Annotated in this window: 51 protein-coding genes and 1 pseudogene (1 of these 52 cut by a window edge); 31 read left to right on the top strand and 21 right to left on the bottom strand. The window is 70.1% G+C overall.

Features of this window, described 5'->3' with window-relative positions:
- Both ACN469_RS19000 and udk read left to right on the top strand, forming a co-directional pair.
- On the top strand, nt 1-123 hold the 3' portion of the coding sequence (locus ACN469_RS19000) for an MbnB/TglH/ChrH family RiPP precursor modification enzyme (protein WP_498769889.1). 1,575 nt of this gene lie to the left of the window's left edge; only the last 123 of its 1,698 coding nucleotides appear in the window; its start codon lies off the left edge, out of view; its stop codon occupies nt 121-123.
- Nucleotides 124-134: 11 nt separating this feature from the next.
- Nucleotides 135-773, top strand: a complete 639-nt coding sequence (gene udk / locus ACN469_RS18995; protein ID WP_141643739.1) for a uridine kinase — start codon at nt 135-137, stop codon at nt 771-773.
- Between the two features lie 6 nt (nt 774-779).
- On the opposite strand, the gene ACN469_RS18990 is transcribed toward udk, so the two are convergent.
- Nucleotides 780-1,814, bottom strand: a complete 1,035-nt coding sequence (locus ACN469_RS18990) for an alpha/beta fold hydrolase (RefSeq protein WP_498769887.1) — start codon at nt 1,812-1,814, stop codon at nt 780-782.
- A 51-nt stretch (nt 1,815-1,865) separates the two neighbouring features.
- Here ACN469_RS18990 and ACN469_RS18985 point away from each other — a divergent pair, with 51 nt between their 5' ends.
- Complete coding sequence (locus ACN469_RS18985) at nt 1,866-2,780, top strand: hypothetical protein (protein ID WP_498769885.1); 915 nt, start codon at nt 1,866-1,868, stop codon at nt 2,778-2,780.
- Nucleotides 2,781-2,819: 39 nt separating this feature from the next.
- Here the strand turns inward: ACN469_RS18985 and ACN469_RS18980 are convergent, their stop codons facing one another.
- Complete coding sequence (locus tag ACN469_RS18980) at nt 2,820-5,018, bottom strand: outer membrane protein assembly factor BamB family protein (protein WP_498769883.1); 2,199 nt, start codon at nt 5,016-5,018, stop codon at nt 2,820-2,822.
- Between the two features lie 98 nt (nt 5,019-5,116).
- On the opposite strand from ACN469_RS18980, the gene ACN469_RS18975 reads away from it, so the two are divergent.
- From ACN469_RS18975 to ACN469_RS18950, 6 genes are all read left to right on the top strand, one after another.
- Nucleotides 5,117-7,309 carry an HTH domain-containing protein gene (locus ACN469_RS18975; RefSeq protein ID WP_498769882.1) on the top strand — a complete coding sequence of 731 codons (2,193 nt, stop codon included), beginning with the start codon at nt 5,117-5,119 and terminating at the stop codon, nt 7,307-7,309.
- A 67-nt stretch (nt 7,310-7,376) separates the two neighbouring features.
- Complete coding sequence (locus tag ACN469_RS18970; RefSeq protein ID WP_498769881.1) at nt 7,377-8,291, top strand: HEAT repeat domain-containing protein; 915 nt, start codon at nt 7,377-7,379, stop codon at nt 8,289-8,291.
- Nucleotides 8,269-8,919 (top strand): hypothetical protein, encoded by a 651-nt coding sequence (locus ACN469_RS18965; protein WP_498769879.1) that lies wholly within the window; start codon nt 8,269-8,271, stop codon nt 8,917-8,919. The genes ACN469_RS18970 and ACN469_RS18965 overlap by 23 nt, the downstream gene beginning before the upstream one ends.
- A gap of 98 nt (nt 8,920-9,017) precedes the next feature.
- A complete protein-coding gene (locus ACN469_RS18960) occupies nt 9,018-10,037 on the top strand; it encodes a biotin--[acetyl-CoA-carboxylase] ligase (RefSeq protein WP_498769878.1) in 1,020 nt (339 codons plus the stop codon).
- Nucleotides 10,038-10,091: 54 nt separating this feature from the next.
- Nucleotides 10,092-10,862, top strand: a complete 771-nt coding sequence (locus tag ACN469_RS18955; RefSeq protein WP_498769970.1) for a type III pantothenate kinase — start codon at nt 10,092-10,094, stop codon at nt 10,860-10,862.
- Nucleotides 10,859-12,001, top strand: coding sequence for a hypothetical protein (locus ACN469_RS18950; RefSeq protein ID WP_498769876.1), 1,143 nt, complete (start codon nt 10,859-10,861; stop codon nt 11,999-12,001). The genes ACN469_RS18955 and ACN469_RS18950 overlap by 4 nt, the downstream gene beginning before the upstream one ends.
- A gap of 94 nt (nt 12,002-12,095) precedes the next feature.
- Here ACN469_RS18950 and ACN469_RS18945 read toward each other — a convergent pair whose 3' ends face one another.
- The 4 genes from ACN469_RS18945 to ald form a co-directional block, all read right to left on the bottom strand.
- Complete coding sequence (locus ACN469_RS18945; protein WP_498769874.1) at nt 12,096-13,865, bottom strand: response regulator; 1,770 nt, start codon at nt 13,863-13,865, stop codon at nt 12,096-12,098.
- A gap of 211 nt (nt 13,866-14,076) precedes the next feature.
- The gene (locus tag ACN469_RS18940) at nt 14,077-14,958 is read right to left on the bottom strand and encodes an anti-sigma factor family protein (protein ID WP_498769872.1); all 882 of its coding nucleotides are present in this window, start codon (nt 14,956-14,958) and stop codon (nt 14,077-14,079) included.
- A 23-nt stretch (nt 14,959-14,981) separates the two neighbouring features.
- Nucleotides 14,982-15,623 (bottom strand): sigma-70 family RNA polymerase sigma factor, encoded by a 642-nt coding sequence (locus ACN469_RS18935; protein ID WP_141648079.1) that lies wholly within the window; start codon nt 15,621-15,623, stop codon nt 14,982-14,984.
- A gap of 244 nt (nt 15,624-15,867) precedes the next feature.
- Nucleotides 15,868-16,992 (bottom strand): alanine dehydrogenase, encoded by a 1,125-nt coding sequence (ald, locus tag ACN469_RS18930; RefSeq protein WP_498769870.1) that lies wholly within the window; start codon nt 16,990-16,992, stop codon nt 15,868-15,870.
- Between the two features lie 201 nt (nt 16,993-17,193).
- Here ald and ACN469_RS18925 point away from each other — a divergent pair, with 201 nt between their 5' ends.
- Nucleotides 17,194-18,495, top strand: coding sequence for a radical SAM family protein (locus tag ACN469_RS18925; RefSeq protein ID WP_498769868.1), 1,302 nt, complete (start codon nt 17,194-17,196; stop codon nt 18,493-18,495).
- A gap of 108 nt (nt 18,496-18,603) precedes the next feature.
- Here the strand turns inward: ACN469_RS18925 and ACN469_RS18920 are convergent, their stop codons facing one another.
- Entirely contained in the window at nt 18,604-19,470 is an 867-nt protein-coding gene (locus ACN469_RS18920) for a response regulator (protein ID WP_498769866.1), read from the bottom strand.
- A 170-nt stretch (nt 19,471-19,640) separates the two neighbouring features.
- Here ACN469_RS18920 and ACN469_RS18915 point away from each other — a divergent pair, with 170 nt between their 5' ends.
- The 6 genes from ACN469_RS18915 to ACN469_RS18890 are packed head-to-tail and all read left to right on the top strand — an operon-like array spanning nt 19,641 to nt 26,881.
- Nucleotides 19,641-20,123, top strand: coding sequence for a chemotaxis protein CheW (locus ACN469_RS18915; RefSeq protein WP_498769864.1), 483 nt, complete (start codon nt 19,641-19,643; stop codon nt 20,121-20,123).
- Nucleotides 20,120-20,506, top strand: coding sequence for a Frizzy aggregation protein FrzB (locus tag ACN469_RS18910; protein WP_498769862.1), 387 nt, complete (start codon nt 20,120-20,122; stop codon nt 20,504-20,506). Before ACN469_RS18915 ends, ACN469_RS18910 begins: the two co-directional genes overlap by 4 nt.
- Before the next feature lie 5 nt (nt 20,507-20,511).
- Nucleotides 20,512-21,759 carry a methyl-accepting chemotaxis protein gene (locus ACN469_RS18905; RefSeq protein WP_498769860.1) on the top strand — a complete coding sequence of 416 codons (1,248 nt, stop codon included), beginning with the start codon at nt 20,512-20,514 and terminating at the stop codon, nt 21,757-21,759.
- A gap of 39 nt (nt 21,760-21,798) precedes the next feature.
- Nucleotides 21,799-24,075: a hybrid sensor histidine kinase/response regulator gene (locus ACN469_RS18900; RefSeq protein WP_498769858.1), complete on the top strand. Its 2,277-nt coding sequence runs from the start codon at nt 21,799-21,801 to the stop codon at nt 24,073-24,075.
- A 35-nt stretch (nt 24,076-24,110) separates the two neighbouring features.
- Nucleotides 24,111-25,109, top strand: a complete 999-nt coding sequence (locus tag ACN469_RS18895; protein WP_498769856.1) for a chemotaxis protein CheB — start codon at nt 24,111-24,113, stop codon at nt 25,107-25,109.
- Nucleotides 25,103-26,881: a CheR family methyltransferase gene (locus ACN469_RS18890; RefSeq protein WP_498769855.1), complete on the top strand. Its 1,779-nt coding sequence runs from the start codon at nt 25,103-25,105 to the stop codon at nt 26,879-26,881. Before ACN469_RS18895 ends, ACN469_RS18890 begins: the two co-directional genes overlap by 7 nt.
- A 12-nt stretch (nt 26,882-26,893) precedes the next feature.
- Here the strand turns inward: ACN469_RS18890 and ACN469_RS18885 are convergent, their stop codons facing one another.
- Nucleotides 26,894-27,214 (bottom strand): polyhydroxyalkanoic acid system family protein, encoded by a 321-nt coding sequence (locus ACN469_RS18885; RefSeq protein ID WP_498769854.1) that lies wholly within the window; start codon nt 27,212-27,214, stop codon nt 26,894-26,896.
- A gap of 104 nt (nt 27,215-27,318) precedes the next feature.
- Complete coding sequence (locus tag ACN469_RS18880) at nt 27,319-28,785, bottom strand: deoxyribodipyrimidine photo-lyase (protein ID WP_498769852.1); 1,467 nt, start codon at nt 28,783-28,785, stop codon at nt 27,319-27,321.
- 192 nt (nt 28,786-28,977) lie between these two features.
- On the opposite strand from ACN469_RS18880, the gene ACN469_RS18875 reads away from it, so the two are divergent.
- Together ACN469_RS18875 and ACN469_RS18870 are read left to right on the top strand one after the other, a co-directional pair.
- Complete coding sequence (locus ACN469_RS18875; protein WP_498769851.1) at nt 28,978-30,210, top strand: hypothetical protein; 1,233 nt, start codon at nt 28,978-28,980, stop codon at nt 30,208-30,210.
- Between the two features lie 67 nt (nt 30,211-30,277).
- The gene (locus ACN469_RS18870; protein ID WP_498769849.1) at nt 30,278-31,426 is read left to right on the top strand and encodes a DUF1015 family protein; all 1,149 of its coding nucleotides are present in this window, start codon (nt 30,278-30,280) and stop codon (nt 31,424-31,426) included.
- Between the two features lie 79 nt (nt 31,427-31,505).
- On the opposite strand, the gene ACN469_RS18865 is transcribed toward ACN469_RS18870, so the two are convergent.
- The 4 genes from ACN469_RS18865 to ACN469_RS18850 all read right to left on the bottom strand — a co-directional run bounded on the left by ACN469_RS18865 (nt 31,506) and on the right by ACN469_RS18850 (nt 37,895).
- Nucleotides 31,506-34,763, bottom strand: a complete 3,258-nt coding sequence (locus tag ACN469_RS18865; RefSeq protein WP_498769847.1) for a fused MFS/spermidine synthase — start codon at nt 34,761-34,763, stop codon at nt 31,506-31,508.
- A gap of 174 nt (nt 34,764-34,937) precedes the next feature.
- Nucleotides 34,938-36,113, bottom strand: coding sequence for a hypothetical protein (locus tag ACN469_RS18860; RefSeq protein WP_498769845.1), 1,176 nt, complete (start codon nt 36,111-36,113; stop codon nt 34,938-34,940).
- A 1-nt stretch (nt 36,114) separates the two neighbouring features.
- Nucleotides 36,115-36,951, bottom strand: a complete 837-nt coding sequence (locus tag ACN469_RS18855; protein WP_498769843.1) for a hypothetical protein — start codon at nt 36,949-36,951, stop codon at nt 36,115-36,117.
- Nucleotides 36,948-37,895, bottom strand: coding sequence for an ABC transporter ATP-binding protein (locus ACN469_RS18850; RefSeq protein WP_498769841.1), 948 nt, complete (start codon nt 37,893-37,895; stop codon nt 36,948-36,950). The genes ACN469_RS18855 and ACN469_RS18850 overlap by 4 nt, the downstream gene beginning before the upstream one ends.
- A 243-nt stretch (nt 37,896-38,138) precedes the next feature.
- Between ACN469_RS18850 and ACN469_RS18845 the strand changes: the two genes are divergently transcribed.
- The 7 genes from ACN469_RS18845 to ACN469_RS18815 all read left to right on the top strand — a co-directional run bounded on the left by ACN469_RS18845 (nt 38,139) and on the right by ACN469_RS18815 (nt 44,516).
- A complete protein-coding gene (locus ACN469_RS18845) occupies nt 38,139-38,351 on the top strand; it encodes a hypothetical protein (protein ID WP_498769839.1) in 213 nt (70 codons plus the stop codon).
- A 64-nt stretch (nt 38,352-38,415) separates the two neighbouring features.
- The gene (hemB, locus tag ACN469_RS18840; RefSeq protein WP_498769837.1) at nt 38,416-39,384 is read left to right on the top strand and encodes a porphobilinogen synthase; all 969 of its coding nucleotides are present in this window, start codon (nt 38,416-38,418) and stop codon (nt 39,382-39,384) included.
- A gap of 174 nt (nt 39,385-39,558) precedes the next feature.
- Nucleotides 39,559-39,957, top strand: coding sequence for a type IV pili motility protein SglS (sglS, locus tag ACN469_RS18835; protein WP_498769835.1), 399 nt, complete (start codon nt 39,559-39,561; stop codon nt 39,955-39,957).
- A 23-nt stretch (nt 39,958-39,980) separates the two neighbouring features.
- Nucleotides 39,981-40,595, top strand: a complete 615-nt coding sequence (locus tag ACN469_RS18830; protein WP_498769968.1) for an RDD family protein — start codon at nt 39,981-39,983, stop codon at nt 40,593-40,595.
- Entirely contained in the window at nt 40,580-42,817 is a 2,238-nt protein-coding gene (locus ACN469_RS18825; RefSeq protein WP_498769833.1) for a D-alanine--D-alanine ligase family protein, read from the top strand. Before ACN469_RS18830 ends, ACN469_RS18825 begins: the two co-directional genes overlap by 16 nt.
- Nucleotides 42,818-42,976: 159 nt before the next feature.
- Entirely contained in the window at nt 42,977-44,356 is a 1,380-nt protein-coding gene (locus tag ACN469_RS18820) for a DmpA family aminopeptidase (protein WP_498769831.1), read from the top strand.
- Between the two features lie 43 nt (nt 44,357-44,399).
- Nucleotides 44,400-44,516 (top strand): aminopeptidase, encoded by a 117-nt coding sequence (locus tag ACN469_RS18815; protein ID WP_141649535.1) that lies wholly within the window; start codon nt 44,400-44,402, stop codon nt 44,514-44,516.
- 28 nt (nt 44,517-44,544) lie between these two features.
- Here ACN469_RS18815 and ACN469_RS18810 read toward each other — a convergent pair whose 3' ends face one another.
- A complete protein-coding gene (locus tag ACN469_RS18810) occupies nt 44,545-45,018 on the bottom strand; it encodes a hypothetical protein (RefSeq protein WP_498769830.1) in 474 nt (157 codons plus the stop codon).
- A gap of 118 nt (nt 45,019-45,136) precedes the next feature.
- Between ACN469_RS18810 and ACN469_RS18805 the strand changes: the two genes are divergently transcribed.
- Complete coding sequence (locus ACN469_RS18805; protein WP_498769828.1) at nt 45,137-46,288, top strand: AI-2E family transporter; 1,152 nt, start codon at nt 45,137-45,139, stop codon at nt 46,286-46,288.
- Nucleotides 46,289-46,347: 59 nt separating this feature from the next.
- On the top strand, nt 46,348-48,126 hold the full coding sequence (locus tag ACN469_RS18800; protein WP_498769826.1) for a hypothetical protein: 1,779 nt from the start codon (nt 46,348-46,350) through the stop codon (nt 48,124-48,126).
- Here ACN469_RS18800 and ACN469_RS18795 read toward each other — a convergent pair.
- The 7 genes from ACN469_RS18795 to ACN469_RS18765 all read right to left on the bottom strand — a co-directional run bounded on the left by ACN469_RS18795 (nt 48,110) and on the right by ACN469_RS18765 (nt 53,759).
- Nucleotides 48,110-48,940, bottom strand: a complete 831-nt coding sequence (locus tag ACN469_RS18795; protein ID WP_498769824.1) for a nucleotidyl transferase AbiEii/AbiGii toxin family protein — start codon at nt 48,938-48,940, stop codon at nt 48,110-48,112. The two genes, ACN469_RS18800 and ACN469_RS18795, sit on opposite strands and share 17 nt — an antisense overlap.
- Nucleotides 48,937-50,133 carry a non-canonical purine NTP pyrophosphatase gene (locus tag ACN469_RS18790; RefSeq protein WP_498769822.1) on the bottom strand — a complete coding sequence of 399 codons (1,197 nt, stop codon included), beginning with the start codon at nt 50,131-50,133 and terminating at the stop codon, nt 48,937-48,939. The genes ACN469_RS18795 and ACN469_RS18790 overlap by 4 nt, the downstream gene beginning before the upstream one ends.
- Nucleotides 50,130-50,891, bottom strand: coding sequence for an RNA ligase family protein (locus tag ACN469_RS18785; RefSeq protein ID WP_498769820.1), 762 nt, complete (start codon nt 50,889-50,891; stop codon nt 50,130-50,132). Before ACN469_RS18785 ends, ACN469_RS18790 begins: the two co-directional genes overlap by 4 nt.
- A 37-nt stretch (nt 50,892-50,928) precedes the next feature.
- On the bottom strand, nt 50,929-51,258 hold the full coding sequence (locus tag ACN469_RS18780; RefSeq protein ID WP_498769818.1) for a Carotenogenesis protein CarS: 330 nt from the start codon (nt 51,256-51,258) through the stop codon (nt 50,929-50,931).
- Nucleotides 51,255-51,920 (bottom strand): DUF1109 domain-containing protein, encoded by a 666-nt coding sequence (locus ACN469_RS18775; protein ID WP_498769816.1) that lies wholly within the window; start codon nt 51,918-51,920, stop codon nt 51,255-51,257. The genes ACN469_RS18780 and ACN469_RS18775 overlap by 4 nt, the downstream gene beginning before the upstream one ends.
- Nucleotides 51,920-52,462 carry an RNA polymerase sigma factor gene (locus ACN469_RS18770; protein ID WP_498769966.1) on the bottom strand — a complete coding sequence of 181 codons (543 nt, stop codon included), beginning with the start codon at nt 52,460-52,462 and terminating at the stop codon, nt 51,920-51,922. Before ACN469_RS18770 ends, ACN469_RS18775 begins: the two co-directional genes overlap by 1 nt.
- Nucleotides 52,463-52,565: 103 nt before the next feature.
- Nucleotides 52,566-53,759 (bottom strand): metallophosphoesterase, encoded by a 1,194-nt coding sequence (locus tag ACN469_RS18765; protein WP_498769814.1) that lies wholly within the window; start codon nt 53,757-53,759, stop codon nt 52,566-52,568.
- 169 nt (nt 53,760-53,928) lie between these two features.
- Between ACN469_RS18765 and ACN469_RS18760 the strand changes: the two genes are divergently transcribed.
- The 4 genes and pseudogenes from ACN469_RS18760 to ACN469_RS18745 all read left to right on the top strand — a co-directional run.
- A complete protein-coding gene (locus ACN469_RS18760; RefSeq protein WP_498769812.1) occupies nt 53,929-54,423 on the top strand; it encodes an FKBP-type peptidyl-prolyl cis-trans isomerase in 495 nt (164 codons plus the stop codon).
- A 139-nt stretch (nt 54,424-54,562) separates the two neighbouring features.
- Nucleotides 54,563-55,759 (top strand): cyclic nucleotide-binding domain-containing protein, encoded by a 1,197-nt coding sequence (locus ACN469_RS18755; protein ID WP_498769810.1) that lies wholly within the window; start codon nt 54,563-54,565, stop codon nt 55,757-55,759.
- A gap of 99 nt (nt 55,760-55,858) precedes the next feature.
- Nucleotides 55,859-56,338, top strand: a complete 480-nt coding sequence (locus tag ACN469_RS18750; protein WP_498769808.1) for a hypothetical protein — start codon at nt 55,859-55,861, stop codon at nt 56,336-56,338.
- Between the two features lie 2 nt (nt 56,339-56,340).
- Nucleotides 56,341-56,605: pseudogene (locus ACN469_RS18745) on the top strand (hypothetical protein); the annotation flags it as partial.

The following is a 56,605-nucleotide window of genomic DNA, read 5'->3' as shown; positions in this document are numbered from 1 at the left end:
CCCCGGGAGGCGGCGTCGGTGGCGCCGGCCGTGCTGGCGGAGGGGCTCCATCACCGGCTGATCCGCCTGGGTGACACCCCAGGAGTGGACCGAACCCTTGCGCCTGCCCGTCCGGTAGGGTAGGTCGCGCCGCAATGACGTCGTCACCCCTCGTTATCGGCATCGCGGGTGGCACCGCGTCCGGCAAGACCACCGTCGCGCGAAAGGTCCGTGAGGCGCTTGCCGACTGTCGCGTGGCCTTCATCGATCAGGACTCGTACTACCGGGACTTGAAGGACCTCCCCATCGCGGACCGCCGGGAGGTGAACTTCGACCACCCCGACGCGTTCGACACCGACCTGCTGGTGAAGCACCTCCGGGAGCTGAAGGCCGGACGTCCCATCCAGAAGCCCGTCTATGACTTCGTCACCTCGTCGCGTCAGCCCCGCACCATGGGCGTGGACCCGGGGGACATCATCCTCATCGAGGGCATCCTCGTCCTGCACATGAAGGAAGTGCGCGACGAGATGGACGTGAAGATCTACGTCGACGCGGACGATGACCTGCGCATCCTCCGGCGCCTCACCCGCGACATCAAGGACCGGGGCCGCGACTTCGACCACGTCGTCAGCCAGTACCTGCGCCACGTGCGCCCCATGCACATGGGCTTCGTGGAGCCGTCCAAGCACTTCGCGGACATCATCATCCCGCACGGCGGCAACAACGAGATCGCCATCAGCATGCTGGTGGGCGCCTTGCGCGGGAAGCTCTCCGCGCCGCAGCCCCGCGAGTAGCCGGCTTCAGCCCACGCGCCGGAGGAAGTCCCCCAGCGGCGCGTGCAGTCGCTCCGGCTCCATCAAGAGCGCCCCATGGTCTCCGGGGCCGGGCAACTCCACCATCCGCGCGCTCACGCCCGCGGCGCTGAGCAGGTGGTACGTGTCCCGCACCCGGTTCACCGGCGCCAGCACGTCCGAGCTCCCCGCCAGGAGCAGCACCCGCGCGCGAATCTGCGAGAAGCAGTCCGCCACGTCGCCTCCCGCATAGGCCGAGCACAGCGTCGCCCACGACGAGGCATCGAAGCTGTCGGAGAAGGCGTCGGCCTCCGCGTCGAGGGCGGCCCGCGCCGCGTCGACGTCAGCGAAGCGCCGGGACAGGTACTCCCGTCCGTACAGCAGCTTCTGGAAGTCCAGCCGCAGCCGCCGCATCGTCTTGCGCGGCTGGGCGTCCGGCTCGTACAGGCCCTCGCGAAAGTCCGGGTCCGCGCGGAGCAGCTGCCACGCCAGTCCCAGCTTCTCGCGCACGCCCTCCGGGAGCGCCCGCGCCGCGCCGATGGCCACCACCGAGTCGGACAGCTCCGGGAACAGCGCGGCCAGTCGAAGCGCCACCTGTCCTCCCAGCCCCACGCCCACCAGACCCCGGACGCGGTTCAGGCCGCGCGCCCGCAGCAGCGCGGACACGCCGCGCGCCATGTCGAGCACCGTGAGGGGAGGCAGGTTCAGCCCCCAGCGCTTGCCTGTCTCCATGTCCACCGTCGCCGGTGACGTGCTCCCGAAGGGGCTGCCCAATAAGTTCGGGACGACGATGGGCATGATGTCCGGGTCCAACGGCCGCCCCGGGCCCACCAGCTCCCGCGCCCACCCAGACGGCTGGTACGCGGAGTCCTCCACGGGCCCCAGCGCCCGGTGCGAGTGAGACACGTCGTGCAGCAGCACCACCGCTTTGCCGTCGCACGGTTCCCCGTAGGCCTCCCAAGCCACCTGGGGGTTGCGCAACAGCTCTCCCTCCTCCAGAGGAAGCAGCGAGTTGAACAGGTGGGTGCCGGTGGCCTGGATCACGGTGGGGAATTTTCATATCACTGCCTGCTCCACCGCACAGGAGACTGCCGCTTGAAGCGCTATTTCGGAGTCATTGTCCTCGTCGCTGGTGTGCTGCTTGGCTCCATCATGAGCTACCGCAGCGCCACAGCCCGCACCAAGGAGGCGCAGCGTGAGGCGGACATCCAGCGCATCCACGCCGACTATCTGGAGCGCGTCTCCTGGATGCGAGTCAATCCTGACGACAACGCGTATCGCGAGGAGCTGAAGCCCTTCTTCAAGAACTACTTCGAGCAGGTGGACGACCACCTGAAGGCGTTCAACGGCAACAAGAACTTCGACAACTACCTCCAGGAGCTGGAGAAGCGCGCCGAGAGCGGCAAGGACGAGCGCGCCGGAGACCGCAAGGCGTTCTACGACTACACGCGCAAGGTCTTCGACAGCCTGCGTGAAGGGCGGTACCGCCCGGTGTGGACGGCCACGGACAAGGGCATGCGCCTGGATGTCGTGTCCTCGGACGTCATCATGGTGATGGGCAAGCCGCAGGTGCGGTTGCAGCTCGCGCTGTGGGGCGCCCAGCGGTTGCTGAAGGACGAGGGCAAGGTGCGCAAGATGATCACCAGCGCCACGTTCGACACGGTGTGGAAGCTGACCGACGCGAAGGGGAAGCTGCTGGGGGAGATGCGCGGCGCCGACCCGTCGATGAAGATCGACCACCCGGAGCGCTTCATCGCGGAGTTCCCGCCGCAGATGGTGCTGGGCCACTACGACCTGGACCTGATGCCCCTCGAGGTGGCGAAGCTGGACATGACCATCAACATCTCCTCGCGCGCGGCCTCGGGCGGTGACGCCACGGCCACGTACGTGTGGAAGCTGGACGTGCCCTCCGAGTGGAAGCTGGGCGCGGGCGAGACGTGGGAGGGCGCCACGCAGGAAGAGCGCCCCGAGGACGAAATCGACCCGAGCAAGAAGGCCGCCGCGAACTAGCGGCCTTCGGGAGGAGGGGGCGCGGTGGGACTCGCGCCCTCACTCCACGACGGTGAAGTGGGAGCCCAGCCGGTACGCGGACAGCGTGCCGGTGTCGTCCAGGAAGTAGAGGTTGAGGCGCACGTCGGCCTGGAGCGCGACGAGCCCCAGCCCCGCGCGCACCTCCGCCAGCACCTGGCCTCCGCGAGGGTCCACGGCGCGCACCTTCTCGCCCGCCAGCAGCGTGACGCCTCTCGCGGTGCGTGCCGGCAGCGCGCCGATGAGCGGCTCTCCGGCGGCACCCACGCGCCAGTCCACCGTGCCGGACGAGGCCACCCGCGCCGCGGCGCCCGAGGCGCTCGTCACCACCACCGCGCGCGGCATGGGCGCCAGCGCATAGGGGCCGGGGCCCAGGTTCAGGGGCCGTTCCCACACGCGCTGACCCTTCGCGTCCAGGCACAGCAACATGCCCTCGCGCTCCCGCTCTCCGGCGATGAACACGCGCGAGCCCACCGGCAGCGGCGCCGAGGGGTGGGTGAGGTTGGGCTCGTGCGTCCACGCCGCCTCGCCCGTGTGCGCGTCCGCCAGCAGCAAGGCCCAGTGCGAGCCGCGCCCGAGGAGCGCCAGGAAGCGCCGTCCCCACGGCACGGGGGCGCCATGGAAGGGCATGGGCGCGCGCATCCGGTAGCGCACCTGTCCGTCCTCCAAATCCAACCCGTAGACGTAGCCGGAGTCCGTCGTCACCAGGGCCCGGTGTCCCTGAATCGTCAGCCAGCTTCGCTGCGTGCGCGGAGGCGCGAGCCGCCACACCTCGCGGCCGGTGGCCTCCGCGAAGGCCACCACCGTGCGGTCCTCGGAGAGCGTGAGGAGCAGCCCGTCCTTGCGCAGGAGCAGCGGCCCCAGGGGGATGCCGTCGTGGTCATGCAGCCAGCGCGCGCCCGCGCCCCGGCCCGTGAAGCCGTACACGCGCGACAGGTCCGCCGCCACAGCGTGCCCGTCCGCGGACGCCGCCACTCCCAGCGCCGCCGCCCGCTTCCACAGCCTCGAGCCGTCCTTGCGAGAGAAGGCCACCGTCGCCTGGGGCGAGCAGCACACCGGCCCATGGCGTCCCAGCAGCAGTCGGGACTCCTCCGCGTCCTCCAGCCCGCGCTGCTCCCACAGCCTGTCAAACCGCAGCCGCCGCAGCCGACCGGGCACCTTGAGGGGCTTCGACACGCCCAGGGGAGTCCGCGTGCGCTTCTCACGCGCCGCTCCGGTCTGCTCCGGGGGCACCACCGCGCCTCTCAGGTGGGACAGGCCCTCACGGCACCGGTCCGCCAGCTCCACCAGATACGGGTTGCTCACCTGCGCGCGGTCCGCCTCCGCGAAGGTGGCGGCGAGCGCCTCGCCCAGGTGGAAGAGGGCGGCGGCCAGGGTGGTGCCCGTCAGGGGGAAGGGCGTTCCGGTGCGCCCCGTCCGGGCCTTGCCCGTCTTGAGGTCCAAGAGCAGGGGAGTCCGGGTGCCCGCGGGCTCCAGCTCGAAGCGCGCCTCGCCCAGCTCGACGGCCCGCGTCAGCTCCACCGCCTGACGCGACAGCTCCAGCACGGTGAGGAAGGGCGGGGCCTGCACCTTCCAGGCGTCGGGCCGGCCGGGCAGCGCCAGCCACACCTCGCCCGCGCCCAGCAGGGGGGCCAGGGTTCCGGAAGCGCCGCGCTTCGCGCCCTCGCGACGGGTGCGGGCGCCGGAGTCCTTCAGCTCGAAGCCGAAGCCGGGCGTCTCCGGCGGCTCCACCCGCTTCACGGAGGGGCGGGCGGGCTCTTCGTCAGGGGGCCTCGCCGGGCGACCGAGCTGTTTCAGGGGCTCCGCCAGGGCCTGGGCCAGGGGGCCGGAGACCGATTTGGGCGCCACCCGGGTGACGTCCGACAGGAAGCGGGTGCCGGTGCCACGGACGGCCTCGGTCAGCTCCTCGGCGTCCACTCGCACGGGGGGGCGCATCAACCGGGCGGGTCGGGCGAGGCTCGCCACCAGCAGCTCCACCTCGGGTCCCACCCTGCGGAGCACCAGCTCCAGGTGGGCCTCCGCCAGGGAGACCTGGGCCATCCCATGCCCCCCCAAGCGCAAGGAGGCCACGGCGCGCACCAAAGCGGGAACGACTTCTGCTAAGGACTCCTCCACCGCGCCGGACAGCAGGTCCACTCCATCCAGTTCCAGTGCGATGGAATCCAGCGGGGAGGCCGAGGGTTCGCGTTTCCAACGCTGTCCGATGCGTATGCGGGTCATCTTCGGTTCGTTGACAAGCCTGTTTACCGATGGCTAGCATCCGCCGCCCATACGGACCTACATTTTTGTAACCGTTCGGAATTCTTGGGGAATACTCGATGACATTTTACGAGGCCGCGCTCCGAATCCTGGAGAGCGAAGGTCGTCCCCTCCACTTCCTTGAAATCACCGAGAAGTCCATCCAACAAAGCCTGCTCTCCCACGTCGGCAAGACGCCTGAGGTGACGATGCTCTCGCGTCTCGCCGCCATGGCGCGTCGCACGAGGGACCGCAAGGTGATTGTGACCGCGAAGGACACCTTCGCGCTGGTGGATTGGTCGATTCCCGAGGATGTGGAGGCCCTGGCGCAGACTGGCGTAATCGAGCCGAATCCGGAAGAGGACCTGCCACCGCTGCGTCCCGTGGAGCGGCATCCGGAGCCACGCACGGACAATGTGCGTGCGGCGGGCCGAGGCAGCGAGCGCAAGCGTCGGAGGGACGAGGACGAGGAGCGGGGTGGAAAGCGCAAGCGCTTCCCGCCGCTGCCAGAGGTGGTGTTCGAAATCCTCAGCGACGCCGAAGCCGGGCTGCGCACCGAGGCCATCATCGAGCGCGCCCGGAGCAAGGAGCTGTGCGCCGAGGACCTCACGGTGGAGGCGGTGCTCACGGCGCTCCTGGAGGACAACCAGCGTCGCATCGACGCGGGTCGCCGTCCGCAGTACGCGTTCAACAAGGACTCCGGAGAGGTGACGCTGGAGCGCGCGGGTTCGCCGAGCGAGGCTCCGTCGCTGGAGCTGCAGGCCGCGTTCGCGCAGGCGCTGGGCATTCCCCTGGAGGCCGGGCGGCCGGTGCTGGCCCGTACGGCGGCCACGGCGGTGGCGGGCGAGCCGGTGGTGGACGCCGCGCTGCTGGCCACGCTGCGCACGTCGCTCAAGGACGCGCGTCGCGCCGTGGCGCGCGGGCTGCGCAAGCGCCTGGGCGAAGCGGACGTGGGCACGTTCGAGAAGTCCGTCGTGAAGATGATGCACGGGCTGGGCTTCCGCGAGCTGAAGGTGGCCAAGCGCTCCAAGGAAGGCCCCCTGCTCACGGCGCGCAAGCGCGAGGGCAGCGTGGAGCTGCGCTACGCGGTGCGCATGCTGAAGGGCGCGCCGGCCATCGACCGCAAGTCGGTGCAGGAGCTGCGGAGGGACTTGAGCCACTACTCGGCGCAGGTGGGTCTGCTGGTGAGCGCGGGCGACGTGCGCGGGGATGCGCGCACCGAGGCGCAGGCCAGCGGCTCGCTGGTGATGCTGTGGTGCGGCGACGCCCTGGGTGAGAAGTTCCTGGAGGCCGAGACGGCCGTCACCGTCACCCGGGTGGAGCTGTACGAGGTCGACGAGAGCTTCTTCGAGGCCGCGAAGCTGGACGCCGAGGAGGCCCAGAAGCGCCGCGAGGAGCGTCAGCGCGAGAAGCAGAAGGGCGAGGATGAGTCTCCGGAGGTCGTCGCCGCCGCCGCGTCGTCGGAGCGGCCGGAGCGTCCTCCCCGCGAGAAGCGTCGCCGGGAGCGGGAGCGCGACAAGCGCGAGGCCCGTTCGTCGGGTGACGAGGTCGAGGTCTCCTCCGACGGTGCCGAGGCGCGCGCGGGTGGTGAGTCCGCCGCCGAGGGCCGGGAGAGCTTCCCCGCCGAGCCCGTGTCCCCGCCGCAGTCCACGGGTTCCGAGGACGATGAGGGCGAGGACGGGGACGAGGACGAGGACGACGACCTCGAGGCCGCCAGCGCCTTCGTGGGAGCTCGTCCGGAGGGTGGATCCGCCGAGGGCGGTGATGCCGCGCAGGGTGACCGCAAGCGTCGCCGCCGTCGTCGTCGCGGTCGCCGCGGCCGTGGCAACAAGGCCGCCGAGGCGGGAGCCACGCCCGCGGGCGAGGGTGCCGCCGCGGCTCCGGGTGAGGCCAGCGCCGCTCCCCAGGGTGACGCCGCCGCCGCGCCGTCGGGCGAGGGTGCCATCGCGACTCCGGGTGAGGCGGGTGCCGCTCCTTCGAGCGAGGGTGCCACGCCGTCGGGTGAGGCCAGCGCGGCTCCTTCGGAAGAGTCGGGTGGCGCTCCGGTCAGTACCTCCGAGAGTGGGGCTCCCGCCCTTCCTCCGGAGTTCGCCGAATCCACGGAGGAGGCGCGTCCCGCTCCCGCCGCCGAGGCCGCGCCCACCGAGGAGCCGCACCGGGACGTTGCTCCGCCTCCGCCGGCCACCGAGTCGACGCAGGCGAGTGAGTCGCACGAGGTGCGAGAGGCCGCGCCTCCCGCGACCCGGAGCCCGTCCGAAGGGGGAGAGGGCTGACACGGTTCGTCGCGGAGGGTGGGATTGGCCGGCACGGGCTGTCTCCGGGTGTTAGCCTGGGGGAGCGATGAAGCCGGCCCTGATGCTCGCCTTCTGCGTCGTCCTCGTTGGCGCCTGCCGGTCGCAGGCGCCACGCTACCCGGTGGCGCCGGTGGATGTGTCCGGCGCCACGGTGCGGGACAACGCCCTGCTGGGCCTGGCGCCGGAAGGCGTCGCGACGCTCTTCACCCAGGCGCTGAAGTCCTCCCGCCGCTTCGACATGACGGCGGAGGAAGGCCCGCGCGAGGTGCGTCCCTGGCGGCTGACGCTGGACGTGCCGTTCACGCGTGAGGTGCTGAAGGACGGGGACCCGCGCAGCTTCGCCGAGGTGGGCGCCAACCTCGTGCTGGAGCGCTTCGGTGGTGAGCTGCCCCAGCACTACGAAGTCGTCGGCCTGGGCGAGGCGCCCGTGCTGGAAGACACTCCCGCCGGGCGACAGGCCGCCATGCGCACCGCGCTGGAGGCCGTGCTGCGGCAGGTGACGGACTCGGCCGCGCTGCAGCTCGCCGCGCTGGAGCGCACCGACGAGGTGCTGGTTCAGGAACTCCACGCCGACGACCCGCGCATCCGTGAGTTCGCCCTGCGCACGCTGGCCGAGCGCCAGCACCCCGCCGCCGCGCCGCTGCTCATCGACCGGCTGACGGAGTCCAACGACGGGGACATCCTGCGCAAGACGATTGGCGCGCTGGTGGAGATGAAGGCGCGCGTCGCGGTGCCCGCGTTGATCGACCTGGCGCGCGGGCGCGACAACGGCTTCGTGCAGGAGCTGGTCTTCGCCGTGGGGGAGATTGGTGGCCCCGAGGCGGAGGCGTACCTGTATACGGTGGCCCAGGGGCATGACGCGCCCGCCGTGCAGGCCGCGGCGCAGCAGGCCCTGGAGACGCTCTACGCATCACGCAAGCACATCACCGCGGAGGCGCGTGGCCGTGACCACGCGGACTGACATCGAGATGACGCGTTCGTTCGCAGTGGGTGGCGCCGTCCTTCTGGGCGCCCTGGTTCTGGGCAGCGGCTGCTCCAAGCGCGTGGAGGCGGAGCCTGAGAAGCAGGCCGCGTCCGGCAGCGTCTCGGACTACTACCCGCTCGCGGTGGGCAACCGGTGGACGTACCGGGTCAACGGTCGCTCCGACAAGCTCGTCACCGTCGAGATACTCAAGCAGGAGGAGGGCTACTTCCACGACAACCAGGGCGGCCAGCTCGCCGTGGACGCCTATGGCCTGAGGGACCCCAAGCGCTACCTGCTGCGCGGGCCCCTGGAGACGGGCCATGCGTGGACGAACGTGGTGTCCGTGTCGTCCACGGAGCGCTACCAGATTGTCCATGCGGGGGGCTCGTGTGACACGCCCGCGGGCAGCTTCCCGTCCTGTGTCCAGGTGGAGGGCCGCAACCGGGTGGATGCCCAGGCCACGCTCATCAACACCATGACCTTCGCCCCGGGGGTGGGGATGGTGCTCCTGGAGACGGCGCTGGAGACGGCCAACCAGCGCATCCCCCAGACGCGCCTGGAGCTGACGAAGTACGAGCTGGAGGGCAGCCGTCCCCCCGGTGCGAGCACCCCTCCCGCCGGCTGATTGCCAGGCCGGTGAACAGGGTAGGGCAGGTGATGGGACGGGCGAGTTGAAAGCCCGTCCGCCGGTCCGTACCCTTGCGCCTCGTGCGAGGTGTCGCCGTGCCCGTGGAATCGACTGAGCAGACGCAAGAGGAACTCATCCTGGGGTTCCTCTCCGAGAGTGGTGACGACTACACCTCCGGCGAGGCCCTGTCGGGCAAGCTGGGCCTTTCCCGCACCGCCGTCTGGAAACGCGTGGAGGCGCTGCGGACCAAGGGCTACCGCATCGAGGCCATCCCCGCCCGGGGCTACCGGCTGGTGGAGGTGCCGGACCGGCTCACCTCGCTGGAGGTGACACCGCTCCTGGACACGCATGACCTGGGGCGCACCCTCCACCACCACGCGGTGCTGGGCTCCACCAACGAGGTGGCCTTCCGGCTGGCCCAGGACGGCGCCGAGCACGGCGAAGTCGTCGTCGCCGAGCAGCAGACCTCCGGCAAGGGGCGCCGGGGCCGGGTCTGGGTCTCCCCGCCAGGGCTCAACCTGTACTTCTCCGCCATCCTCCGCCCGGAGCTGCCGCCCCAGCGGGCCCCGGAGCTGACGCTGGTGGCCGCCGTGGCGCTGGCGGAGACGCTGCGCGAGTTCGGCACCGACGCCGCCATCAAGTGGCCCAACGACGTCCAGATTGAGGGGCGCAAGGTGGCGGGCATCCTCACGGAGCTGTCGGCCGAGCCCGAGCGCGTCCACTTCGTCATCGTCGGGGTGGGGGTCAACCTCAACTGCCAGGCGGAGCACTTCCCGGAGGAGCTGCGGGAGGTGGCCACCTCGGTGTCGCTGGCCCGGGGCGAGCGCGTGCACCGCGCCCAGTTCGCCGCCCAGCTCTGGACGCGACTGGAGGAGTGGTTGGACCTGTACCTGGAGACGGGCTTCGACGCGGTGCGCACCCGCTGGAAGGAGCTGTCCTCCACCCTGGGACAGGACGTGCTGGTTCGTACGGACCGCAACGAGCTGCGCGGGCTGGCGGTGGACATCGACCCGTCCGGGGCGCTGCTGGTGCGCACGGAGTCCGGCCAGGTGGAGCGCGTGCTTGCGGGTGACGTGGAGCAGCTCCGGCCCAGGCAGGCGCCGCGCTCGAAGTAGGCCCGGGCAAGTCGGTCCGCGACGAGGCACCTTCGAGGTAGAGTACGGGGTGTGATTCTCCTGGCCATCGACGTTGGTAACACCAACACCGTCCTCGGCGTGTTCGACGGCCGGAAGCTGCTCGACCACTGGCGGGTGGAGACCAGCACCCGGCGCACCTCGGACGAGTACGGCATCCTGGTGCGCCAGCTCTTCTCCCACAGCGGCATCGACGCGGTGAAGGTCGACGCGGTGGCCGTGTCCAGCGTGGTGCCGCCGCTCCAGTTCAGCATGGAGAAGATGAGCGAGCGCTACTTCCGGATGCGGCCCATGTTCGTCGGGCCGGGCGTGAAGACGGGCATGCCCATCCTCTACGACAACCCGCGCGAGGTGGGCGCGGACCGCATCGTCAACGCGGTGGCCGCGTACGAGAAGCACCGCTCCGCCGTCATCGTCGTGGACTTCGGCACCGCGACGACGTTCGACGCGGTGTCCGCCCGGGGCGAGTACCTGGGCGGCTGCATCTGCCCCGGCATCAACATCTCCATGGAGGCCCTGTTCCAGAACGCCTCCAAGCTGCCGCGCGTGGAGTTCGCCCGGCCGCCGCACGTCATCGGTCGCAACACGGTGCACTCCATGCAGTCGGGCCTCGTGTACGGCTACGTCGGGCTGGTGGACGGCATCTGCGCGCGCATGCAGGCGGATCTGGGCCTGCCCGTGAAGGTCGTCGCCACCGGGGGCCTGGCCCCGCTGGTGGCCAGTGAATCCAAGGCCATCCACGAAGTGGACGAGTTCCTCACGCTCGAGGGCCTGCGCATCATCTACGGAAGGAACCACGCGACATGACCACCGCCGCCCCCAACAACATTCCGGCGCCGCCCCCGGGCTGCCCCTTCAACGCGGAGTTCCTGCCGCCCAACCTGCGCAAGCACGTGGACCCGGCCGCGCCGGTGCCGCTGCGGATGATGGCCGCCAAGTCGCTGGTGCCGCTCAGCCCGTCGGACATGCTGGGCGCGCTGTACATGCTGACGTTCGACCCGGACGCGGCCGTGCGCGAGACGGCGGCGAAGACGTCCGCGGGCCTGCCGGACCGGATTCTCGGCTCCGCGCTGCGCGACGAGGAGGTGCAGCCCCAGGTGCTGGGGTTCTTCCTGGGCCTCCTGAAGGAGAAGGACGCCTACGCGGAGATGCTCGTCCTCAACTCCAACACGCCCGACGACTCCGTCGCGGTGGTGGCCCGCGAGTGCAGCCCGAAGCTGGCGGAGATCATCGGGCAGAACCAGCTGCGCCTGCTGCGCTACGAGGACATCCTGCGCAACCTCTGCTCCAACGCGCTGGCGCCGGTGTCGCTCATCGACAGCGTCTGTGACTTCGCGGTGCGCAGCGGCCTGGTGCTGGCGGACGTGCCGCAGATGAAGGTCGCGCGCGTGCGCCTGTTCGGACCGGAGGCCGCCGAGGCGCCGCCGGACCCGGGCCCCACCGCGGCCCAGGTCCTCCAGGAGATGGGCGGCGAGGTGGCGGACGAGAACGCCGCGCCGCTGGAGGAGGGCAAGCGGCTGACGCTGGCGCAGCGGCTGATGAAGATGTCCATCGCGGAGAAGATCAAGCTGGCGACGCTGGGCAACAAGGAAGCCCGCACGGCGCTCATCCGCGAGACGAACAAGCTGGTGGCCGTGGCCGTCATCCGCAGCCCGCGCATCACCGACGGCGAGGTGCTGTCCTTCGCGGCCAACCGCGCGATGATGGATGACGTCCTGCGCGTCATCTACGGCAACCGTGAGTGGACGAAGAACGTCAAGGTGAAGCTGGCCCTGGTGAAGAACCCCAAGGTGCCGCTCACCGTCAGCATGAAGTTCCTCAACGCGCTGCGGGAGAACGAAATCAAGGACCTGAGCCGCGACAAGAACGTGCCCGCGGCCGTGCAGGCGTTCGCCAAGAAGATGCTGGAGAAGAAGAACACGCCCAAGAAGACCGACGACAAGTAGGCGTGGGGTAGGGGAGCCTTCCGGAGGGGAGGCTCGACCCCGAGGTCTCAACGCCCGGGCCGGACTACCGCTGGCCCGGGGCGTTGGAGGTGCTTCAGGCCGCCGCTTCGTCGGCGTCGGCCACGGCGGAGGCGGGCTCCTCCAGGAGCTGCTGGGCGATGACGAGCGCCTTCTTCGTCTTCTCGCGCAGCTTCTCGTCGTTCTTGATGCGCGCGTAGAGCTTCGTCACGCGCTCCTCGTTGCGGACCGCGGTGGCCTCCAGCTCGGAGATGCGCTTGCGCAGCTCCTCCGCCTCGTCCGCCGCGCGGGTGCCCTGCTCGGACAGCTCCGTCTGGGTCTGCTCGAGCTGGCCACGAAGCTCCTCCGCCTCGCGCTGTGCCGTGTCACCCTGGGCGCGCAGGCCCTCGGCCTCCTCGCTCGCGGCCTGCAGGTCCGCCTCGAGCTGCCCGGTGCGGTTGCGCAGCTCCTCCAGCTCGGCGTTGAGACCGGCGACCTGAGCGGCCTGCTGGTCCAGCTCCTCCTGGACGGTGGTCAGCCTGGCGGCGGCGCCGCGCGCCTCTTCCTTGGAGGTGGCGAGCTGCTGGTCCACGCGCTTGCGCTCCGCGGCGAGCGTGTCCGCGCGCGTGGTGAGCGTCTTGATCTGCGCGTCGCGCCGGGCCATCTCCGACTCGGCCGTGCTGGACTTCTGCTCCAGCTCCAGGTGCTGGTCCTTCAGCTCGACGATCTCCTGGTCCTTCTGGTTCAGCTCCGTCTTCAGGCGCAGGATCTCCTTGTCGCGCTTGTTGACGGCGTCGCGCAGGGCGAAGGTGTCCTTGTCGTTCTTCCCGACGGACGCGCGCGCGGTCTCCAGCTCGGTGGCCTTGCCTTCCAGCTCCGACTCCAGCTCGCGGACCCGGTCCTCGGCCTGGGCGGCCACGCCGCGCGAGTCCTCGAGCGACGCCTGCAGCTCGGCGACCCTGGCGCGCAGGTTGCGCAGCTCGGAGGCGTCGGCGGCGGAGGTGACGGGCGCGGCCGGGGTGGCGGCGACCGGCGCGGTGGTGGGACGCGAAGGCGTGGGCGGCGGGGTGCGCGCGGGCGGCGGGGTGGCGGGCTTGGCCGGCTCGATGACCCGCAGCGGGGGCGGAGGCGTGGCGGCGGGCACGGGCATGAAGCCCACCACCGTCTTCTCCGAGTCATCCAGCGCGTCCAGGGCGTCATCCGCGTCCGAGCCGAGCGCGTCCAGGGTGGAGAAGTCCTCCTCCACGCCCTCGACGACGGCGTCGGGCGGCGCCTCGACGGGCTCCTCGTCCACGAGCGCGACGGGCTCCTCCGGGTCGGGCGAGGACATGTCGTTGAAGGCCGCGTCCAGGTCCAGCTCCTCGCCAGCGACCGCGGGCTCCTCCTCGCCCGTGTCCACGGAGATCTCCTCGCCGAAGTCCGCCGTCATCGGCTCATCGCCGAGCGAGTCCAGGGTGAGGCTCTCGTCCACGACGTCCTCGGAGATGGGCTGCTCCGGGAAGCCGATCAGCGCGCCCACGCGCTCCGTCAGCAACTGCGCGTCCACCGGCATCGCCACGTACTCGTCCGCGTGCGCCTTCAGCTTGCGGTGCTGCGCGAAGCCATCCGGGTTGCCGACGATGACGATGGGGACATTCTTGAGGTCATCGTCCTTCTTCAGCTTGCCGCAGATGAGGTAGCCGTTCTGCCCGGCGGACAGCTCCACCGCCAGCACGACGAGTTCGGGGCGATCCCTGCGAATCTGCTCCACGCTGCCCTTGCCGTCGGCGGTGTCGTCCACCGTGAAGCCTCGTCCTTCAAGGACGGGCCGCAGGGTGGCGGCGAGGGCGGTGTCGCTCTTTTCGACGATCAGGATTTTCTTGGACATGTAGGAACGGCCCGACCTGGGTGCGGCGCGCGCGGCGCCACGAGTGACGGTGGCACGCGAGGAGAGAAGTGCCGTCGAGGCTATCGGCCATGTCAGGGACCGTCAAATGTTCGGGCCGCACGAAAATCCGCCCGCCAAGCAGCCGGGCAGCCGCGATCAGCGCGCTACATGAAGGGCCTCGCCAGCATGCGAGGCACGACGTGTTTCGTGCTCAGGGATACGACGCGGGCTCGGCGGAGACAGCGGGGCGCGAGCGCTGAGGGCGCGGGAGTGTTTGATACGAGTAATTCCCGTCAGCCGACTCCAGCGTGCGCGGCGTGCTCGCCACGGTGGTGCCGTGCTCACGCTCATCCAGCATGCGAAGGATGTCTCGCTCGTCCATGTCGGTGACCATCTCGTAGACGATCTCGTGGTCCCGCCAGGTGACGATGTTGAAGCCCTGCGCGGAGTCCACCTCCACCGCGGGCAGCGCCTGCGGCCTGACGCCGTCCTCGTCGGGGAGGACGAAGACGCCGAGCCGACGCGAGGGCTCGCCTTCGTCGGGGAGCGTCTCGTAGCTGATGTAAGCGACTTCGCGGCCGTTGAGGATGGAGATGCGGCCACCCAGGGGCTTGGCCTTGGGCAGCTGCGGCAGGGCGACGCGCGCGTCCACCTTGCCCTTGAACCAGGTCTCCAGCTGCTCCGGCGCGGACGAGGCGATTTCGAACGGAAGCCCGCGCGAGTGGCGCTTGATGATCTCCTCGCGCGCCCGCCGCTGCCGCTCTCCGGCTTGATACGTGTACCAGCCGCCCGTCACCGTCACGACGACGAGCGCGACGGCGCCCGCGCGCAGCCACACGCCATACTGCGCGCGGCGGTGCTCCTGGTGGAGCCCTCGGGTGATTCCCGCGCGCAGGGAGTCCGGCGCGCGCATCTGCCTCACGGAGTCACGTGCGGCCCTGCGAAGGGCCAACTGCATGTTCCGCTCGTCCTCCACGCGCCCCCGACAAGCGGCGCATGTGGCGAGGTGGGATTCGAGGTCGACCCGCTCCTCCGGCTGAAATTCGCCGTCGAGATACGGGTACAGAAGCCGTTCGAGTTCCTGGCAGGTCATGGGCGCGCGGTAGGAACCTGTTTCTACCCCGTCTTCTTCCTTTGACGATACTCTTCGAGGTTCGCCGGAGTGTCGGTCCCCTCACCTTCGTGTCGGAAGACACCCTGGCCCACCGCGTATTCGCGCAGCGTCTTCTGCAAGAGCTTGCGCCCGCGGAACAGGCGGCTCATCACCGTGCCGACGGGGCACTCGAGGATCTCGGCGATCTCCTTGTAGGAGAACTCCTGCAGGTCCGCGAGGATGACCACCAGTCGGAAGTCGATGGGCAGCGAGTCGATGGCGCGCAGCACGTCGTCCGACAGGAGCCTGTCGAAGAAGTACTGCTCCGGGTTGGCCGCGAAGTCCGTCGCGTCCCGGCTGACGAAGCGCTCGTGGACCGCCTCGCGCTCCACGCCCTCCACCACCGTGCGCTCCTTCACCTTCCGCCGGTAGCGGTTGATGAACGTGTTCGTGAGGATCTTGAAGAGCCAGGCCTTGATGTTGGTGCCCCGCTCGAACTTGTCGAAGAACCGGTAGGCCCTCATGCAGGTGTCCTGCACCAGGTCCTCTGCATCTCGCTCGTTCTTCGTCAGGCGCAGGGCCGCCGAGTACAGCGGGTCCAGGTGGGCCAGCGCCAGTTCCTCGAATTCCTGCTTCGTCCGGTTGGGTTGTCTGAAATCCAACATGTCCCGCCTTCCAAAGGCCCGAAACAATTGGGGAATGAGTTATCGCCTGCCCCTCAATGTATGCACGGGAACAGAACTCGCAACAACGGCTTCCCAGTCACACCCGCCCGTCCGGTCGCTTCGGGTACGGCAGACTCCCGACGGGGTACTTTATTCCCCACTTTCAATAACGAAAGGGAGACGGGATGTCGCCATCCGCGTCTCCCCTCCGGGTGAGTCCTCGGCTGTCAGGCCGCTCTGCGAGCTACTTGCCGCTGAGCGCGTCCAGGATGGGGCGGTAGTCGTACCCCAGGTCCTTGGCGACGGCCTCGTAGGTGACGTGGCCGTTGTAGGTGTTCATCGCACGGGCCAGGGCGCGGTCGGACTTCACGGCCTCCACCAGGCCCATGTCGGCGATCTTCCGCGAGTAGGGGCGGGTGGTGTTGGTGAGGGCGTACGTGGACGTCTGGGGCACGGCGCCGGGCATGTTGGCGACGCAGTAGTGGACGACGCCGTGCACGACGAACGTGGGGTTGTCGTGGGTGGTGGGCTTGCACGTTTCAATGCAGCCGCCCTGGTCCACCGCGACGTCGACGACGACGGAGCCCGGGGTCATCTCCGCGATGAGGGCCTCGGAGACGAGCTTGGGGGCCTTGCCGCCGGGGATGAGCACCGCGCCGACGACGAGGTCCGCCTCGCGCACGGACTGGGCGATGGACTCCGTGTCGGAGGCCAGCACGCTGACGCGGCCGAGGAACACGTCGTCCAGGTAGGTGAGGCGCTCCAGGTTGACGTCGAGGATGGTGACCTCGGCGCCCATGCCCACCGCCACCTTGGCGGCGCAGAGGCCGACGACGCCACCACCGATGACGGTGACGCGGCCGCGGCGCACGCCGGGCACGCCGCCCAGCAGGATGCCCTTGCCGCCGTGGGCCTTCTCCAGCGAGGCCGCGCCCACCTGGATGGCCATCTTCCCGGCCACTTCGCTCATCGGCTTGAGCAGGGGCAGGCTGCCGTCATCCAACTGCAGCGTCTCGTACGCGACGGCCGCCGCCTTCTTCTTCACCAGCGTCTTCGTCAGCTCCGGGTCCACGCCGGCCAGATGGAAGTAGGTGTAGATGATCTGCCCGGGCTGGATGCGCTCGTACTCCGGCGCGATGGGCTCCTTGACCTTGACGATCATCTCCGCGCGCTTCCACACCTCGTCCGCGCTGGCGACGAGCTGCGCGCCGACGCGCTGGTACTCCGAGTCGGGGATGCCCGAGCCGACGCCGGCGTTCGTTTCGACCAACACCGTGTGGCCCGCGCTCGTGAGCGCGCGCACGCCCGCAGGCACCATGCCGACGCGGTACTCACGGGTTTTGATCTCTTTGGGAACTCCGACGATCACGACTGCCTCCAAAAGGGACTGAAAAAAGCGCGCGGACCCTAACGAGGCCCCCTGAGGGAATCAAGGCGTCCGCCCAAGCAGGACACATGTCACCGGTGAGCCCTTGTTACCTCGGAGGAATGACGCGCGGCGTTGGATGCAACGCGTCTCATCGCGCTTCGACGTCGAAAGAGGAGGGGGGCCAGTGGTAGTTAGCGTCGCATGACGTCCGCGCCCAAGCTGCTGTTCGCCGACCCCAAGGGGAAGGTGATGGAGCATCCCTACCTGCTGGCCACGCTGCGCAGCGGCGAGGAACTCGTTCCTCCGCAGGACAAGCCCATCCCCCTGCCGTCCGCCGGGCGGCTGGTCCACCTGCCGGGCAGGCTGCCGGTGGGGCAGGACCCCAGGACAGGGGAGCTGGAGCTGGTGCGGGAGATGAAAGTCGGCGGCAAGACGTTCATCCCCAACGCGGTGGGCGCGCTGCTGCCGCCGGGCTACACGCGGACGTTCCTGCCGGGCGAGGTGAAGGGCAACGGGCCGGTGCTGCCGCAGTGGGCCTATACGGCGGCGGCGTGGGGGAAGGACGGGCCGGTGGCGTGGGCCATCCACACGGACCGCCGCTCGCATTGGGACCCGGAGCGCTACTCCACGCCGGACATGAAGGCGCTGGTGGACAAGCACCTGGCGCGCTTCCCGGACAACCGCGTGCTCAAGCAGCTCAAGACGTGCGCGATGTTGTACCGGTGCTTCACGTCGCAGAACACCTTCTATGTCCGCGACGAGGCGGCCATCCCCGCGTCCGTCATGTGCAACGCGCGCTGCGTGGGCTGCATCTCCGACCAGCCGGCGGGCGGGCCGCCCGCGTCTCACGAGCGGATGGATGACGGGCCCACCGCCGAGGAGATGGGCGCCATTGGCCTGTTCCACCTGGAGAACGCGCAGGGCCGCACCATGGTGAGCTTTGGTCAGGGCTGCGAGGGCGAGCCGCTCACGCGCTGGAAGCAGATCGCCGAGTCCATCCGCTACATGCGCGCGCGCACGGACAAGGGCTCCATCAACATCAACACCAACGCGAGCCTCACGCGGGGCCTGGAGGCCCTGCTCGACGCGGGGCTGGACGCGGTGCGCGTGTCGCTCAACGCCGCGTCGAAGGGGCTCTACGAGGCGTACTACAAGCCGGTGAAGTACGGCTGGGAGGACGTGGAGGCGTCGATTGCGCTCGCGCGTGAGCGCGGCGCGTACCTGGCGCTCAACCTGCTCCTGTTCCCCGGCGTCACGGACCGCGAGGGCGAGGTGCGGGCCCTGGAGCGGCTGGTGAAGAAGTACCAGGTGGATCAGGTGCAGACGCGCTCGCTGGCCATCGACCCGCTCCAGTACCTGGATGCGGCGCGCGACGTGGGCGCGGGCGGAGAGCCGGTGGGCATCCGCGAGCTGCTCCAGCGCATGAAGGCGGCGCGGCCGGGGCTCATCATCGGCAACTTCGCGCGCGGGCTGGAAGAGCGGGAGAACGCCGCGGGGCGGTGAGCCTCGGGGCCCGTCGAGCAGCGGGGCGGGCCACTTGGGGGCCGGCCCGCGCGTGCTCCGAGACGTGTATCGATACGAGGCGCTGGGGCCCGGAGGCCCTCGCGGCGCCTATTCGCCGCCAGGCGGCATCAGCTCCTTGGCGACCAGGTTCCCCATGACGGCGTCCTTGGGGATGTAGCCGTCGGCGCCCGCCTCGCGGCAGATGCGCTGGAGCTCCTCGACGTTCTCGCCGGAGCACAAGAGCACCTTGATGCCCTTGAAGAGGCTGTTGCTCTTGATGAAGCGGCAGAACTGCTCGCCGTTCACGTTGGGCATCCGCACGTCCAGCAGCACCAGGTCCGGACGCGTCTGCTTCTTGAGGATGATCTTCGTGGCCTTGTCGGCGGTGTCCGCGACATGGACCTCGAAGCCCTTGCCCACCAGGTCCGCCTCGATGATGCGGGCGGTCATCTCACTGTCGTCGACAATCAGGATGCGCGGCTTGCGGCCAGCGGTGGTGGGGGCTGCCTTGAGCCCCGTCGAGGCGACAGGGGCGGGCGCCGGGGTGGCCTGGGGTGATTCTGACGCCGGTGCGGCCGAGGGAGAGGGGACGGCGGAGGGGACACCCAGGGCGGGAGCCCCGATGAGTCCCATCACTCCGCCCAGCACGCCCTCCAGGCCACCACTCTTGAGGATGTAGCCGTCCGCGCCGGACGCCTTCGTCTTGCCGGCCAGCTCCGCTTCCGAGATATCGGAGTAGAGGACCAGCTTCGCGGTGACTTTCTTCTGAACCCGCAGATATTCGACGACATCGTCGCCGAACATCTCCGGCATGTTCACGTCCATGAGGATGAGCGCGAACGGCCCCTCGGTGAGCTTCCGCTCGAGGCTGGCCAGGTCCTGGGCCCCGCTCGCCTGGTAGCCAGCGGCGGTGAGGGCCCGAACGGTGAGCTCCACCAGCATCGGGCTGTCATCAATGACCAGTACGCGCGACATCGTCCTCCTCAAAGGATTCAGGGTGCAACCCTACACCTTTGGTTCAGCGCGGACCATCGAAACGGCGAGCGGCCGGCCTCCATGCGACCTCCTCTTGACCGGTTTTCGTCCCCTCCGGATACTCCGCCGTCTTGACCACGACCTCGACTCCCCTGCAGCGAGCACTCCGGATGGCTCCGGACCGTGCCGTGGCCGCACAGGCCCGGCCGGAGCAGGAGTTCTTCTGCTTCCGGGTGGGAGACCTGCGCTTCGGGGTGCCCAGCGAGAACGTCCTCGAGGTGTTCCGCGCCGGGCTGCTCACCCCCTTGCCCAGGACTCCTTCCTTCATCATGGGCGTCACCGGCCATCGCGGTGAGGTCCTCCCCGTCGTCGACCTGCTGCGCTTCCTCTCGAAGGGAGAGGCGCGCATCGGTCCCCGCACGCGCCTGTTCATCGGCGTCACGGGCAGCATCGTCGCGGGCGTCGTCGCCGACACGGTGCTGGGCCTGCGCCGCATCCCCGTCTCCGAAATCCTCCCGCCGCCGCTCGGAGGAGACTCCGCCGCCGAGCACCTCCTGGGCGTGGTGCAGGGCAGCTCCACCCAGGACAGCATCAACCTCCTCAACTTCCACAAGCTGCTGCAGACGGCCCGGCAGCGGGCGGTGGCTCGATGAACGACGACGTGGTCGTGGAGGAGAAGGTCGAAGAGGTGGACATCCTCTTCTTCGAGATTGGCAGTAGGACTTTCGGCACGGACGCGTCGCAGGTGCTTCGCATCGACCGCTCGTTGCCGGAGGACATCACCCTGCCGGAGCTGGGGCGCCTCTCCCGAGGCCACCGCGCGATCGTGTTCGACACCCCGGCGGGAGAGGGCCACCTGAAGGTGGACACCGTCCGGGGCGTGCGCCCCATCCCCGTGACGCAGCTTCGCCGCATGCCCCCCGCCGCGGGCGCGGCCCCTTATGCCGTCGGTGTGTGCCTGGAAGAAGCCCGCACCGTTTTGCTGATTGACCTGGTGGAGACCGCCAGGACCCAAGATTCTCAAGGAAGGCACTGACCTCAATGTCCCTGGACACCCCCAACGAGAAGCCCGCGTCCAAGGCCCGCTCCGCGCGCAAGGCCCCCGCCAACAAGGCGAGTGCCGCCGCGCCGCCGGCGCCCCTCAAGGCCTTCACCGACACCCTGCTGACGGTGCTGGCCGGCAACCTCCAGGCCCGCATCCCCAAGGAACTGGTCGGCGTGGGCGGCGAGGAGCTGGCCCACCTGCTCAACCAGGTGCTGGACAACTACGCCAGCTCCGAGCACCGCAAGCACGTGGCGGCGCAGGAGATCGATCAGGCGCTCGACGCGCTCATCAGCCTGGTGCGCGAAGGCGACCTGTCCCGGTGGAACACCACCACCGAGGACCCCCAGCTCGGGCCCCTGCTGGAGGGCTTCGGCAAGGTCATTGAAACGCTGCGCACCTTCGTGCGGGAGATCAACGAGGCGGCGCTGCGGCTGTCCTCGTCCGCCAACCAGGTGCTGGCGGCGTCCACCCAGCACGAGACGTCCTCCACGGAGCAGGCGGCGGCCATCCACGAGACGACCGCCACCATGGAGGAGCTGAAGCACGCCTCCGCGCAGATCGCCGAGAACGCCGGCAGCGTGGCGCGCGTGGCGGAAGAGACGCTCGGCGCGGCGCGCGCGGGCCGTGGCGCCATTGGCGAGTTCATCCAGGCCATGCAGCAGATCCGCAGCGACGGCGTCGCCGTGGCGGACTCCATCGCGAAGCTGTCCAAGCGCGTGGAGCGCATCGGCACGGTGGTGGAGGTCATCGATGAGATCGCCGACCGCTCCGACCTGCTCGCGCTGAACGCGGCGCTGGAAGGCAGCCGCGCGGGTGAGGCGGGCAAGGGCTTCTCCATCGTCGCGGCGGAGATGCGCCGGCTGGCGGAGAACGTCCTGGACTCCACCAAGGAGATCAAGAACCTCATCACGGAGATCCGCGAGGCCACCGCGGCCGCCGCGGGCGCCGCCGAAGCGTCCAAGTCCGCCACCGAGTCCGGTGAGAAGCTGGGCGCCGTCGCGGCCCAGGCCGTGGAAGGCATCCTCGCCGGCGTGCAGGAGACGAGCGACGCGGCCCGCGTCATCAACCTCGCCACCCAGCAGCAGCGCACGGCCACCGAGCAGGTGGTGGCGTCCATGGCGGAGATCGAGGATGTGACGCGTCAGACGACCCAGGCGTCGAAGCAGGCGACGGGGGCGGCGGCGGAGCTCACTCAGCTGGCCGCGCGGCTGGCGGAGCTCATCAAGCGCTTCAAGGCCGACTAGCTCTTTTGGGAATTGGAGGGTGCGCAGCGCTCACCGCCCATGGATACCGAGGCACTCAAGAAATCCCTCCTGAAGAAGTTCCAGGAGGTCACAGCCGACCGCCTCCAGAAGATCCAACTGGGCGTGTTGGACCTGGAGAAGGAGACCGCGGACCAGGCCGCGGACGACGTCGCGCGCGAGCTGCACACGATGAAGGGAGAGGCCCGCATGCTGGGCCTCGCCGCCATCGGGCAGCTGGCGCACGCGGCGGAGGACGTCCTGCGCGCCGAGCGCGAGGGACGCACGGCCACGGAGATCGCCACGGACGTCATGCTCCGTGCCTGCGACGTCCTGTCCGACCTCATCGAGGACCTGTCCGGTGCGAACACCGGCACGTCCGCGAGCGAGGACATCGTGCGCGCCATGGCGGATGTCTCCGGTCAGGCCGCGCCCGTCATTCATGGCGCGAAGCCCAAGCCGCCTCCTGCGGTGGCGGCGCCCGTTGTCGCCGCGCCGCCCCCCGTGGCCGCCGCCCCCGTGGCGGCTCCTCGGCCGGCGCCCGTGGAGGCTCCGGCGGTGGCGCACCCTCCGGCCCGTGGTGGGGAGGAGGATGCTCCGAGCGCGGCGAAGTCGGCCATCGCCGACCGCACGATTCGGGTGAACGTGGAGGTGCTGGACTCGCTGGGCCTGCTCGCGGGTGACCTGCTGGTGGAGAGCGCCCGGGGTCGGCTGCGCAGCTCGGAGACGGAGGCGCTGTTCGAGCGCTTCAGCCGCCTGGGAGACCGCTTCCTGCGGCTGGCCGAGCAGGTGGAGATCCCCAACGAGGTGCGCACGGTGTTGGACCGCGTGGAGAGCGACCTCCACATGCTGCGCGACGATGCGTTCCGCTTCGTGCGGCGCAACGACGACGGCATCAACACGCTGCACGGCAACCTGTCGAAGATGGCGGACCACGTGGCCGAGGCCCGGCTGGTGCCGCTGTCCACGGTGTTCGACGCCTTCCCGCGCGCGGTGCGGGACATGGCGCGCACGCAGACGAAGGAAGTGGACCTGCTCATCGAGAACGCCGACATCGGCGTGGACCGGTCCATGCTGGCCGACGTGCGCGACGCGCTGGTGCACCTCTTGCGCAACGCGGTGGACCATGGCCTGGAGTCGCCGGACACGCGCCAGCAGCTCGGCAAGCCGCTCACCGGCCGCGTCCGCATCCGCGTCCGCGTGGATGGCGACATGCTCCACATCGAGGTGGAGGACGACGGGCGCGGCATCGACCCGGAGCGCCTGCGCCAGGTCGCCGTCAACAAGCGCCTCATCAACGCGGTGCAGGCCGCCGCGCTGTCGGAGCGCGAGGCCATCGAGCTCATCTTCCGTCCCGGCTTCTCCACCCGCGAGCAGGTCAGCGAGCTGTCTGGCCGCGGCGTCGGCATGGACGTGGTGAAGCGCAAGGTGGAGACGCTCGGCGGTTCAGTGGGCGTCAACAGCCGCATCGGCCGTGGCACCACCATCACCCTGCGGCTGCCGCAGTCGCTCGCGTTGATGAAGGTGCTGCTGGTGCGCCTGGGCGACGACGTCTACGGCATGCCCGCCGCCGACGTCGAGGCGGTGATGCGCGTCAAGCCGGATGACCGGCTGGAGATCTTCGGCACCCTCGCCGTGCGGCACCGGGGCAAGCCCACCGCGCTCGTGGCGCTGGGGCCGCTGCTGGGCCTCAACGGTGGCAACCGCTTCGACCGTCCGCCGGCCGTCGTCGTCCGTCACGGCGAGGACCACGCGGCCCTCGTGGTGGACGGCTTCGTGGACGAGCGCGAGGTCGCCGTGAAGCCCTGCGGTGGAGAGTTCCTCAAGGGCGCGCCCTTCATCGCCGGCACCGCCGCGCTGGAGGACGGCCGCATCGCCGTGCTGCTGCACGTGCCCGACATCATGACGGAGGTGCGTCGCATGGCGCGGCCCGTCACCCAGGCGCCGGCGGCCAAGCGGCTCCGGGTGCTGCTCGTGGACGACTCCCCCATTGCACGTGCGACGGAGGGCGCGCTCGTCAAGGCGCTGGGCCACATGGTGGAGGAGGCCCAGGACGGCGAGGAGGCCTACGTCAAGGTGCAGAACAACACCTACGACCTCATCCTCACCGACGTGCAGATGCCGAAGATGGACGGCTTCTCGCTCGCGCGGCGGCTGAAGTCGACGCCGGCCGTGGCGCGCATCCCCGTCATCATCCTGTCGTCGCTCGCCTCACCCGAGGACAAGCGGCGCGGCCTGGACGCGGGCGCGGATGCCTATCTCGTCAAGGGAGAGCTGGGCGTGGAAGTGCTCGCGCAGGCAATCGACCGGCTGACCTGAGGAGCCACGTTTTGGGCGGCACGGCTGCGGCGGGGATGGCATTCAGGGTGCTCATGGTGGGCAAGGGGCTGCGCGCGCTCGCGGCCCGGGGCCTGTTCGACGGCGAGTCGCTCGTCCCGGTGGGGCCCGCCGAAATCGACTTCCCCGGCGCGCTCGTCGCCGTGCAGCGCCACTTCCCGGACGTGGTGCTGGTGGACCTGACGGGCATCGAGGCCCTGGAGGCCATCGACGACGTCATGGTGGGCCGGCCCGTGCCCGTGCTGGCGCTGCACCCCGGCGCGCTGTCCGGCCAGGACGCGTTCCAGGCCATGGCCCTGGGCGCACTGGACGTGGTGGAGCGCCCGGCCGTCCCCGGGGCCGACTTCTGGGCCCACGTCGCGCGCAAGCTGGTGCTGCTGGCCCAGGTGAAGGCCGTGCGCCAGACGCGCTCCGTCACCCGGGGCCCCAAGGAGGAGCTGCCCCCGCCGCCCTTTCCCCTGGTGGCCATCGCCGCGTCCCTGGGCGGTCCGAAGGCGGTTGCACAGGTACTGCGGAAGATTCCACGAGACTTTCCCGCGCCCATCGCCTACTGCCAACACATCAGCGAGGGTTTCACAGAGGGCCTCGCGCACTGGCTGACGATGGAGACGGCGCTGGGAGTGACGGAGGCGGAGCACGGCATGGTGATGGTGCCGGGGACGGTCTACATCGCACCGTCGGGCAGTCACCTGTTGGTGAGACCCGAGGGCAGGCTGGAGCTGGACTCAGGGCCCGCTCTTCGGGGGTTCCGGCCCTCGTGTGACATGTTGCTCACTTCGGCGGCGGAGGCCTTCGGCCCGAGGTGCGTCGGGGTCATCCTGACGGGAATGGGGCGCGATGGTGCGCGGGGGATGAAGGAGATCCGGGAGCGGGGAGGGCGGACCATCGCTCAGGATGAAGGGACGTCCGCGGTATGGGGCATGCCTCGCGAGGCGGTGCTGCTCGGGGCGGCGCAGGAAGTGCTGCCGCTGGAGCGCATTGGCCCCACGTTGGTGCAGTGGGTGGAAGCGTGCTGAATGTGAGCAACAAAGTGCTTCAGCAGCTCGCGGCGCTCCTCCTGGAGCGCGCGGGGCTGAAGATCACCCCGGATGGGTTCCACAGCTTGCGGCTGGCCTTGTCCACCCGCATGCCCGTGCTGGGCGTGGAGGAGCCGGAGCGCTACGTCCAGCGCCTGGCGGGCGCCGGGGGCGAGGAGGAGCTGCGCTCGCTCTTGCCGCTGGTGACGGTGGGGCACACGGAGTTCTTCCGCGACGGCAAGCAGTTCCGCGCGCTGGAGAAGAGCGTGCTGCCAGACCTGCTGGCGCGCGCGCGACGGGAGATGCGCAAGGTGTCCGTCTGGTCCGCCGGCTGCGCCACGGGTGAGGAGCCCTACAGCGTGGCCATGGTGCTGGCGGAGCTGGGCGCGCTGTCCTCCGAAGTGGACCTGTGGGCCACGGACCTGAACCTGGCCGCGGTGGAGGCCGCCCGGCAGGGGCGCTTCTCCCTGCGCCGCAGCATCAGCATCCAGCAGGAGCGGCTGGCCCGGTTCTTCCGTCCCGTCGAGGAGGGCTTCGAGGCGCTGCCCGCGCTGCGCGAGTACATCCGCTTCGACGGGCAGAACCTGGCCGTGCCCGTCTTCGACAAGGTGGCCCTGAACTCGCTGGACCTCATCCTCTGCCGCAACGTCATCATCTACTTCGACCTGCCCACCATCCGCGGGCTGATGGACCGCTTCCTCAGCGCGCTGCGGCCCGGCGGACTGCTCTTCCTCGGGTACTCGGAGAGCCTCTTCAAGGTCTATGACCGCTTCGAGATGATCGAAGTGGATGGCGCCTTCGTGTACCGGCGCCCGCCGAGCGACAAGGGCTACCGCCCTCCGCCCCTGCGCATCCATCCGTACCCCGGCACCGCCGAGCAGGCCCAGCGCGCTCCGGAGCCGGAGCCGTTCTCTCCCGCCGTGTACGCACGCCCTCCCGTGGAAGGGGCCTTCGGCGCCCGTCCTCGCGGGGCCTCGTCGGACGCGTTCTCCTCCCGGGGACCCGGTTCGCTCACCGGCTCATTCCCCGCCGTGGGACCGCTGCCCGCCGCCTCGCCCGTGCCCGGAGCGTCGACGTCCTCGACGACGCGAATCAACGACCTGGGCCGCCCGCGCATCACGGTGGAGCTGCCCGCGGTGGGCACCTCGGACGCCTCGCGCACCCGGCCCACGTTGGAGATTCCGGCGGTGTCCGCGCCCGCGCGCACCGTCACCGGAGAGCTGCCGGTGCCCTCCGCGTGGCCCAAGCTGCTGCCTCCCGCGGAGCGGCTGGCCATGGCCGTGAGGAAGATGACGCTGGGGGATTTCCCCGCCGCCATCTCCGGCGTGCAGCGGCTGCTGGTGGACGAGCCGAGTGACTTGGACGCGCTGTTGACGCTGGGCAACCTCTTCTCTCTCACCGGGCGCATCCCCGAGGCGCGAGAGGCCTTCGCCCAGGCCATCCAGCGCGAGCCGCTGTGCGTGGAGGCCCGCGTGTTCGGCGGCGTGGCGGCGCTGCAGGCCGGGGAGCTGAAGGAGGCGCGCTCCGAGCTGGGCAAGGCGCTGTTCCTGGAGCCCACGCTGGCCATCGGCCACTACCTGATGGCCCAGGTGCAGGAGCGCAGTCACGACTCCGAGGCCGCGCGTCGCAGCTACCGCAACGCGATTGCCCAGCTCCGCTTCCCGCAGCGCACGCTGGCGGGGCACTACCCGGAGATGCCGGACTCGGCGGAGGCCATCTCCCGCGCGGCGCGCTACGCCCTCGCCGCGCTGGAAGAACAGCCTCCGCACTGACGGCCGGCGCCCTTAATCCAGGGTGCTCTTCACCTGGTCCAGCGACTTGCTCGGGTCCAGCACGGAGCCGAACTTCTTCTGGAGGTAGGACTTGGCCTGGCCGCGCAGCAGCATGCCGGGGTCCGTGCCCTCGCCCTCGACGGCCTTGTCGGTGATCTTGAAGGACGCGTCCAACTGGATGCCCATCACCTTGCCGATGATCTTGGCGCCCTCGCCCTGCCAGTCCGCCTTCACTCCGTACTTGCTTCCCCAGTACTGAAGAAGCTGCTCTACGCGCTTCTTCACCTCGTCCTTCGGAAGGGAGTGGGGAATATCGAACTTCATCATGCCCATGGCACGGCTCCTGGCGTCGTTGTCCCACCCTTGCGTTTAGTGGCGGTGGGACGAGAAGGGAACCGCCGTGTCACTTTTGGAGGCGCGGATGTCAACAGCCTTGCTCACGGCGCTGGCACTCTCCGCGGGCGCTTGAGCTTCACCGGCGGGTCTCCAGGGCGTCCCCAGCGCGCCATGTACGGCGCCAGGTCGTACTTCTCCGCGGTGCGCGGCGAGCTCATGGGCCGCACCTTCCCCAGCACCTTGCGCTCCTGGAAGGGCCTGTCATGCAGCCCCAGGACCCACATGAAGTTGGCCACGCTCGCGGGATCTCTTCCGTCCACCGCGTACTTGTCGTTGAGCTGGGAGATGCGCTGCAGGCCCTCGTCCGGCGTGCGGCTCCACTCCAATAGCTTCTTGCCCCACAGCATGCGCAGGTAGTTGTGGATGCGGCCCCGCTCCATCAGCTCGCGCTGGGCCGCGTTCCACAGGCCGTCCCCGGTGCGCGCGTGCTCCAGTTGCTCCAGTGAGTACAGGTGCTCGCGCGCGTCCTTCTGATGCGTGGACAGTGTCTCGCGCGCCCAGCCGGGCAGCGACTCCACGGAGAGCTGCTTCGCCTCCGGGGTGTGGAAGCAGAAGTTGAAGCCCAGCTCGCGCCGTACCAGCAGCTCCTCCAGGAAGTTGCGCACGTTCGGGTCGTCGGTGCCGCGCGCGCGGATGACGGCGCGGGCCGCCTCGCCCGGGAAGAGGTTGCCCCAGTGGAAGAAGGGGGAAAGGCCGGACTGGTGCGAGCGGCCCGGGTCATTGCGCCCGTCCTCGTAGCCCTCCAGCTTCTCGTGCAGGAAGGCCTCGAGCGCCTTGAGGCCCGCCTTGCGACCTCCGCGCTCCGCGAGCGGTGTCACCGCGTGGTCGATGCGGAAGCTCGCCAGGGACTGCCGGGCCTCACGCGCGTCGGCCAGGTCGAAGTCCGGTGACAGCTTGCGTCCGGCCGCGGCGGCCTTGATGGGGCGCGAGCGCAGGATGCGGCCCAGGTACTCCGGCCACAGCTTCTGGAGCTTCGGACGCAGGGTGTAAGCGCCGGCCTGGAGGGTGGGGATGCGCTGCATGGGCACCACGCAGGACGCATCCACCGCGAACAGCGGTACGTGGAGCGCCTTGGCCGCGCCGCGCAGGTGCCCGGGGATGATGTACGTGGGGAAGTAGTCCGCCACCACGGCGGCGGCGCGCTTGCCCAGCTCCGCCAGTCGAGGTGCGTGCTCTCGCTTGTCGCGCGGCAGCTCCAACCAGTAGGGCATCCCGCGCGACGCGAAGGCCGACGTCAGGTCCGCCATGCCCTCCAGCGCCCACGCGTGGAGCCGGTCCGAGGCGTGGGGATAGTCCGGCCGCAGCGCGTGATACACGACGACGGGCAGGTTCAGGTGGTTGCCCAGGGCGATGGCCGTGTCGAGCGCGTGGTTCTCCTCGGCCCGATGGTTCACCATGCACCAGTACAAGACGAAGTCGCGACCGGAGTCAGGGAGGGGGACGTCCTTGATGACGTGGATGCGCGCGGAGTCGACGTCGAGCTCGGACCACGAAAACCCGTTGGGCATGATGCGCAGGGATGCCTGAGTGCTTTCCGCGTCGCACGAGAATTCAAGCACGTGCGGAGGAATGCCGTGCTCGTGACGCTTCGTCACTCCCAGGACGCTTCCGTCGTGGCGAGTGGGCCCGGGGGCATGCAAAAAACACCACGGCGGCGTGGGTTGTGGTCTTGTGGCGGACGGACCCAAGGAGTTGCTTGCGTGTCACCTCTGAGAAACTGGATCTGCCTCCCCGCCGTCCTCGCGCTCGTGCTCGCTTCTCCCGAGGCCGCGCGTGCGCAGACGGGCTCCTCGTACCCGTACGGCGAGCCGTCCCAGGCGCAGCCCTCATCCCCCGCGCAGGAGGCCGCGCCCTCGCAGCCAGCGTCTCCTTCGTATCAGGATCAACAGCCCGGGGACTCCCAGGGACAGCCCGGCTACGGACAGCCCATCTCCGCGCAGCAAGAGCAGGCCGCGCCGCCCGTTGAGGGCAATGTTTCCACGCGGGACGCGCCGCTGGCCGCGGAGCCGGACTCGTCGCGCACCTCGCCCCTGGCGCCGGTGACGCAGGACGGCCTGCGCCCCTCCCTGGAGCCGGCGTCGACAGCGTCCCTTCAGCCCGACTACGTGGACAGTGGCGCCGTGCTGGACGGCCGCCAGCGCCTGGGGCCCTTCCTGTCCGGGCCGGGCAGCTTCAAGTTCATCGCCCACCACACCACGCTCGGCGCGCTGGGTGGCTTCTTCACGCAGGCGTTCGCCAATGACTTCAGCTTCGACCAGAGCTCGCGCGAGGCGATGCTGGCCGGCACGCTGATTGGCGCGGGCCTGGGCTTCGGTGCCTCGGCGTGGTGGCAGTTCAACAATTGGGTGGACCGGCCGATGTCGACTTTTGGCATGGGCAACTCCGTGGTGGGCGGCATGTTCATGGCCGGCTTCATGGACCTCTTCACCCAGGACGCGGGTGTGCTGACCTGGTCCGCGTTCCTCGGGGCGGAGCTGGGCGCGTGGCTCACCGCGGGGCTCGGCGGTGGACAGCTGCCGCTGAACGACGGCCTGCTGATGGCCTCCGGCGCGGGCTGGGGCGCGGCCTATGCGGCGCTGCTGATGGCCGTCATCCACTTCTCCGGCACGGACATCTCCTCGAAGACGTGGCGGGACGCGCTGCTCCTGGCGCCCGGCATCGGCGCGGGCGCGCTGGCGTTGGCCACCATGCGGTATGACCCGACGCCGTCGCAGATCATCCGGGCGGACCTCTTCGGCGCGGGCGTGGGCGGTGCGGTGCTCCTCATCTCCGGCCTGGTGCTGGGCGGGTTCGACCAGTCCACGCCGTATGTGCTGTCCTTCCTCGGCTCGGCTGGCGCCATCACCACGGTGAGCTTGCTGTGGGAGGAGAGCGTGGACCGCTCGGCCTTGAAGTCCGCGAAGGACCGGCCGTACCGCAACGTCTGGTGGTAGACGGGCCCCCAGGCGGGCGAGCGGGTGCCGTGGCAACGCGGGAGGGCAGACATCACCTTCTGTCGACATGGCACGCGTCCATCCTTTCACGGCCCTGCTGACCCCGCTGGCTCGGACCCTCGAGCCCAGCGGCTACGTGCCGCGCGGCAACGCGGTGCCCCAGCCTTCCCACGTCCGGCCCCTCCTGGAGGCCGCCAACCCATCAGCGGAGCTGCGCCGTCAGCGCGAATCCGGCGTCCTGCTGAGGGACGCTCGGCCCGCGCTGTACCTGGTGGAGGTCCACAGCCAGGCGGGCAAGCTGGGCGGCCCCCCGGTGCGCTACCTGCTGTGCGCGCTGCGCCAGGACGCGGGGACTCCGCTGGAGCATGACCCGTATCGCCCCCGCTCCTGGGAGGCCGAGCCCGCCGTCACCCTCACCGCGGATGACCATGGCGTGTTCCGGGGGCTGCTCGCCGAGGCGGCCGAGCGCTCCAGCCTCGTCTGGGAGGGTGACTACGACGGCCGGATGCTCGCGCTGCGCCGCATCGAACCGTCCCCGGTGTCCAAGCGCATCCAGGCCGTGCTGGACGAGGCGCCCATGCGCCCGCTCACCGCGCTGTCCGAGAACGGGCCGACGCTGGCCGCCGTGGTGCCCTTGTCGGATCCAGGCCTGGAGCTGCTGCCCATCCACCGCGCGCTCAAGGGCGTGGCGACCTTCAAGGAAGAGACGTTCCTCACCCTCGTGACGGCGTACGCGCGCGTGTACGAGCTGGATGAGCCGCTCGATACGCCCCGGGGAATGGTGGCCGCGCGCGAGCGACTGGCGACGCTGATCTCCGGCCACCACGCCGTGCTGCTGGTGCTGCCCGGGGGACGGGGGCGCATCCTCCGGTTCCGTCAGGGGTTGGACCTGGCCCACTTGAAGGGCGCGCCTCGCAACCCGACGCTGCGCAGCCTGGACCTGGCGCTGCTCAACGCGCTGGTGCTGCGGACGGTGCTGGGCATCCAGGACCCCGAGGCGGCGGGGCATCCCCACGTCTTCCCGGTGCAGGGGATGGAGTCGCTGGTGAAGGGGGTGGAGTCGGGGACGTTCCAGGTGGGCTTCGCGCTCAATCCGCCTCCCGTCTGGGAGATCCGCGCGGTGATGGAGGCGCAGGCCACCTTGCCCTCGGGGACGCTGCGCGTGGACCCGCTGCCTCCCGCCGGCCTCTTGTTCCTCGACACCGAAGCGCAGTGACAGCCCACCGCGCCGACAGCGCGCCCAGGAGGACCTTCCTGGACGCGTTCCCGGCGCGGGGTGACTCAGGCCCGTGGGCTCACGGGGCGGACTCGCCCGCCTGCGGAGGGGCGGGCGTCGTGGACGGCGCGGGCTCCGCGGGAGCCGCGGCCCCCGGAAGCTGAACGGTGTCGAGCATGAACACCGTGGGGGCCTGGGCGAGCAGCCGCTCCAGGTCCGCCGCGGCCACCGCCGCCAGCGGGTGACCGTGGTGCTCGTAGCAGCGACGCCGGTCATTCAACTGCCGGCTGTCCCAGACCGTCACCGGCTCGATGGGCGCGAGCACCTCGACGCACAGGCCCATCCAGTCCACCACCTGCGCCAGGTCCAGGCGGGTCTCCTCGCGGGCCACCGTCAGGGACTCCGCCGCGAAGGGCCTGGCGAGGAGATTGATGAACCGCTTGCCCAGCGCCTTGTCGGAGCGAGCGATGGGGACGAGCTGCGGAAGGATGGCGGACGTGATCTCCTGCGCCGACCAAGGATTGTCTCGCAGGGCGATGAAGCCGCGCTCGAACAGGGCGGTGGCCTCTTCCAACCGTTTTTGACGAACGCGCAGCAGTCCCTCCAAAAGGTCCGCCTCCACGGGCAAGGTCGTCCTCATGGGGCCGGTGTACTTCAGTGCCTCTTCGTCACCCGAGTTGGCGAGGACCCAGGCAATGGCCAACTGTTCGCGAGGGCCTCGTGGCTCCCAGCGCGCCTGCTGCCAACGCGCGCGTGCGACGGGAAGCTGGCCTCGGATGTACGCGTCGATGAAGGGCGCAAGGTTCTTCACGGGGGCACTGCTGGACTCGGCGCGGGAGAGCGGGGTGCCGTTCCATGCGCGGTGCTGCGCCACGCGGTCCCAGTCCACCTCGCCGGCGACCTGGGGGCGACCCGTTCCCAGATTCTGCGTCGTCGTCCAGATGGAGCTCATCGAGAAGCCCGCCTCCCGCCCCAGGCTGCGCGCGAAGGCGAACTCCATGAACGACACGTCGTCCGTGTTGATGAGGGACTGGCTCTCCTCCGCCACGCGCGCGGTGAAGGCCGGAGTGGCCACGAAGCGCGCGAGCACGCCTTCGACCTCGTCCGTGCGCCAGGTGGCGCGCAGCGCGGTGCGATAGGGCTCCTCGGCGATGCGGGCACGCATCCGCGCGATGTCGTGCACCAGCGGCTTGCGGGTCGCCACGAGGAGCAGGTCGCCGGAGTGCACCTGCCACGTCTCCACGGCCTCGAACTCCGAGGCCAGCGTCGCATAGGCGCTCTGCACCGTGAGCGCGTCCACCTCGTAGGCCTGGAGCCACTGCACGAAGATGCCGCCCTCGGCGAGGCGCTCCTTCACCGCCTGATAGAAGTCCCGGGTGAAGAGGCTGGAGATGCCCGCGCGATAGGGGTTGGAGGGCTCCGAGAAGATGATGTCGTAGCGCTGCCGCGTGGTGAGCAGCACCTCGCGCGCGTCGGCGATGAAGTGGTGGACCTTCGGGTTGTCCATCACGTTCGCGTTGACCGCGTGGCAGCGCCGGGCGACCTCGAGGATGGCGGGTTCAATCTCCACCGCGTCCACCCGCTCCATGTGGGGAATGGCGCCCAGCCAGCCCGCCGTGCTGCCCGTGCCCAGGCCGATGACGAGCGAGTTCTTCGCGTCCGTGTGCAGCAGGGCGCCGAGCAATCCGCTCATCACCTGGGTGGGGGCGTCGCCAATGGTGTTTCCGTCCACCTTGCCATTGACGATGAAGGACAGGCCGTTGCTGGAGCTGAGCGCGACGCTGCTCTCGACGCCGTCCTTCTCCCAGACGATGCCGCGGGCCTTGGTGCGCATCCACGCGTCAATGTGATTGATGGTCGGGTTGCTCAGGCCGGAGCGACCCGCGCCGACGCTGCCGTGTCGCCACGCCGCCGAAGGACCCTGGGCGGACAGCATCAGCAGCGCGAGCGCGGCCACGGAGACGGGCACCCACATGGCGGCCCGGAGTCGCTCGACGCGAAACGAGAGCGCGACCGAGGCGAGGCCCAGCACGGCGAGGATGCCGGCGACGAGCTGCCACGTCACCGGCGCCGTCAGGAGGGGAATCACGCCGAAGCCACCCGCGAGCGAGCCCACGATGGAGCCCACCGTGTTCCAGGCGTAGACCTGGCCCACCTGCTTGCCGACGTCGTGGCTCCCCTTGCCGACGAGCGCCAGGAGCAGCGGGAACTGGATGCCGGAGATGAACGCGGCGGGCAGGATGACCACCGCCGCCACCAGCGCCCAGCCCATCATCATCCCTGCGAAGCCGATGCCGCCCAGCGGGCGCAGCAGCGCCGCGACGACGGCCAGCCGATCTCCCAGCGCGAAGGGCAGGGCGATGAACAGCGCCTCCGCCGCGCAGGTGAGGGCGAACCCGGACAGCGTGGCGGGACGGTGACGGAAGACGATGGAGTAGGCCGCGCCGCCCAGGCCGATGCCCAGCAGCGCCATCGCGAGGATGAGGCCGAAGGTGAACGTCGTCCCGCCGAGAATCGGGCCGAGCATGCGGTACCACACCAACTCCATCAGCAGGAACGCGAAGCCCACCAGCATCGCGGCCACGAGCGCGAACCTGGGCGAGTGGCGCGCGGCGGAGAGGGGCACCGAGAGCGGCGCGGCGGGGCTGGCGGCCACGGGGGCGGCGACCTCCGTCGACGGGGTCTCCAGCTTCGGCTGCGGCGAGCCCTCGGCGGGCTCCATCGACCGGCTCACGCTGCGCGCGGTGATGGCGACGGCGGCGTTGAGGAGACAGGCGATCCACAGGGTGGTGCGGTTGCCGTAGACCTCCAGCAGGAAGAAGGTGGAGAGCGTGGCGCCCGTGACGGCGCCGAGCGTGTTCACCCCATAGAGGACGGCGAGGTGGCGGCGGGCCGGGTCGTCATCCGACTGCACCGCGCGCGCGGCGGCGGGCAGGGTGCCGCCCATCAGCACCGTGGGCACCGCGAGCACGAGCGCGGAGAGGATCAGCCGGACCACCGTGCCACCGGCGAAGCCGAGGATGGTGGTGCCACCGACGCCGATGTACACGGCGCGCGCCAGCTCGACGAGGAAGGGGCTCAGGGCCGCGGTGGCGGCGATGAGCAGCTCCAGGTTGGCGTAGAAGTTCAGGGGACGCGGCTGCCGGTCCGCGCGGGCGCCCAGGAGGACACCACCCAGGCCCAGGCCCGCCATGAAGATGGCCAGGACGGCCGCCGACGCCGCCGTGCTGGCGCCGAAGATGAGACGAAACTCTCGCAGCCACACCGTCTGGTAGACAAGGGCGCACAGCCCCGAGCCGAACAGCAGCGGGGCCACCCTCGACACACGCGAAATCATCAAGCCGTTCTCTCGTCGGACTGGGCTGCCTCGAGAAGTGAGGCAGGCCGGGCGCGGCGAAGTCTCGCAGAGATCGCCGCGCCTTGGCCACAGTACGCGCCCCCTCGTTCGCTCGGAGGGCATCCGCTCGGTGGCTCCGGGGCCGAAGGGGGCTCGCCGCTGGACGACGTCCGGCTACCGCACGGGCACCGGGGCCTGCTCGACCCCTGGCTCCTCGGGTGCTTCCTCGGAGGGGAGGGCGTCCTCGGTGTCCTGTCGATCCTCGCGGCAGATGGCCAGGCGCTCCCGGATGACTTCCAGGGGAACGGCCATCTCCAGCGTGAAGGAGTCACCGTCGGGCTTCACCTTGGCGAAGTCGAGCAGCTTGGCCAGGTCCTTGTCCTCGCCGGCCTGGGCCTTGATTCGCGCGAGCGACAGCGCGGCGCCCAGGGACTTGCCCAGGTCCGTCACGTCGTCGGCGCTGGGGCCGCGCACCTCCGCCACCAGCGCCACGTCCGAGCTGGCGTCCATGTGCAGCTCCACGTTCTTCGCCACGTCGCGCAGCCGCTGGGCCAGCGCGGCCTGCTCCGGGGGGAGCAGTCGGGAGATCATCTCCACCGACAGCACGCCATACATCTCGCCATACGTGCTGCTCTCGGAGATGGCCGGGGGCTCGTCCGGACCGCGTCCCTCCACGCGGTCGATGGCGGCCTTCACCTCGTCCGGCGACTTGCCCACCACGAGCAACTGGTTGTTCCACGTCGCTATCGCCGAGCTGTCCCGCCGCTTCACGGTGGTGCCATCCGGGCGCGTCACGCTGTTCTCACCCGCTTCGTACACCCGGGCGCCCTGGCCGTAGTCCGCGGACACGCGCTCGCCCAGCAGCTCCTTGAACCGCGCGTTCTCGAAGTTGCCCGACAGCATCATCCCGTCGTCCGTGATGACCAGCCGGTCCAGGTCCTGGAGGGGATCCACGCCGCTCTTCTCGCGGAACTTCGCCAGCTGCTTGCCTCCGTCCCGCATCAGGCAGTCCATCAGCAGCCCGCCGATGGGCGAGTGCCTCAGCGCGTTCGCCTCGATGATGATCGCCGTCTTGCCCTCACCGCGAGGCAGGGCGGCGAGGAGCGGGTCTCTGGGGCGAGGCCGCTCGGCCACCGTGCCGGAGTCCGCCGACTCGGGCGCCGGGAGCACCTGCGTCCTGCGGCGCTCCGCGCGCTCGCGGTCCGTCGAGCGCATCCGTCGCGGGAAGTCCACTTCGAGCGGCGGAGGCGCGGCCTCCTCTCCCTGACCCGCGAACATCAGCACGGCCGCCGCGACGAACAGCAGCGCCGCCATCACCAACCACACCCGCCGCTTCTGGCGCTTCTCCATGTCAGTAATCCTTTCCCTCGAACCGCCAGAACCCCACCACGAGCGCTCCCAGCCCGAACACGAACACACCCACGAGCAGTGTCCCCAGCGAGCGCACTTCCAGGGGCAGGGACGCGGCGATGTCTCCCGCGGCCTCCGCCAGCGCCGACAGGCGCGGCAGCACCAGCGTCACCGCTTCGAACAGGCTCCGGCTGACGCCCTCCTCGAAGGCCTTCGCGATATCCTGCCGGTGCCCGGCGATGATACCGCCCACGAGCACCGCGAAGCCCGCCGCCGCGCACAGCGCCGCGCTGCGCACCAGCGTCGCCGTGGTCAGCATCACCGCGTACACCGCGGCGAACCCCACGCAGGCCATCAGCCCCGCCACCAGCGGGCCCACCGTCCAGTACCCCGTCTTCACGCCGAAGATGAGCACCAGCCCCGTGGTGCCGTAGAGCGTCCCGCCCAGGGCCAGCGTCATCACCCCGAGGAACGTCCCCGCCAGCAGGTGCCAGCGCTGAATGGGCAGCGCGAGCAGGTGTTCGATTCGCCCCGGCGACATCAACGACGGCGCGAAGTCCGAGCACGAGACGATTCCGAACAGGATGCCGCCGTAGAACACGATGAACGCCGCCGCCTGGTACACGGGCCGCAGCGCCACGTCGACGGACTGGATGGTCGCGCGGACCTCCTGGCCGAACAGGCGCGAGGCCGCGAGCGCGCCGTCGATGACGTCGATGCGCATGCCCAGCGCCACCACCGCCAGCACCAGGGTGAGGCCGATCATGAAGGCCATGATGAACTTGCGGGACGCCGCTTCCCTCAACACGTACCCCGCGATACCGAGCACCGGACTCATGCCGCCACCTCCGCCGCCCGCATCGCCTGGGCGCTCACCGTCCCCAGCAACACCGCCTCCAGATCCATCCCGTCGCGCCGCAGCTCCACCAGCAACGCCCCCGCCGCTCGCGCCCGATCCAACGCCGCGTTGAGCGCCGTCGCGTCCGGCGCCTCGACGTGGAACACGCCGTCCGCACGGCCTGGCACGAAGCCCGCGCTCCCCAGCGCCTCCACGCTCACCCCCGCCGCGAAGCGCGCCACCCACCGGGACTCGCCGCGCACCAGGTCCTCCAGCCGGCCCTCGCGCACCACCTGCCCGTCGGCGAGGATGGCCACCCGATCACACACCCGCTCCGTCTCCGCCAACAGGTGCGAGTTCAAGAAGAGCGTCGTGCCCCGCCGCACCTCCTCCTGGAGGATGCGACGGACCTCCATGCGGCCCATCGGGTCGATTCCGTCCGTGGGCTCGTCCAGCACCAGCAGGTCCGGCTTCCCGACGAGCGCCGCCGCCAGCCCCAGCCGCTGCCGCATCCCCTTGGAGTACCCACCAATCTTCCGGCCCACGGCATCCGCGAGGCCCACGCGCTCCAGCAGGCTCAGGTGTCCGGCGGCGTCGGGTGGCAGGCCCTTGAGCCGGCCCACCGTGGCGAGGAACGCGGTGGGCGTCCACGAGCCCGGCAGGTGGAGGCGCTCGGGCAGGTAGCCGATGCGCGCGCGGATGCGGGCGTCCTCGGGGGAGCCGCCCAGGACGCGCACGGTGCCCTCCGTCGGCTGGACGATGCCGAGGATGCTCTTGATGAAAGTCGTCTTGCCGGCGCCGTTGGGGCCGATGAGCCCGAAGGCACTTCCTTGGGGAACCGACAGGTTCATGCCCCGGAGGGCGAGGGTCCCCGTCTTCCGGAAGGCGCGGTTGTACGTCTTGCGCAGGTTCGTCACTTCGATGGCGGGTGTGCTGGCTGTCACGGTTGCCACTGTAGACGAGCGGGGTGGACAGCGATTGCTTCCGGGCGGACGGTCGGGAAGGGCGACCGAGCGGTCGCACATCGAGCATTCCCGCGACGGCCTTTTCGCGGCCCTGGGAAATGTGTTTCGCACGCCTGCTGTCCCTGCCGCGCCGCGATACCCCGTTGTTTCGCCCTCTTGCGGTGCGGACGCGGGTGGTCCGTCGCATGCAGTCCCCCGCCGCCACACCCCAAGCCGGGAGAAATGATGACGTACGGAGAGCGCGTCGAGCAGCAGCGTGAGGAAGCCCGTCGGGAGCTGGCGGCCGCCGAGCAGGACCTGGTCGCGGGGACCGAGGCGGCGCGGGTGCGCTACGCGAGGGCGCTGCACGAGGCGGACATCGCGGAGGTGCGGGCCCAGCGCCACGCCCGGGAGCACCTGCGCCATCAGCACAGCTGGCGGTTCGCCGCAGGGTGAGCGGCCGGGCGGCCACACGGAAACGATGAAGGCCGGGCGTCGCCGGTTTATATCGGCGTCCACCATGGCCCATCCCGTCCATCGCCCCCGCCGCCTGCGCCGTTCGCCCGTCCTGCGTGAGATGGTCCGCGAGACGCGCCTGGACCCGGGGGACTTCATCTACCCCCTCTTCGTCGTGGAAGGCCGGGACGTGCGCCGTCCCATCGCTTCCATGCCGGGCATCTTCAACCTGTCGCTGGAGCACGCCGTCGCCGAGGCCCGCCACGCGAAGTCGCTGGGCGTGCCCTCCGTCATCCTCTTCGGCATCCCCGACCACAAGGATGCCCAGGGCTCCCAGGCCTACGCGCGCGACGGCATCGTCCAGCGCGCCATCCGTGAAATCAAAGCCGCCGAGCCCGACCTCCAGGTCATCGCCGACGTGTGCCTGTGCGAGTTCACCGACCACGGCCACTGCGGCGTGCTGGAGGGCGGCCACGTCGTCAACGACGCCACGCTGCCGTTGCTCGCGCAGATGGCCGTCACCTGCGCCCAGGCCGGCGCGGACATCATCGCGCCCTCGGACATGATGGACGGCCGGGTGGGCGCCATCCGCCGCGCCCTGGACGAGGTCCGCCTGACGGACATCCCCATCCTCTCCTACGCGGCCAAGTACGCCTCCGGCTACTACGGCCCCTTCCGCGAGGCAGCCCAGAGCGCGCCCAGGTCCGGCGACCGCAAGGGCTACCAGATGGACCCGGGCAACGTGCGCGAGGCCCTGCGAGAGGTCGCGCTGGACGTGGAGGAGGGCGCCGACATGATCATGGTGAAGCCCGCGCTGGCCTACCTGGACGTCATCCGCGCGGTGCGCGAGCGCTTCGACCTGCCGCTGGCCGCCTACAACGTCTCCGGCGAGTACGCGATGCTCAAGGCCGCCGGGCAGAACGGCTGGATTGACTACGAGCGCGTCATGCTGGAGACGCTCACCGGCATCAAACGTGCCGGCGCGGACCTCATCATCACCTACCACGCGCTGGAAGCCGCGAAGCTCCTGTAGGCAACACCCGCCAGCCCCGCGTGCGGGTTGCCGCTTGATCCGCCGCGGGTGTTGCGTCCAAATAGCTCGCGCACGATGCCCACCAAGAAGAAGCGTCCCAGACGCAAGTCGGAGAAGCCCCCGCCGCGACGCAGGCGCGGTTCGGCTCAGCGCCCCGGCTCCGGGCGCTCCCCCGTGGTTCGTACCTCCGTATCGTTGCAGTACAAAGTGGTCGAGCTGTCCACGGTGGACGAGGGAGCGCTGGAGCGCACCCTGAACGAGTGGACGGCGAAGGGCTGGAACCTGGACGGCGTGCAGTTCGCGATGCGCGAGTCCTCCAAGCGGCCAGCCATGGCGTTCCTCTTCTTCACGCGTGAGGGTGTGGCGGCGGAGCCCGACGTGGAGTCGGCGCGCTCGAAGCTCTTGCGGCTGTCCGAGTCGGGACCGACGGCGGCGGGGAATGCCTGGGCGCCCGGCTCGGGTTCCCAGGCTCCGTTCCATCCGTTGAGCGCGCATGAGCGGCTGGCGCGGCTGGCGGGACTGGATGAGCCGGAGCCGCACGAGGAGGGTCTCACCTTGGAGCCGGAGGAGTGAGCGCGCAACGCGAGCGGATCTTCATGGCCTCCGGCCGGGGTGGTGGGCGGGCGCTGCGGCTGGTGGTGGAGGACTCCGCCCCGGGCTCGCCGTACCCCAAGGCGTCGCTGTGGCTGCGGCTGGGCGCGCGCGTGGTGGACGTGGGCGTGGCCTGGGGCCTGTACGTGGTGTGTGGCGCGGCGGGCGCCGTCGTGGCGCTGCTGTTCCTCTTGCTCGCGGATGGGATGATTCAGGGCCAGAGCGTGGGCAAGCGCATCTTCGGCGTGAAGGTGATGCACCTGCCCACGCGTTCGGCGGCGCGCCACCGTGACAGCACGCTTCGCAACGCGCCGCTGGCGCTCATCGTCCTGCTGGGAATGATGCCGGTGCCGCTGGGCGCGGTGGCGGCGGTGGCGGGGCTGGTCGTCATCGGCGGCATCGAGGCGTGGCGCGTGGTGCGAGATCCGCTCGGCTGGCGGCTCGGCGACACCTGGGCGCAGACGCAAGTGGTGGATGGGAAGGTTGTGGCGGGCGCAACCGTTGCAGCCCGCGACCCCGTGGCGCATCAGCGTGCACCGGGAAGGCTCATGTCCGCGGCGAAGGTGCGCCGCGTTCGCTCGCTGAAGAAGAGAAGGGGGCTCCCGTGCGCATCGCGCTGACCCACAACCTGCGGCTGTCAGATTCGGAAGAGGAAGCGGAGTTCGATACCCAGGAGACGGTCAACGCGCTGGCCTCGGCGATTGAGCGGCTGGGGCACCGACTGGAGCGCTTCGAGGTGAGCGGGCCCGCCTCGCGCACCGTGGCGCGGCTGGAGGCGTACAGCCCCGACCTCATCTTCAACACCGCGGAAGGGCGCCGGGGCCGCTTCCGCGAGGCGTTCTATCCCGCGCTCTTCGACGAGCTGGGCTTCCCGTACACGGGCTCGGACGCGTACGCGCTGGCGGTGACGCTGGACAAGCAGCTCACCAAGCTCGTGCTGGCCAAGCAGGGCATCCGCACTCCGGGCTGGCAGTACGTGGAGAAGCTCAGCGAGCTGACGGCGGAGAACCTGCGCTTCCCCGTCATCGTGAAGCCCAACTTCGAGGGCTCCTCCAAGGGCATCACCCAGGACTCCATCGCGGAGACGCTGGACGAGGTGCGCGCCAAGGTGGGCATCGCGCTGGAGAAGTACCCCGCGGGCGTGCTGGTGGAGGAGTACATCTCCGGGCGCGACCTGACGGTGCCCTTCCTGGCGGCGGTGGACAACGACTATGACGGCGTCCTCACGCCGGTGGAGTACGTGGTGGACCCGGCCGTGACGGCGGGCCGCCGGTACGCCATCTACGACTACGAGCTGAAGACGAAGAAGGAGAGCGCGGTCAGCGTGCGCGCTCCGGCGAAGATTCCGCTCCGCACCGCGGAGGACGTCCGGAAGATGGCGCAGAAGATCTACCAGGCGCTCGACTGCCGGGACTTGGGCCGCATCGACTTCCGGCTCAGCGACGCGGGCGTGCCGTACTTCCTGGAGATCAACGCGCTGCCCAGCCTGGAGCCGGGCGCGGGCATCTACGCGTCGGCGGAGCTGGACGGCCTGCACCTGGACGGGGTCATCAACTCCATCATCCAGAGCGCGGCCAAGCGCTACAAGATCAAGGACTCCGCGCGGCGGCAGGGCAAGCCCGCTCGCAAGACGGGGCCCCTGCGCGTGGGCTTCACCTACAACGTCAAGCGCGTGAAGCCCATGGCCAACGCGGAGGCGGTGGAGGACAGCGAGGCGGAGTACGACTCGCCCAACACGCTGCAGGCCATCCGCGAGGCGATTGCGTCCTGGGGCCACGAGGTCATCGACCTGGAGGCCACCGCGGAGCTGCCCACGGTGCTGTCCAGCACGCCGTTGGACATCGTCTTCAACATCGCCGAGGGCTTCAAGGGCCGCAACCGCGAGAGCCAGGTGCCCGCGATGCTGGAGCTGCTGGACATCCCGTACACGGGGAGCGATCCGGCCACGCTCTCGATTGCCTTGGACAAGGCGCTGGCGAAGAAGATCGTCCGTCAGGCGGGCATCCTCACGCCCAACTTCCAGCTCATGGCCACGGGCAAGGAGCGGCTCAACAAGGAGTTCACCACCTTCCCGCTCATCGTGAAGCCGGTGGCGGAGGGCAGCTCCAAGGGCGTCGTCACCAAGAGCGTCTGCCACAGCGAGGCGGAGCTGCGCGAAGTGGTGCGTGAGATCGCCAGCAAGTACCAGCAGCCCGCGCTCATCGAGGAGTACATCGGCGGGCGTGAGTTCACCGTGGGCCTGCTCGGCGAGCGCCGCCCGCGCGTGCTGCCGCCCATGGAGATCGTCTTCCTGGACAAGGGCGAGAAGAACCCCGTCTACAGCTTCCAGCACAAGCTCGATTGGACGGACCGCATCCGCTACGACGCGCCCGCCAAGCTGGAGCCCGCGCTGCTGGAGAAGCTGCGCACCGCGGCGCGAAGCTCGTTCATGGCGCTGGGGTGCCGCGACGTCGCGCGCATCGACTTCCGCATGGACGACAAGGGGCGCATCTACTTCATCGAGTGCAACCCGCTGCCGGGCCTCACGCCGGGCTGGAGTGATTTGGTGCTCATCGCCCAGGGCGCGGGCATGGACTACCGCGCGCTCATCGGCGAAATCATGGCCCCCGCCATCCGCCGCTACAAGGAGCGCGAGGCGCGCCGCGCCGCCACCGAGCACGCCTCCACCGTGTCGCATCACCACCACAAGGGCCCCTCGCTGGACGAGGCCGGCGCCATCGTCCCGGCGACCGTCACTCCCGCTCCCCAAAACACGGCCGCGCCCGGTGGCAACAACGGCAATGGTGGCAACGGCACGACGGCGCCTGGCGACGCGCCTCCGCGCATCGAGGCCAAGGCCTGACGACGGCGTCCGAGCCCCGGAGGTTCGGGGCCTCGCGCATTCCCACGCGGCCCGCTCCCGTTCTCACGCGGGGCGAGGCCGCGTTCTCATTCGGGCGACTGAAGATATTACGCGTTCGGAGTGGTTGACGGTGGGTGATGGTCCGCTAGTGTGCCCGGCATGGTGCACATCCCCGAGTACAAGGGACCGCGGGTTCGCGCTCGCGAGCTGGGTCTTCCGTTGGGCCGCTTCAAGCCCGGGAAATACAACGCCATCACCGACGTGGAGGGCGTGCTGGTAGGCCATTGCACGCTCATCCAGGGCGAGGGCCCGCTGAGACCGGGCCACGGCCCGGTGCGCACGGGTGTGACGGCCATCATGCCCAACAAGGGCAACATCTTCATGGAGCGGATGACGGGCGGAGGCTTCGTGCTCAACGGCGCGGGCGAGGTCTCCGGCATGACGCAGTTGATGGAGTGGGGCCTCATCGAGACGCCCATCCTGCTCACCAACACCATGGCGGTGGGCGCGGTGTCGGACGGCGTGGCGCGCCACCTGGTGGAGCGCTACCCGGGCATCGGCGACGAGCACGACGTCATCATCCCCGTCGTCGGCGAGTGCGACGACTCCTGGCTCAACGACATCTCCGGCCGGCACGTGCGCGAGGAGCACGTCTTCGAGGCCATCCGCAACGCCGCCTCCGGCCCGGTGGCCGAGGGCAACGTGGGCGGCGGCACCGGCATGGTGACGTGCGACTTCAAGGGCGGCATCGGCACGTCCTCCCGCAAGCTGCCGGAGGTCCTGGGCGGCTACACGCTGGGCGTCCTGGTGATGTCCAACTTCGGGAAGATGCACAACCTGCGCGTGGGCGGCCTGCCCGTGGGTGAGGTGCTGGCGGAGAAGTTCAAGGGCGCGCCCACCCGGGGCAAGACGTACGGCTCCATCATCGCGGTGGTGGCCACGGACGCGCCGCTCTTGAGCCATCAAATCAACCGCTTGTGCAAGCGGGTGGGGCTGGGCATCGGCCGGGTGGGCAGCTACGCGGCGCACGGCTCGGGCGAGATTGTCGTGGGCTTCTCCACCGCGAACATCATCCCGCGGCGCACGCAGAAGATGGTCTACAAGCTCAAGCTCCTGCTGGATCAGCGGTTGGATCCGCTCTACGAGGCGGTGATGGAGGCCACCGAGGAGGCCATCCTCAACGCCATCTGCATGGCCACGTCCATGACGGGGGCCAACGGGAACCACTGCCCGGCGCTCCCCCTGGACGAGGTCCGCCGCTTCGTGGACGCCTGCAAGCCCATCTTCGCCTCGGTGAAGAAGCGGCCCCAGCAGAGCAGCGCCCCCGCCTCCCGGGAGAAGCCCACGGACGAGGACCGGGAGGGAGAGGTGACGGTGTCCACCGCCAGACCCACCCAGGTCCGGGGGGCGGAGGGGATTCCCTTCCCGACGCGGCCCGCCCCGGAGGTAGAACCCGGGGGGGGCCCTGGGGCCGAGCAGGCCCCTTCCCAGCCTTCGGAGGGTTCCTCTTCCGGCGGCCCCTCTGGTTCTGATAGTTAAGCGCCTCTTTTCACGCCTCCACACCGGAGCACAGGAGTCAACGATGGCCCGCAGCAAGAGCAAGCACCGCCGCGTGCAGATGAAGATCAAGCAGGCCTGGAAGAAGCGGGCCAAGAAGAACAAGGCCGAAGCGAAGGCCGCCGAGAGCAAGAAGAAGTAGGGCCGTCCTCCGTTGGCGGCCCGTGGCGCTACTCCCGGGTCGCCGAGAACGGAGTGACGAGGCTGCACCGCTGGGGCGCGGTTCCGCTCGGGCGAGAGTAGTTGCCGGTATACGTCCCATCGATTCGCGCCGTGCCGCCGTCCCCTACGGGGGACGTGTAGCGACCGGCGAGGCTCAGGGTGTCGTTCCTCCCTCCGTCCTGGGCCCCGCCCATGGAGCCGGCGAGGGTGAACGAGCCCTCCGCGGACACGTTCCCCAGGAGTCCCACTCCCTCCAGGTTGCCGATGAGGCGGTCTCCGGAGCGGTTGATGTCCAGCGGCCTGCCCCGGGGCAGCTCCACGCCCAGGTTGGCGCAGTCGGCCGGGACGCCGCCGTCGCCGAAGGCCATCCGGTAGCGACCTTCCAGCGCGGGACAGTCGGTGCAGGGGGCCGCGCCATCTCCACAACCCGGGGCGCCCAGTCCCAGGGCGAGGGCCAGCGCCGCGACGCCGGTCAGGGTCAAACGTCCAGAATACAGGGTCGGTGTTTTCATATTGGGGGCTGTCGGACTTCCCGTCGGGAAGGGCGATTCCTAGGTTGGGGGTGGTCGGTGGGCTCGTCGGGCGGGGTGGGGTGGGGCGGTGGCTGATTCGCGGCGGTGGTCGAACTACGTGTTCGCGGCGCTGTTTGCGCTCGCGCTGATTCTGTTCTCCAGGATTCTGTTGCCGTTCCTGATGCCCGTGTTGCTGGGCGGCTTCCTGGTCGTCCTCTTCATGCCGGTGCAGGACTACCTGTGCCAGAAGCTGCGGGGCCGCAAGCCCCTGTGCGCCGGGGTGTCCACCCTCACGGTGTTCTTCCTCATCCTCGCGCCGCTGGCGCTGGTGGGGTGGATGGTGGCGCGCGAGGTGTTCCAGTTCGTGGGGCAGGCGCAGGACCTGTTGGAGCGGGTGGACCTGCGCCACCAGTTCGCGTCCAGTCTGCCTCGGGGCTTGAGCCGTTACATCCGCCTGGACTTGGAGAGCGCGGAGACGGAGCGCTCGCTGATGGCGGCGGTGACGGGCGGCGCGGCGCTCCTGAAGGACCTGGTGGGCGCGGGCACGGAGCTGGTCATCAACATGTTCCTGATGACCGTGGCCATGTACTACTTCTTCCTGGATGGCCGCCGGCTGGTGGCGGAAGTCACGCGGTTGATTCCGCTGGACCGCCGCTACTTCGACGCCTTCTCTCGCGAGTTCACCGACGTCGCCTACGCGATTGTCTACGGCAACACCATCACCGCCATCATCCAGGGCGCGGTGGGCTTCGTGGGCCTGCTCATCGCCGGGGTGCCGCACGCCGGGGTGTGGGGCGCGGCCATGGTGCTGGTGGCGCTGGTGCCGGTGGGCGGTACGGCGCTGGTGTGGGGCCCCATCGGCGCGGTGCTCATCGCGGTGGGCCAGGTGAGCGAGGGCATCTTCCTGCTGGCCTGGGGCGCGTTCCTCGTGGGGAGCATCGACAACGTCATCCGTCCCCGGCTGTGCGGCTCGCGCATGGCGCTGCACCCCCTGCTCGTCTTCCTGTCGATGTTCGGCGGGCTGGCGGTGTTCGGGATGATGGGCCTGCTGGTGGGGCCGCTCATCGCCTCCATCTTCATGGCCATGGTGCGCATCTACCGGCGCGACTTCCTGGGCATCGGCCGCGCGCAGTACGTCGCGGAGGTGGAGCGCTCGGAGGAGGCTGAAAGGATGGACTCGGAGCGTCCCCCCGTGTCCGCCCAGTCGGTGGTGGGTGCCCCGGCGCACCTCAACGCCTGACCGGACGGCCGGGCAAGCCTGGACTTCGCGTGCGGGGTGGGTGAACCTTCCACTCCTGAATGATGAACACCCAACACGCGATGGTTCGCTGGGGCCTGGTGCTCTTCGTGGCGGTGGCGCTGGCCTCTCCGGAGGCGTCGGCGCAGGTCGTCAAGAGGAAGCGCGCGGCTCCGGCCCAGGTGGTGGCGCCCAAGGCGAAGGCAAAGCCCAAGGCCGTCAAGACGCGAAAGGCGGCCGCGGCGAAGGCGCCCAAGGAGGAGCCCAAGCGCGTCGTCGTGCTGACGGTGGAGGGTGATCGCGGCGGGAAGGTGCGCGGACAGCTCGAGTCCGCCCTGCGCCGCTCGAAGCAGGTGAAGGTCCAGTCGCTCAAGCAGTACGCGACGCTGGCGAAGAAGGACGGACTGAAGGGCGCCGCCCTCTTCACGGACCAGGGCTTGGTCGCCGTGGCGCCGAGGATGAAGCTGGACGCGGCCGTCACTGGCACGATGGGCCCCTCGGGCCTGGCGGTGCGCGTGCTGGACGCGAGCGGCGCCGTGCTGGGTGAGCAGGATGTGAAGCTGACGAAGGGCAAGCTGTCCTCGGCCGATGCGAAGAGCGCGGTGCTCGCCGTCGTGGAGGCGCTGTCGGGCCCGCCGCGCGCCTTCGAGCCGCCCAACGTCACGCCCACCGAGCCGATGACGCCCGCCGAGCCGGTGGCACCTCCGCCCGTCGTGGCCGAGGCCCCGCCGCCGAAGCCGCCCACGAAGCTCGAGGAGGCCCCACTGGAGGCCCCCAAGCCCGTGGAGCCCGCGCCCGTGGCGGAGCGGCCCATCGAGTCGCCGAAGCCGCTTCCCCCGGCGGAGCGCCCCGCGAAGGTGCCCGAGAAGAAGCAGGAGGCCCTCGCCATCGGGCCGCAGCCGACGGACGGGCCGCCGCCCATGGACGAGGACCCGGAGTCCCACACCACCACGGATCCATTCCTGGAGGTGGCGCTGGATACCGGCTCGGGCGGCACCGTGGGCAAGGAGCCCGTGCGTCCTCCGCTGGCCCGGCTCACGCTGGGCGGTACGACGACGTGGCGCAAGTACTGCGCGCGTCCGGGCGTGAAGTCCTGTGACGAGTTTGATCGCAAGAGCGAGGACGAGCAGCTCGGAGACCGCTCTGACTACGAGTCGTCGGTGCCGTACCTGGGCATCTCCGCGGAGCTGGAGCTGCTGCCGCTGGCCCGACACACCTCACCCCTGCGAGGCCTGGGCGCGGTGCTGGGCTACCGACGTGGATACGCGTCCACGAACGTGACGCTGTTCAACGACGCGGGACAGTCCGTCACGCGCGAGGTGGTGGCCACCGACTCGGTGCTCACCGCGCAGGCGATGTATCGCTACTACTTCGGCCTGGGCTCGTCGCATCAGCTGCTCGGCTACGCGGGTGCTCGCGCGGGCCTGATGACGCGCTCCTTCGACGTGGACGAGTCCGCGGACAGCCCGCTGGCCGGCACCCACCGCCTGTACCCCGCGGTGGGCCTGGAGGTGTCGGTGCCGCTGATTCGTCAGGTGCGCCTGGAGGCGGCGGGGCAGTTCTTCATCAGCCCGAAGCCGGGCCAGGGCTTCGACGACGAGGGCGGCGCGTTGGACCTGGAAGTGAGTGACTACGGTACCTCGGTGTCGACGTTCGGCTGGGAAGCGGAGCTGGGCGTGGCCGGCGAGCTGTGGGGCCCGTTCGGCTACCAGGTGCGCTTCAAGGTGTCGCGCTACAAGGACACCTTCAGCGGCCCCGGCACGCGCACGGGCTGGGACAACGGCGGCGTGGCCGAGGACACGTACTCCAGCATCCACTGGGGCATCACCGCGTCGTACTGACGCGGCGGGTGGCTTCGGCGCGCGAGGGCGGAAGCGCTCGCGCCACCTCCCACACGGGGCGCAGCGCCTGGGCGACGGCCGTCACCACCTCGGCCAGGTGCTCGGGGCGCCCCTCCGGTTCACTGGCCCGGTAGCGCGCCCACTTCTCCAGGCTCCACGGGCTGCGGCCGAACTCGTCGCTGACGAGCCGCTCCATCACCTCCAGCGAGTCTCCGCGCGCGTCGAAGGCGAGCCGCAGCGCGCGAGGCACCAGCTCCGCCTCCAGGGGCGCGTACCGCGTGAGGAGGTAAGCGTCGAAGAGGTCCTTCGGTCGGAAGCGGCCCTTGCCGCGCTCGAAGAGGCCGTGCACCTTCCACGCGAGCAGCGTCTCCGGACGACAGGCGAGGATTCGCGCGGGGGCCCCGTCCGAGGACGCGTAGTCGATCCACGTGGCGGGCGGGTCCATCGGGTCGCCGAAGCCCAGGTCGACGCGCAGCTCGAAGGCGGACTCCACCCCGGGCAGCAGCGTCTCCACGTGGAGGCGCACGCCGGGGAACTCCGTCTCCTCCCAGATGACCTCGGAGCGCAGGGCGCCGAAGGTGAAGCCATCCCCCGCGTCGTCGCGCAGCAGTCGCTCCATCCGGTCGACGCTCTCACGCGCGTCGAAGGGGACGCGCGCGAGGAAGTCCAGGTCCTCGACGGGGCGAGGGACCGGGCCACTCCAAAGGCGCATCAGCAGTCCGCCCCGGAGGATGAGCGTGGAGGCGTCGGGCGAGCGCGCGAGGCGGCGCAGGACGGCGACTCCCGCGCGCAGGGGCAGGGAGTGCGCGCTCATGGCGCGGCCTCCAGCCACCCCCGGTCCAGGCCGAGGTTGGAGTCGTAGACGGTGAACTCGCGCAGCCGCTGCGTCAGCGTCAGGCCCAGCCCGGCGAGGTCCTCCAGCAGCGCATTGAAGTGCGCGTCGGCGTTCGCCTTGCCCAGGTGGTAGACGCGGAGCGTGACGAAGCGCTCACTGGCGCCGTCCTCGCGAATCTTCCGCGCGTTGCGAGACAGGTGGGCGCCGTGCCGCGTGCAGCGGGCTTGCAGTGCCTCCAGGCCCTCGCCGCTCGCGGGAATCAGGGCCTTCACGTGGAACTCGAAGTAGTTGGCGGGCTGGGCGCGCGCAGTCTCATCGTCCTCGGGCATGTCGCGGTTCTTCCCGAGGGCCTCCAGTTTCATGCGTGTCACGTCGAAGCCCTGGCTCGCGAGCGAGCGCGCCATGCCCCTCACTTCCTCCAGCGCCTGTCGGAGCGTGCCGTGGTGATAGGAGGCCGTCATGGGCTGGAAGGGCTCGGCGCCTCGGCCCAGCTCGATGAAGATGCACTTCACCGAGGCCGCGTCGCAGAACGCGCGGAAGCGCTGGAGGTCCTCCTCGGTGCGGGCGGAGACGGTGAGGTGGGCCTCGTAGGCGCCACCGGGCGAGGCGATGCGCAGTCGGTCGGCCAGCTCCAGGTAGGGGCGGTGGCGCATGTTGAGGAAGAACTTGTTGCGCGCCATCTCCCCGAGCGTGCGCTGGTAGCCGTCCGGCAGCCACGCGCGGTCCCAGCCATAGCCACCGTCGCCCCGGGGCTCGGCGAGCAGCATGCCCTCGATGGCGTCCTCGAAGAGGGAGACGCGGTCCGCGTGGCCATCCTCGGAGAAGGCCACGGCCACGCGGGTGCGGCCCCGACGGCCGCCGTTCTTCGCGAGGAAGGGGCGCTCGCCGAGAGCCTGCAGCTCCTTCTTGAAGCGGGCGCCGGTGAAGGCCTCGCCGTCGTCCAGCTCCAGCGCGGTGGTCTCCACGAAGCACGGCACGCCGAGCTGGGCATGGGCGGCCAGCACCTTGCGCTTCGCGATGGTGGCGAGGTCCAGCGGGGCGCAAGTGCCATCCTCCGCCGAGGTGAGGCCGGGCAGGGCCAGCTTCTTCGAGGTGATGTCGAGGCCCGCCAGCAGGCGGGAGACCTCGTCGGCCTTGTGTTGGTTACCGGTGACGAAGAGGGCCCGAGTCACGGGAGCACTTCCTTGGATGGGAGCGCCGCGGGGCGCCAGTTCCAGATGGCGGGGCGCCCCGTGTTCTCCGGCAGCAGGCTCCCGTCCACCTTGTCGCGACGGACATACTTGGTCAGCAGCTCCACCCTGACACCCTCGGCCTCCTGGCGCTCGAGCCGCCACACGGCCCCTTCGACGGTGTCCAGCGCATGGTGGAAACCGCCCTCGGGCAGGCGCGCCATGGCGGAGTCGATGTCCAGCGGTCCGCCCTCGTGGATGACGCCCGGGGTGGTGAACCCGCCCGCGTGGACGCGAGAGGTGAGCTGGGCCCAGGGCAGGCGCGTACCCTGGTGCATCAGGTCGAAGGCGACGAAGGGCTCGTGGGTGAGCGCATACCGGGTGCCGTGCGCGAGCGCGAGCCACTCTCCCACGAGCCACTCGCCAGGTTGGAGCACGGCCCGGAAGCGCTCTGCGTGGGTGGCGACCCATTCCGACCAGAGCTGACGGGCTGCATTGGGAGAGCGGGCGGCGAGCCGGCCCTCGCGGCCCAGGGCGACGACGTCGTCTCCCAGTCGGGCGGCGGCGACACAGGAGCCGTCCAGCTTCTCCAGGACGATGACGTGGTCTCTTGCGTCGCGTGTGCGCTCGGTGCAGATGCGCGCCAGTGCGAGCGACAGGTGCTTGTCCGCCGGTCCGGTGCGTGAGCCGGGCAGATGCGGAATCGAGCCGTAGGCCTTTCGGCCCAGCGGGCGCGGAGTGTCGTCGAGGGAGGTCACCACTCGCGGATTATGCCCGCTGCCTCGGACAGGGTGCGGGCTACTGCACGCGATGCACTCCCGCCGGGACGTGCTCCCGGTCCTCGGCGCGCTGGCGCGAGAGGCGCTGACGCACCCAGGGAGCCTCCAGCTCGTCGGGGAAGAAGAGGTCTTCACCCAGCCCTTCGACGCGCACCTGGATGAGCGGGTCCGCGGGGTACTGGATGCCCGGGTCGTCGTAGACGAGCGCCACGACGACGCCGGTGCGACCGAGGAAGCCTGGGGTGATGGTGCCGTCCGACGACGCGCTGACGACCGTGACGTGCTCTCCGATTCGCACCGGTGCTCCGTCCACGTCAGTGCTCACGATGAGAGAGGGGTCCAGGGTCATGGGGCGTAGGAGCGGGGTTTGAGGGAGCGAGACATGACGAGGGCCACCCCACAGATGAGCGCCCACGCGAACAGGTGGTAGCCGGCGACGTGGCGCCAGTCCTGTTCGCACGCCAGCTCACCGACGAAGGCGCCTGTCGTGCCAACGGACAGACCGGCGCTCAGGGCGCGCAGGGGCTGGAAGGCCGCGCCGCGCAGCATCCACAGCGCCACCACGAGCGGCACGGCGCCCACGGCCAGGTGGCTCACCGTGCACACCCAGGCTGGCAGGGATGGCGTCGTGCTGGGGGAGCCCCGCGCGAGCACCAGCGTCGCCGCGCAGGCCATGGCCAGCCCCACGCCGGCTCGACGCAGGCCGCGACCGCGCGGAGACAGCGCGCCCCAGGCACAGACCGCGCTGGTGATGAGCAACAGCACCAGCAGGGGGACGCGCGCCAGCATCGCCGGAAGCGTGAGCGCGCCGACGGCCAACATGACGACCGCCACCAGCACGGCGAGCCCACCCGAGGAGGCCATCAGCCAGACGGCTTGCGTGCGCCAGCGCCGCACCGGCTCGTGCAGGGCCAGCTCTCCACGTGCGCTCGCGAGGGCACGCTCGAGCGCGCTGCCCTCCGTGGGTGGTGTGTCCTTGAGCAGGGCGTCGATGTCGATGGGCGTCTTCATCACGCCTCTCCCAGCCCGCTGAGCAGCTCACGGAGCTTCTCGTAGCCCCGATGTGCCCGCAGTCGCGCCGCGCCCGCGCTGATGCCCCGGAGCGCGGCGATCTCCTCGAACGACCAGCCTTCCACCTTGCTGAGCACCACGGCCTCACGGTGGTCGGGGGGAAGACTCTGTAGCGCGTCCAGCAGGTGACGTCGGAGGGCGGGGTCCCCGGAGGGTGGGGGCGCCGATGTGGGGGCGCCTGTGCCCTCGCCCGAGGAGTAGGACTCCACATGCTGGCGATGACGCAAGGTGTCTCGCGCGGCGTTGGCGGCGATGGTCATCAGCCAGGGGATGAAGCGGGTTCCGGGCTCGTAGCGCCCCCGGGCTCGGATGACGGACAGGAAGGTGGTCTGCAAGAGGTCCTCGGCGAGCGGGCCGTCGCGAACCATGCGCGTCAGAAAGCCCTGCACGCGGCCGGAGTGCCGCGCGAAGAGGGCCTCGAAGGCGTCTGGTGCTCCGTCGCAGAACCGTTCCATGAGCTCTTCGTCCGAGGGACTCCCCATCACCCGGCTCATGGACGGCCCGCCCTGAAATGTGTTTCCAGCATGGAGCGCGCGCGCCCCACGCCACCCAACCCGGCGGAATCACGGACGATGCCGAGCGCGCTCACCCGGGCTGAAGCACCAGCCGAGCGATCTCCGGCGGAGCGCCCACGCGCATCGGCGGCCCGACGAAACCACAGCCCCGGCTGACATAGAGATGGGAGTCGCCCGTGCGGCTGAGGCCCGCGTTGTGTTGTCCCCAGATGAGGTCGCCCATGAGGTTGCCAGGGAACATCTGCCCGCCGTGGGTATGGCCGGAGATCTGGAGGCCCACGCCGCGCCGGGCGACCTCGTCGAAGTTGGACGGCTGATGCGCCAGGAGGACGGAGGCCCGGTCCGGGCTCACGCCGCGCAGCGCCGCGTCCAGGTCGTACCCAGGCTCGCCCATCCGCGCCGCGCTCCAGTCGTCCACTCCCGCCAGGGTGAAGGACGCACCCGTGTCGCCGATGGCCACGGCGCGGTTGCGCAGCACGGTGATGCCCAGTCTCTCCAGGTAGGCCACCCATGACGATGCGCCAGAATAGTAGTCATGGTTGCCCGTGACGAAGAACACACCGTGACGGGCACGCAGCGCGCCGAAGCCGGCGACGTACGCCCCCAGGCTCTCGACAGAGCCATCCACCAGGTCACCTGTGATCGCGATGAGGTCCGGCTTGAGGGCGTTGGTGCGCGCCACCAACTCGTCCACGAAGTGGCGCTGGAGGACGTCTCCGACGTGGATGTCGGTGAGCTGCACCAGGGAGAACCCGTCCATTGCTCGGGGGAGCCGGGGCAGGCGCACGGGGATGTCGCGCACGTCGGGCGGGTGGAAGGCGCGCCACGCGCCGAAGGTGCTCACGCTGGCGCCCGCGAGCCCCGCGCCCATGGCCAGTCCACCGGTGAGGATGGCTCGGCGCTCGGGGGAGGGCGGTTGTGAGGGCTGCTCGGGAGGCGGCGCGGTGCGTCGAGCGCGCCATTGCACGGCGCGCTGGACGAGCTCCACGGCCAGCGTGAACAGGAGCACGTAGAGCACCAGCCCCATCCACACGAGCAGGCCGATTCCCACGATTCGCACGAACTCGGAGGGGAACAGGGAGCCGAGGACCCGGAAGCCGACGGCCCCCAGGAACCCGAAGCCGAACACGGCCTGGGCGCCGAGGCGCAGCCCGCGTCGTGTCGTCTGATCTCGGACGAGCCGGCGGTAGAGGTAGACGTGCGCGGTCGCCAGCACAGTGAGGACCGGGACGAAGAACAGGAGGAGGCTGAGCCAGCGTGGCATCGCGCTCCTGAATATCGGAAGCGTGCGGGTGGCGCCCGTGCATTTCACTCCGGGGTGTTGCCCCAGTCGGCGGGCAGGCGGTCACGCTTCTGCTTTCGCGAGGCGGCGCTCCGGGGCAGGCTGGGGGCTCGTTCATCGCCGGACTCCGGCACTCCTCCCAAGGACCCCCATGTTTCGCTCCCTGCTGCTCTGCGCCCTGCTCATTCCCCTGATGGGCTGTGGAAGCGACGACACCAACACGCCGCCGCCTTCGGAGGGCAACCCGGAGAATGGCGACCCCACCAAGGTGACGTACGCGGAGAGCCTGAACGTGCACCTGGCGGAGATGACCCTCCTGTCGAGCGGCCTCTATCTCCAGGACATCGGAGAGCCGGGCACGGGCGACGCGGCCACCGCGGGCATGCGCGTCTACGTGCACTACACGGGCTGGTTGCCGGACGGGAAGAAGTTCGACTCGTCGGCGGGCAGGTCCCCCATCGACTTCATCCTGGGCCAGGGGCGGGTCATCGAGGGGTGGGATCAGGGCATCGCGGGCATGCGCGTGGGCGGCAAGCGGCGCCTCGTCATTCCGTCCGAGCTCGGTTACGGGGCGCAGGGCAGCTCCGGGGCCATTCCGCCGTACTCGGTGCTCGTCTTCGACACGGAGCTCATTCTCGTCCGCTGAGGTGGCCTTCCCTCGTCGTCCTGGCCTCTCCGAGACCCCGTGAGGGGTGATATAGGCGGCGCACGTCTGCCGGGACGTCGGGGCCCTCGGGTAGGGTCTCCGATGTGGGGGTTTCATCTCCCGGCCAGGGGGACGCGCAATGTCAGGGTCCGAGTCGGAAGTGCCCGAGTCGAGCGGGGAAAAAGCCGGTGCCGAGGGAACGCTCCAGGCGCTGCAGTCCCTGATGGGGTTGGAGTCGGCCGCGACGGCCGCCAGGCTCTACGAGGAGCTGGGCTCCGCGCAGCGGGAGCGCCTGCAGCGCGACGCGGCGGCGACGCCTCCAGAGGTGCGCCAGCGGTTGGCGGAGGTGCTGCGGTGGGCGCGGGACTTCTCCGGCGCCGCGCGGCTCCTGGCGGGCTGCGGCGAGGATGCGAAGATGGCGTCGCTCTACGTCCAGGGCGGCCAGTACGTGGACGCGGCGGAGGCCTTCCTGCGCGCGGGCGAAGCGGACCGGGCCGCCGCCGCCTTCGAGCGCGGTGGCGCGCTGGAGCGGGCGCTGGACGTGTACCGGGGCCTGGGCTCGCGTGAGCCGGTGGCGCAGTGCCTGGTCCGCCTGGGTCGTCCCTTCGAGGCGGCGCTCATCTACCGCGAGCTGGGTCAGCCCCACGCGGAGGTGGAGGCGCTGGGCAGCGTGCCGGCGGGGGATGGGCGGCACGTGGAGTCGGTGCTGCGCATGTGCATGTTGTTGGACGCGGAGGGCTTCACGCGCCGGGCGCTGGCGCTGCTCGCGGACACGATGCGGGGCTCCGAGGTCGCGCGTGCCGACCCCGCGCTGGCCGCGGAGAAGGCGCGCCTCTTGCGTCGCATGGGCATGGACGCGGAGGCGGAGGCGGTCATCGCGAAGCTGCCTTCGCAGAGCGCGTCGCCCGAGGCCAACGGCTACGGGTACCTCAAGGCGATCCCCATCTTCGGCGAGCTGTCGCTGGACGACATGAAGGACCTGTATCGAGTGGCGCGACAAGTGCTCATCCCCGCGGGCGCGGTGGTGCTGGAGAAGGGCGCCGCGGGCGTGGGCCTCTTCGTGTTGCTGGAGGGCACGGTGGATGTGTTCAGCGGCACGGAGGAGGACGCGCGCCGGCTCAACACGCTCGGGCCCGGGGCGTATCTGGGAGAAATCTCGCTGGTCCAGGACGCGCCCGTGTCCGCGCGCGTCAAGGCTCGTACGTCCGTGCGCGCGCTGCGCATCACCCGTGCTGGCTTCCAGCACTACCTGGACACGCACGAGGCCGCCGCGCTGCGCATCTACCGCCTCTTCACCCAGAACCTCGCCGCGCGCGTACGGGCTCTCAGTGCCTGAGACACACCTCCGTCGGTAGGGTTGAATTCGGCCAATCTTGCGTCAGGAGCCGGACACTTCGAAACTCGCGGATGTCGTTATCTCAAGGAGAAGCTCCGCATGTCTTCGAAGTTCGCGTTCGCCGCCGTGGCCCTGCTGTCGCTGTCCGCTTTCGCCGAGGAGGACCTGAAGCCCGCGCAGGAGGAGGCCAAGGCCGCCTTCGAGGAGCAGACCTCCGCGGTGTTGCAGGCGGCCAACGACAAGTGCGGCACGAAGCTCGCCGTGAAGACGGACTTCCAGAACTTCAAGACGGAAGACTGGCCGAACACGAGCTTCAGTTCGTACTGTGAAGGGGCGATCAACGCGGTGACGGCGATGTGTGAGCGCCCCGCGTACAAGAAGGCCATCGCGAAGAAGGTCACCGGCGTGTCGTGCCTGTTCGGCGGCGTGAAGCCCGCGGACAAGAAGGACACCAGCACCAACGGGGCGACGCTGCGGAACATCTCGCTGGAGAAGGGCACGCTCACGTACCACATGTCGAGGGACCACGTGAACATCGAGGACAACATCAAGGCCGCGCTCGAGAAGGCGCTGAACTGAGCATGGCGCGGAGGCTGGCGGTGATGTTCGCGCTGCTCCTGGCTCCTGTGGCCCTGGCGGCGGAGGCCCTGTCGCTCAAGGTCTACCAGGGCAAGGATGGACAGACGTTGGAGGTCGTCATGCTGGCTCCTCGCGAGTCGGCGGAGGCGGTGCTCCAGCTTCGCGGCGCCGACTCCGAACATGACGGCCTCGCGGTGCGCTGCAAGGTGCGGAGCACCCGAGCCGGTGCCGACCATGTGGCCCGTCATCGTGGCTCGGACTGGGTGT

This window comes from Corallococcus terminator, assembly GCF_049194865.1.
In the GTDB taxonomy this organism is placed as follows: domain Bacteria; phylum Myxococcota; class Myxococcia; order Myxococcales; family Myxococcaceae; genus Myxococcus; species Myxococcus terminator_A.
The sequence above is the reverse complement of the archived record's forward strand: the minus strand, read 5'-3'. Positions and strand labels throughout refer to the sequence as shown.

Bases quoted from the DNA above. Each gene is read 5' to 3' on its own strand.
- udk (WP_141643739.1), top strand. From the start codon at position 135: ATGACGTCGTCACCCCTCGTTATCGGCATCGCGGGTGGCACCGCGTCC.
- ACN469_RS18980 (WP_498769883.1), bottom strand. From the start codon at position 5,018: ATGACCCGCATACGCATCGGACAGCGTTGGAAACGCGAACCCTCGGCC.
- ACN469_RS18975 (WP_498769882.1), top strand. From the start codon at position 5,117: ATGACATTTTACGAGGCCGCGCTCCGAATCCTGGAGAGCGAAGGTCGT.
- ACN469_RS18970 (WP_498769881.1), top strand. From the start codon at position 7,377: ATGAAGCCGGCCCTGATGCTCGCCTTCTGCGTCGTCCTCGTTGGCGCC.
- ACN469_RS18950 (WP_498769876.1), top strand. From the start codon at position 10,859: ATGACCACCGCCGCCCCCAACAACATTCCGGCGCCGCCCCCGGGCTGC.
- ACN469_RS18945 (WP_498769874.1), bottom strand. From the start codon at position 13,865: ATGTCCAAGAAAATCCTGATCGTCGAAAAGAGCGACACCGCCCTCGCC.
- ACN469_RS18940 (WP_498769872.1), bottom strand. From the start codon at position 14,958: ATGACCTGCCAGGAACTCGAACGGCTTCTGTACCCGTATCTCGACGGC.
- ACN469_RS18935 (WP_141648079.1), bottom strand. From the start codon at position 15,623: ATGTTGGATTTCAGACAACCCAACCGGACGAAGCAGGAATTCGAGGAA.
- ACN469_RS18925 (WP_498769868.1), top strand. From the start codon at position 17,194: ATGACGTCCGCGCCCAAGCTGCTGTTCGCCGACCCCAAGGGGAAGGTG.
- ACN469_RS18920 (WP_498769866.1), bottom strand. From the start codon at position 19,470: ATGTCGCGCGTACTGGTCATTGATGACAGCCCGATGCTGGTGGAGCTC.
- ACN469_RS18915 (WP_498769864.1), top strand. From the start codon at position 19,641: ATGGCTCCGGACCGTGCCGTGGCCGCACAGGCCCGGCCGGAGCAGGAG.
- ACN469_RS18910 (WP_498769862.1), top strand. From the start codon at position 20,120: ATGAACGACGACGTGGTCGTGGAGGAGAAGGTCGAAGAGGTGGACATC.
- ACN469_RS18905 (WP_498769860.1), top strand. From the start codon at position 20,512: ATGTCCCTGGACACCCCCAACGAGAAGCCCGCGTCCAAGGCCCGCTCC.
- ACN469_RS18900 (WP_498769858.1), top strand. From the start codon at position 21,799: ATGGATACCGAGGCACTCAAGAAATCCCTCCTGAAGAAGTTCCAGGAG.
- ACN469_RS18895 (WP_498769856.1), top strand. From the start codon at position 24,111: ATGGCATTCAGGGTGCTCATGGTGGGCAAGGGGCTGCGCGCGCTCGCG.
- ACN469_RS18885 (WP_498769854.1), bottom strand. From the start codon at position 27,214: ATGGGCATGATGAAGTTCGATATTCCCCACTCCCTTCCGAAGGACGAG.
- ACN469_RS18880 (WP_498769852.1), bottom strand. From the start codon at position 28,785: ATGCCCAACGGGTTTTCGTGGTCCGAGCTCGACGTCGACTCCGCGCGC.
- ACN469_RS18870 (WP_498769849.1), top strand. From the start codon at position 30,278: ATGGCACGCGTCCATCCTTTCACGGCCCTGCTGACCCCGCTGGCTCGG.
- ACN469_RS18865 (WP_498769847.1), bottom strand. From the start codon at position 34,763: ATGATTTCGCGTGTGTCGAGGGTGGCCCCGCTGCTGTTCGGCTCGGGG.
- ACN469_RS18860 (WP_498769845.1), bottom strand. From the start codon at position 36,113: ATGGAGAAGCGCCAGAAGCGGCGGGTGTGGTTGGTGATGGCGGCGCTG.
- ACN469_RS18855 (WP_498769843.1), bottom strand. From the start codon at position 36,951: ATGAGTCCGGTGCTCGGTATCGCGGGGTACGTGTTGAGGGAAGCGGCG.
- ACN469_RS18845 (WP_498769839.1), top strand. From the start codon at position 38,139: ATGATGACGTACGGAGAGCGCGTCGAGCAGCAGCGTGAGGAAGCCCGT.
- hemB (WP_498769837.1), top strand. From the start codon at position 38,416: ATGGCCCATCCCGTCCATCGCCCCCGCCGCCTGCGCCGTTCGCCCGTC.
- ACN469_RS18830 (WP_498769968.1), top strand. From the start codon at position 39,981: ATGGCCTCCGGCCGGGGTGGTGGGCGGGCGCTGCGGCTGGTGGTGGAG.
- ACN469_RS18820 (WP_498769831.1), top strand. From the start codon at position 42,977: ATGGTGCACATCCCCGAGTACAAGGGACCGCGGGTTCGCGCTCGCGAG.
- ACN469_RS18815 (WP_141649535.1), top strand. From the start codon at position 44,400: ATGGCCCGCAGCAAGAGCAAGCACCGCCGCGTGCAGATGAAGATCAAG.
- ACN469_RS18800 (WP_498769826.1), top strand. From the start codon at position 46,348: ATGATGAACACCCAACACGCGATGGTTCGCTGGGGCCTGGTGCTCTTC.
- ACN469_RS18795 (WP_498769824.1), bottom strand. From the start codon at position 48,940: ATGAGCGCGCACTCCCTGCCCCTGCGCGCGGGAGTCGCCGTCCTGCGC.
- ACN469_RS18780 (WP_498769818.1), bottom strand. From the start codon at position 51,258: ATGACCCTGGACCCCTCTCTCATCGTGAGCACTGACGTGGACGGAGCA.
- ACN469_RS18775 (WP_498769816.1), bottom strand. From the start codon at position 51,920: ATGAAGACGCCCATCGACATCGACGCCCTGCTCAAGGACACACCACCC.
- ACN469_RS18770 (WP_498769966.1), bottom strand. From the start codon at position 52,462: ATGGGGAGTCCCTCGGACGAAGAGCTCATGGAACGGTTCTGCGACGGA.
- ACN469_RS18765 (WP_498769814.1), bottom strand. From the start codon at position 53,759: ATGCCACGCTGGCTCAGCCTCCTCCTGTTCTTCGTCCCGGTCCTCACT.
- ACN469_RS18760 (WP_498769812.1), top strand. From the start codon at position 53,929: ATGTTTCGCTCCCTGCTGCTCTGCGCCCTGCTCATTCCCCTGATGGGC.
- ACN469_RS18755 (WP_498769810.1), top strand. From the start codon at position 54,563: ATGTCAGGGTCCGAGTCGGAAGTGCCCGAGTCGAGCGGGGAAAAAGCC.
- ACN469_RS18750 (WP_498769808.1), top strand. From the start codon at position 55,859: ATGTCTTCGAAGTTCGCGTTCGCCGCCGTGGCCCTGCTGTCGCTGTCC.